Annotated in this window: 48 protein-coding genes, 1 tRNA gene and 5 pseudogenes (1 of these 54 running past the window's edge); 27 read left to right on the top strand and 27 right to left on the bottom strand. The window is 70.4% G+C overall.

What is annotated here, in order from left to right:
• A protein-coding gene (locus ACIHEJ_RS19010; protein WP_400136737.1) for a CehA/McbA family metallohydrolase crosses the window boundary here: on the bottom strand, window positions 1-1,090 show its 5' portion. The gene continues 296 nt to the left of window position 1, outside the view; 1,090 of the gene's 1,386 nt are visible here — the first part of the coding sequence; its start codon is at window positions 1,088-1,090; the stop codon falls past the left edge of the window.
• 105 nt (window positions 1,091-1,195) lie between these two features.
• On the opposite strand from ACIHEJ_RS19010, the gene ACIHEJ_RS19005 reads away from it, so the two are divergent.
• From ACIHEJ_RS19005 to ACIHEJ_RS18995, 3 genes are all read left to right on the top strand, one after another.
• A complete protein-coding gene (locus ACIHEJ_RS19005) occupies window positions 1,196-2,065 on the top strand; it encodes an LLM class F420-dependent oxidoreductase (RefSeq protein ID WP_400136734.1) in 870 nt (289 codons plus the stop codon).
• A gap of 24 nt (window positions 2,066-2,089) precedes the next feature.
• Complete coding sequence (locus ACIHEJ_RS19000) at window positions 2,090-4,675, top strand: bifunctional FO biosynthesis protein CofGH (RefSeq protein ID WP_400136732.1); 2,586 nt, start codon at window positions 2,090-2,092, stop codon at window positions 4,673-4,675.
• A gap of 70 nt (window positions 4,676-4,745) precedes the next feature.
• Complete coding sequence (locus tag ACIHEJ_RS18995) at window positions 4,746-5,309, top strand: hypothetical protein (RefSeq protein ID WP_400136730.1); 564 nt, start codon at window positions 4,746-4,748, stop codon at window positions 5,307-5,309.
• Here the strand turns inward: ACIHEJ_RS18995 and ACIHEJ_RS18990 are convergent.
• On the bottom strand, window positions 5,302-5,823 hold the full coding sequence (locus tag ACIHEJ_RS18990) for a DUF2165 domain-containing protein (protein WP_400136728.1): 522 nt from the start codon (window positions 5,821-5,823) through the stop codon (window positions 5,302-5,304). The genes ACIHEJ_RS18995 and ACIHEJ_RS18990 overlap by 8 nt on opposite strands.
• A 91-nt stretch (window positions 5,824-5,914) precedes the next feature.
• On the opposite strand from ACIHEJ_RS18990, the gene ACIHEJ_RS18985 reads away from it, so the two are divergent.
• Window positions 5,915-8,971 carry a tetratricopeptide repeat protein gene (locus ACIHEJ_RS18985; protein ID WP_400136726.1) on the top strand — a complete coding sequence of 1,019 codons (3,057 nt, stop codon included), beginning with the start codon at window positions 5,915-5,917 and terminating at the stop codon, window positions 8,969-8,971.
• An 18-nt stretch (window positions 8,972-8,989) separates the two neighbouring features.
• Here the strand turns inward: ACIHEJ_RS18985 and ACIHEJ_RS18980 are convergent, their stop codons facing one another.
• The 3 genes from ACIHEJ_RS18980 to ACIHEJ_RS18970 all read right to left on the bottom strand — a co-directional run bounded on the left by ACIHEJ_RS18980 (window position 8,990) and on the right by ACIHEJ_RS18970 (window position 11,539).
• Window positions 8,990-10,174, bottom strand: a complete 1,185-nt coding sequence (locus tag ACIHEJ_RS18980) for a flotillin family protein (protein ID WP_400136723.1) — start codon at window positions 10,172-10,174, stop codon at window positions 8,990-8,992.
• A gap of 11 nt (window positions 10,175-10,185) precedes the next feature.
• The gene (locus tag ACIHEJ_RS18975) at window positions 10,186-10,437 is read right to left on the bottom strand and encodes a hypothetical protein (RefSeq protein ID WP_400136721.1); all 252 of its coding nucleotides are present in this window, start codon (window positions 10,435-10,437) and stop codon (window positions 10,186-10,188) included.
• Window positions 10,438-10,513: 76 nt separating this feature from the next.
• The gene (locus tag ACIHEJ_RS18970) at window positions 10,514-11,539 is read right to left on the bottom strand and encodes an alpha/beta fold hydrolase (RefSeq protein ID WP_400136718.1); all 1,026 of its coding nucleotides are present in this window, start codon (window positions 11,537-11,539) and stop codon (window positions 10,514-10,516) included.
• A gap of 107 nt (window positions 11,540-11,646) precedes the next feature.
• Between ACIHEJ_RS18970 and ACIHEJ_RS18965 the strand changes: the two genes are divergently transcribed.
• Both ACIHEJ_RS18965 and ACIHEJ_RS18960 read left to right on the top strand, forming a co-directional pair.
• Entirely contained in the window at window positions 11,647-12,387 is a 741-nt protein-coding gene (locus tag ACIHEJ_RS18965; protein WP_400136715.1) for a TetR/AcrR family transcriptional regulator, read from the top strand.
• Window positions 12,388-12,482: 95 nt separating this feature from the next.
• The gene (locus ACIHEJ_RS18960; RefSeq protein WP_400136714.1) at window positions 12,483-13,598 is read left to right on the top strand and encodes an ADP-ribosylglycohydrolase family protein; all 1,116 of its coding nucleotides are present in this window, start codon (window positions 12,483-12,485) and stop codon (window positions 13,596-13,598) included.
• Window positions 13,599-13,604: 6 nt separating this feature from the next.
• Here ACIHEJ_RS18960 and ACIHEJ_RS18955 read toward each other — a convergent pair whose 3' ends face one another.
• The 3 genes from ACIHEJ_RS18955 to ACIHEJ_RS18945 all read right to left on the bottom strand — a co-directional run bounded on the left by ACIHEJ_RS18955 (window position 13,605) and on the right by ACIHEJ_RS18945 (window position 16,720).
• The gene (locus ACIHEJ_RS18955; RefSeq protein ID WP_400136711.1) at window positions 13,605-14,186 is read right to left on the bottom strand and encodes a hypothetical protein; all 582 of its coding nucleotides are present in this window, start codon (window positions 14,184-14,186) and stop codon (window positions 13,605-13,607) included.
• 40 nt (window positions 14,187-14,226) lie between these two features.
• A complete protein-coding gene (locus ACIHEJ_RS18950) occupies window positions 14,227-15,804 on the bottom strand; it encodes a sodium:solute symporter family protein (protein ID WP_400136709.1) in 1,578 nt (525 codons plus the stop codon).
• 127 nt (window positions 15,805-15,931) lie between these two features.
• On the bottom strand, window positions 15,932-16,720 hold the full coding sequence (locus tag ACIHEJ_RS18945; protein ID WP_400136706.1) for an SDR family oxidoreductase: 789 nt from the start codon (window positions 16,718-16,720) through the stop codon (window positions 15,932-15,934).
• Window positions 16,721-16,794: 74 nt separating this feature from the next.
• Between ACIHEJ_RS18945 and ACIHEJ_RS18940 the strand changes: the two genes are divergently transcribed.
• On the top strand, window positions 16,795-17,643 hold the full coding sequence (locus ACIHEJ_RS18940) for a hypothetical protein (protein ID WP_400136703.1): 849 nt from the start codon (window positions 16,795-16,797) through the stop codon (window positions 17,641-17,643).
• Here the strand turns inward: ACIHEJ_RS18940 and ACIHEJ_RS18935 are convergent.
• Together ACIHEJ_RS18935 and ACIHEJ_RS18930 are read right to left on the bottom strand one after the other, a co-directional pair.
• A complete protein-coding gene (locus ACIHEJ_RS18935; protein ID WP_400136700.1) occupies window positions 17,636-19,540 on the bottom strand; it encodes an MFS transporter in 1,905 nt (634 codons plus the stop codon). The two genes, ACIHEJ_RS18940 and ACIHEJ_RS18935, sit on opposite strands and share 8 nt — an antisense overlap.
• A gap of 175 nt (window positions 19,541-19,715) precedes the next feature.
• A complete protein-coding gene (locus ACIHEJ_RS18930) occupies window positions 19,716-22,064 on the bottom strand; it encodes a D-alanyl-D-alanine carboxypeptidase (protein WP_400136698.1) in 2,349 nt (782 codons plus the stop codon).
• Between the two features lie 181 nt (window positions 22,065-22,245).
• Here ACIHEJ_RS18930 and ACIHEJ_RS18925 point away from each other — a divergent pair, with 181 nt between their 5' ends.
• The 3 genes from ACIHEJ_RS18925 to ACIHEJ_RS18915 all read left to right on the top strand — a co-directional run bounded on the left by ACIHEJ_RS18925 (window position 22,246) and on the right by ACIHEJ_RS18915 (window position 24,489).
• Entirely contained in the window at window positions 22,246-22,998 is a 753-nt protein-coding gene (locus ACIHEJ_RS18925) for a GPP34 family phosphoprotein (RefSeq protein WP_400136695.1), read from the top strand.
• Window positions 22,999-23,250: 252 nt separating this feature from the next.
• Window positions 23,251-24,108: a helix-turn-helix transcriptional regulator gene (locus ACIHEJ_RS18920; protein ID WP_366011277.1), complete on the top strand. Its 858-nt coding sequence runs from the start codon at window positions 23,251-23,253 to the stop codon at window positions 24,106-24,108.
• A gap of 189 nt (window positions 24,109-24,297) precedes the next feature.
• Complete coding sequence (locus ACIHEJ_RS18915; protein WP_366016804.1) at window positions 24,298-24,489, top strand: DUF397 domain-containing protein; 192 nt, start codon at window positions 24,298-24,300, stop codon at window positions 24,487-24,489.
• A gap of 103 nt (window positions 24,490-24,592) precedes the next feature.
• Here the strand turns inward: ACIHEJ_RS18915 and ACIHEJ_RS18910 are convergent, their stop codons facing one another.
• The 3 genes from ACIHEJ_RS18910 to ACIHEJ_RS18900 form a co-directional block, all read right to left on the bottom strand.
• A complete protein-coding gene (locus tag ACIHEJ_RS18910; RefSeq protein ID WP_400136691.1) occupies window positions 24,593-25,462 on the bottom strand; it encodes a MerR family transcriptional regulator in 870 nt (289 codons plus the stop codon).
• A 101-nt stretch (window positions 25,463-25,563) separates the two neighbouring features.
• A complete protein-coding gene (locus ACIHEJ_RS18905) occupies window positions 25,564-26,070 on the bottom strand; it encodes a glutathione peroxidase (protein ID WP_400136690.1) in 507 nt (168 codons plus the stop codon).
• A 94-nt stretch (window positions 26,071-26,164) separates the two neighbouring features.
• Window positions 26,165-27,178, bottom strand: coding sequence for an ArsR family transcriptional regulator (locus ACIHEJ_RS18900; RefSeq protein ID WP_400136687.1), 1,014 nt, complete (start codon window positions 27,176-27,178; stop codon window positions 26,165-26,167).
• An 82-nt stretch (window positions 27,179-27,260) separates the two neighbouring features.
• Between ACIHEJ_RS18900 and ACIHEJ_RS18895 the strand changes: the two genes are divergently transcribed.
• Entirely contained in the window at window positions 27,261-28,547 is a 1,287-nt protein-coding gene (locus ACIHEJ_RS18895; RefSeq protein WP_400136684.1) for an MFS transporter, read from the top strand.
• Window positions 28,548-28,574: 27 nt separating this feature from the next.
• Here ACIHEJ_RS18895 and ACIHEJ_RS18890 read toward each other — a convergent pair.
• Window positions 28,575-29,319, bottom strand: a pseudogene (locus ACIHEJ_RS18890) (slipin family protein); the annotation flags it as partial.
• Between the two features lie 230 nt (window positions 29,320-29,549).
• Between ACIHEJ_RS18890 and ACIHEJ_RS18885 the strand changes: the two are divergent.
• Window positions 29,550-30,797, top strand: a complete 1,248-nt coding sequence (locus ACIHEJ_RS18885; RefSeq protein ID WP_400136683.1) for a serine hydrolase domain-containing protein — start codon at window positions 29,550-29,552, stop codon at window positions 30,795-30,797.
• A gap of 9 nt (window positions 30,798-30,806) precedes the next feature.
• Here the strand turns inward: ACIHEJ_RS18885 and ACIHEJ_RS18880 are convergent, their stop codons facing one another.
• On the bottom strand, window positions 30,807-31,127 hold the full coding sequence (locus ACIHEJ_RS18880; RefSeq protein WP_400136681.1) for a GYD domain-containing protein: 321 nt from the start codon (window positions 31,125-31,127) through the stop codon (window positions 30,807-30,809).
• A 543-nt stretch (window positions 31,128-31,670) separates the two neighbouring features.
• On the opposite strand from ACIHEJ_RS18880, the gene ACIHEJ_RS18875 reads away from it, so the two are divergent.
• Entirely contained in the window at window positions 31,671-32,537 is an 867-nt protein-coding gene (locus tag ACIHEJ_RS18875) for a GyrI-like domain-containing protein (RefSeq protein ID WP_400136679.1), read from the top strand.
• A 310-nt stretch (window positions 32,538-32,847) separates the two neighbouring features.
• On the opposite strand, the gene ACIHEJ_RS18870 is transcribed toward ACIHEJ_RS18875, so the two are convergent.
• Complete coding sequence (locus ACIHEJ_RS18870) at window positions 32,848-33,153, bottom strand: hypothetical protein (RefSeq protein ID WP_400136677.1); 306 nt, start codon at window positions 33,151-33,153, stop codon at window positions 32,848-32,850.
• Between the two features lie 386 nt (window positions 33,154-33,539).
• On the opposite strand from ACIHEJ_RS18870, the pseudogene ACIHEJ_RS18865 reads away from it, so the two are divergent.
• From ACIHEJ_RS18865 to ACIHEJ_RS18845, 5 genes and pseudogenes are all read left to right on the top strand, one after another.
• Window positions 33,540-33,657 (top strand): annotated as a pseudogene (locus tag ACIHEJ_RS18865) (IS5/IS1182 family transposase); the annotation flags it as partial.
• 2 nt (window positions 33,658-33,659) lie between these two features.
• Window positions 33,660-33,824: pseudogene (locus ACIHEJ_RS18860) on the top strand (IS1380 family transposase); the annotation flags it as partial.
• 282 nt (window positions 33,825-34,106) lie between these two features.
• Window positions 34,107-34,622: a hypothetical protein gene (locus ACIHEJ_RS18855; RefSeq protein ID WP_400136675.1), complete on the top strand. Its 516-nt coding sequence runs from the start codon at window positions 34,107-34,109 to the stop codon at window positions 34,620-34,622.
• Window positions 34,604-35,074, top strand: coding sequence for a hypothetical protein (locus ACIHEJ_RS18850; RefSeq protein ID WP_400136673.1), 471 nt, complete (start codon window positions 34,604-34,606; stop codon window positions 35,072-35,074). The genes ACIHEJ_RS18855 and ACIHEJ_RS18850 overlap by 19 nt, the downstream gene beginning before the upstream one ends.
• 156 nt (window positions 35,075-35,230) lie before the next feature.
• Window positions 35,231-35,809: an HNH endonuclease gene (locus tag ACIHEJ_RS18845; RefSeq protein ID WP_400136671.1), complete on the top strand. Its 579-nt coding sequence runs from the start codon at window positions 35,231-35,233 to the stop codon at window positions 35,807-35,809.
• Window positions 35,810-35,945: 136 nt separating this feature from the next.
• Here the strand turns inward: ACIHEJ_RS18845 and ACIHEJ_RS18840 are convergent, their stop codons facing one another.
• Together ACIHEJ_RS18840 and ACIHEJ_RS18835 are read right to left on the bottom strand one after the other, a co-directional pair.
• On the bottom strand, window positions 35,946-36,425 hold the full coding sequence (locus tag ACIHEJ_RS18840; protein WP_400136669.1) for a hypothetical protein: 480 nt from the start codon (window positions 36,423-36,425) through the stop codon (window positions 35,946-35,948).
• A gap of 41 nt (window positions 36,426-36,466) precedes the next feature.
• Window positions 36,467-36,799, bottom strand: a complete 333-nt coding sequence (locus ACIHEJ_RS18835) for an amidase domain-containing protein (protein WP_400137503.1) — start codon at window positions 36,797-36,799, stop codon at window positions 36,467-36,469.
• 23 nt (window positions 36,800-36,822) lie between these two features.
• Here ACIHEJ_RS18835 and ACIHEJ_RS18830 point away from each other — a divergent pair.
• The 3 genes and pseudogenes from ACIHEJ_RS18830 to ACIHEJ_RS18820 form a co-directional block, all read left to right on the top strand.
• Window positions 36,823-37,203: pseudogene (locus tag ACIHEJ_RS18830) on the top strand (hypothetical protein); the annotation flags it as partial.
• Window positions 37,204-37,284: 81 nt separating this feature from the next.
• Complete coding sequence (locus ACIHEJ_RS18825) at window positions 37,285-37,905, top strand: hypothetical protein (RefSeq protein WP_400137500.1); 621 nt, start codon at window positions 37,285-37,287, stop codon at window positions 37,903-37,905.
• A 26-nt stretch (window positions 37,906-37,931) separates the two neighbouring features.
• The gene (locus tag ACIHEJ_RS18820; RefSeq protein WP_400136667.1) at window positions 37,932-38,555 is read left to right on the top strand and encodes a hypothetical protein; all 624 of its coding nucleotides are present in this window, start codon (window positions 37,932-37,934) and stop codon (window positions 38,553-38,555) included.
• A 151-nt stretch (window positions 38,556-38,706) separates the two neighbouring features.
• On the opposite strand, the gene ACIHEJ_RS18815 is transcribed toward ACIHEJ_RS18820, so the two are convergent.
• Window positions 38,707-39,225 (bottom strand): hypothetical protein, encoded by a 519-nt coding sequence (locus tag ACIHEJ_RS18815; RefSeq protein ID WP_400136665.1) that lies wholly within the window; start codon window positions 39,223-39,225, stop codon window positions 38,707-38,709.
• Window positions 39,226-39,449: 224 nt separating this feature from the next.
• Between ACIHEJ_RS18815 and ACIHEJ_RS18810 the strand changes: the two are divergent.
• Window positions 39,450-39,641: pseudogene (locus ACIHEJ_RS18810) on the top strand (tyrosine-type recombinase/integrase); the annotation flags it as partial.
• Between the two features lie 624 nt (window positions 39,642-40,265).
• Here ACIHEJ_RS18810 and ACIHEJ_RS18805 read toward each other — a convergent pair.
• From ACIHEJ_RS18805 to ACIHEJ_RS18780, 6 genes are all read right to left on the bottom strand, one after another.
• The gene (locus ACIHEJ_RS18805) at window positions 40,266-40,727 is read right to left on the bottom strand and encodes a hypothetical protein (protein ID WP_400136664.1); all 462 of its coding nucleotides are present in this window, start codon (window positions 40,725-40,727) and stop codon (window positions 40,266-40,268) included.
• A complete protein-coding gene (locus tag ACIHEJ_RS18800) occupies window positions 40,724-45,010 on the bottom strand; it encodes a DUF6531 domain-containing protein (protein WP_400136661.1) in 4,287 nt (1,428 codons plus the stop codon). Before ACIHEJ_RS18800 ends, ACIHEJ_RS18805 begins: the two co-directional genes overlap by 4 nt.
• Entirely contained in the window at window positions 45,000-45,365 is a 366-nt protein-coding gene (locus tag ACIHEJ_RS18795; RefSeq protein ID WP_400136658.1) for a hypothetical protein, read from the bottom strand. Before ACIHEJ_RS18795 ends, ACIHEJ_RS18800 begins: the two co-directional genes overlap by 11 nt.
• 459 nt (window positions 45,366-45,824) lie before the next feature.
• Window positions 45,825-45,897 (bottom strand) — tRNA-Arg (locus ACIHEJ_RS18790).
• 68 nt (window positions 45,898-45,965) lie between these two features.
• Entirely contained in the window at window positions 45,966-47,573 is a 1,608-nt protein-coding gene (locus ACIHEJ_RS18785) for an IclR family transcriptional regulator C-terminal domain-containing protein (RefSeq protein ID WP_400136656.1), read from the bottom strand.
• An 82-nt stretch (window positions 47,574-47,655) separates the two neighbouring features.
• Entirely contained in the window at window positions 47,656-48,990 is a 1,335-nt protein-coding gene (locus tag ACIHEJ_RS18780) for a M6 family metalloprotease domain-containing protein (protein WP_400136654.1), read from the bottom strand.
• Between the two features lie 367 nt (window positions 48,991-49,357).
• Between ACIHEJ_RS18780 and ACIHEJ_RS18775 the strand changes: the two genes are divergently transcribed.
• Both ACIHEJ_RS18775 and ACIHEJ_RS18770 read left to right on the top strand, forming a co-directional pair.
• Window positions 49,358-50,005, top strand: coding sequence for a TetR/AcrR family transcriptional regulator (locus ACIHEJ_RS18775; protein ID WP_400136651.1), 648 nt, complete (start codon window positions 49,358-49,360; stop codon window positions 50,003-50,005).
• Window positions 50,006-50,309: 304 nt separating this feature from the next.
• The gene (locus ACIHEJ_RS18770) at window positions 50,310-51,848 is read left to right on the top strand and encodes an MFS transporter (RefSeq protein WP_400136648.1); all 1,539 of its coding nucleotides are present in this window, start codon (window positions 50,310-50,312) and stop codon (window positions 51,846-51,848) included.
• Window positions 51,849-51,858: 10 nt separating this feature from the next.
• On the opposite strand, the gene ACIHEJ_RS18765 is transcribed toward ACIHEJ_RS18770, so the two are convergent.
• The gene (locus ACIHEJ_RS18765; RefSeq protein WP_400136646.1) at window positions 51,859-52,368 is read right to left on the bottom strand and encodes a MarR family winged helix-turn-helix transcriptional regulator; all 510 of its coding nucleotides are present in this window, start codon (window positions 52,366-52,368) and stop codon (window positions 51,859-51,861) included.
• Window positions 52,369-52,472: 104 nt separating this feature from the next.
• Here ACIHEJ_RS18765 and ACIHEJ_RS18760 point away from each other — a divergent pair, with 104 nt between their 5' ends.
• Window positions 52,473-53,264 (top strand): dioxygenase, encoded by a 792-nt coding sequence (locus ACIHEJ_RS18760; protein WP_400136644.1) that lies wholly within the window; start codon window positions 52,473-52,475, stop codon window positions 53,262-53,264.
• 19 nt (window positions 53,265-53,283) lie between these two features.
• Here ACIHEJ_RS18760 and ACIHEJ_RS18755 read toward each other — a convergent pair whose 3' ends face one another.
• Window positions 53,284-53,802, bottom strand: a complete 519-nt coding sequence (locus ACIHEJ_RS18755; protein WP_400136641.1) for a GNAT family N-acetyltransferase — start codon at window positions 53,800-53,802, stop codon at window positions 53,284-53,286.
• 193 nt (window positions 53,803-53,995) lie between these two features.
• Here ACIHEJ_RS18755 and ACIHEJ_RS18750 point away from each other — a divergent pair, with 193 nt between their 5' ends.
• A complete protein-coding gene (locus ACIHEJ_RS18750; protein WP_400136638.1) occupies window positions 53,996-54,994 on the top strand; it encodes an RNA polymerase sigma factor RpoD/SigA in 999 nt (332 codons plus the stop codon).
• 581 nt (window positions 54,995-55,575) lie between these two features.
• Window positions 55,576-56,160, top strand: coding sequence for a TetR/AcrR family transcriptional regulator (locus tag ACIHEJ_RS18745; protein WP_400137498.1), 585 nt, complete (start codon window positions 55,576-55,578; stop codon window positions 56,158-56,160).
• Window positions 56,161-56,297: the final 137 nt, after the last annotated feature.

Genomic DNA, 56,297 nt, shown 5'->3' with positions numbered 1-56,297 from the left:
CGGCCGTGACGGTGAGGGCCAGCGAGACGGTCCTCGACTCGGCCACGTACGACCGCCCGGCCCTGAGACCGTCCAGGATCGCCTCCCGGGTCAGGTCCTCGGCGAGGACGACCGTCTGAGGATGGCCGACCACGTCCGGATCGCGATGGGCGTCACTGTCACCCATCGCGGGCAGCCAGCAGCCCCGGCCGTCCCTGCCGTCCCGCACCGAGGCGACGAGCATGCCGTCCCAGGCCGCCAGGGCCACCTCGTCGTCGGGCGTCCACATCCCGTTCCACACCTCCACCGCGTCCGCCTCCGCGAACCCGAACTTCCAGGAACAGCCGACGCAGTCGGCGTACGGATGGGCCGGTACGACCAGACCGCCGGCCCGGCGGATCTCCCGGGCGAAGTGCGCCCAGCGCTGGTCCCTGGCCCGGTAGCGCCAGTCGACGAAGGTGCCCGGGTCGGTGCCGAGGGCCAGCACATGGCCGTTCCGTGTGGTCACCTCCTCGCCGAGCAGCACCAGCAGGTCGTCACCGGCCGCGTCGGCCCAGTGGGCGTGCGCGGCGTTGGTGTTGTGGTCGGAGCTGTTGACGAAGTCCAGCCCGGCGGCCCGGGCCAGCGCCGCGATCTCGGCCGGGGTGCGGCGGCCGTCGGAGTGCCAGGAGTGCAGATGGCAGTCGCCCCGGTACCAGTCCCGGCCCCGGCCCCGGGCGCGGGTGGGCGGATAGACCGGCCGGGGGGTCTCGCCGGGCTCTCCCGCCGTCAGCGTGACGGTCACCTCGTACGACAGTCCCTGCGGGGCCACGGTGTACGGGCCGAGCGCGATGTGCCAGGTGCCGGGATGGAGCGGGCCGGGCAGGTACCCCGGGGTCGCGTCGTCGGCCCGCACGAAGAACTCGGTACGGGCCCCGCCGGACCATCCCCGGAACCCCGTCCCGCCGACCTCGAACCCGCGCTCGTCGAAGAGCCCGATGTCGAGGGCGTTGCCGGGGGACCTGTCGTAGGTGTAGGAGACGTGCAGTTCGCGGGTGCCGGGCGGGATGTCGACCGGGAGGTGGACGTAGTCGGGTGAGCCGGGGGGAAGGGTGCCGCGCAACGTCGTCACACCCTCAACGTAAGCCCGCCCGAGGCCCGCCAGGAACCGCGCAACAAGCCACACCGGAGCCGTCCGCACCCCTGTCGGGCGACCGGCCGGTCGCTACGATGGCCCATGCGCATCGCCGTAACGATCTTCCTCACGGACGAGACCGTCACCCCCGTCCGGCTCGCGCGGGAACTGGAATCGCGCGGCTACGCCGGCCTCTACCTCCCCGAACACACCCACATCCCCGTGGACCGCACGACGCCGTACCCCGCCGGCGGCGACCTGCCCCGCGAGTACGGCCGCACCCTCGACCCCTTCGTCGCCCTCGGCCAGGCCGCCGCCGTCACCGAGCGCCTCGGCCTGGGTACCGGCATCACTCTGGTGGCTCAGCACGATCCCATCGCCCTCGCCAAGCAGATCGCCACCCTGGACCACCTCTCCGGCGGGCGCTTCACCCTCGGCCTCGGCTACGGCTGGAACGTGGAGGAGGCCGCCGACCACCGGGTCGTCTGGCGCACGCGCCGGGAGCTGGTACGGGACCGGATGGCGCTGATGCGCGCCCTGTGGTCCGAGGAACCCACGCCGTACGAGGGCGCATTCGGGAGTGTGCGCGCCAGTCACGCCCATCCCAAACCGGCGCAGAAGCCGCGCGGCCCGGTGACCGGCCCCCGCACGCTCGTCGGAGGCGCCGCCGGGCCCGGGCTGTTCGCGCACATCGCCGAGTACGCCGACGGCTGGATGCCGATCGGCGGACGCGGGCTGGCGGAGTCGCTGCCCGCCTTGCGGTCCGTGTGGGCGGACGCGGGCCGGGACCCGGCCGCCCTGCAGGTGGTGCCGTACGCGGTGCTGCCGAGCCCGGGCAAGCTCGCCCGGTACGCCGAGCTGGGCGTCGAGGAGGTGGTGGTGCAGCTGCCGCCCGCGGGGGAGACGGAGGTGCTGCGGGTGCTGGACGAGTACGGGAGTTTCCTCCAGGCACGGCTGGGCCCTCGGCACTGATCAGAGGCTACGTATGCTCGAGAGATGACGACTTCCGCGACCTCCGGAACCGGCCCGACCGAGAACTCCATGCGTCGCGCCCTCAAACGCGCCCGGGACGGCGTCGCCCTCGACGTCGCCGAGGCGGCGGTGCTGCTGCAGGCCCGCGGCGAGGCCCTGACCGGCCTCGCCGCGTCCGCCGCCCGGGTGCGGGACGCGGGCCTGGAGGCGGCGGGCAGGCCCGGCGTCATCACCTACTCGAAGAGCGTCTTCATCCCCCTCACCCGGCTGTGCCGGGACAAGTGCCACTACTGCACCTTCGTCACCGTCCCCGGCAAGCTGCGCCGCGCCGGGCACGGGATGTTCATGTCCCCGGACGAGGTGCTCGACGTCGCGCGCAAGGGCGCCGCACTCGGCTGCAAGGAAGCCCTGATCACCCTCGGCGACAAGCCGGAGGACCGCTGGCCTGAGGCGCGCGAGTGGCTCGACGCGCACGGCTACGACGACACCATCGCCTACGTCCGGGCCGTCTCCATCCGCATCCTGGAGGAGACGGGTCTGCTGCCCCACCTCAACCCGGGCGTGCTGACGTGGACCGACTTCCAGCGCCTGAAGCCGGTGGCGCCCTCCATGGGCATGATGCTGGAGACCACCGCGACCCGGCTGTGGTCGGAGCCCGGCGGCCCGCACCACGGCTCCCCGGACAAGGAACCGGCGGTCCGGCTGCGGGTGTTGGAGGACGCGGGGCGCTCCTCGGTGCCCTTCACCTCCGGGCTGCTGATCGGCATCGGCGAGACGTACGAGGAGCGCGCGGAGTCCCTCTTCGCCCTGCGCAAGGTCTCCCGGGCCTACCACGGCATCCAGGAGCTGATCATCCAGAACTTCCGCGCCAAGCCGGACACGGCGATGCGCGGCATGCCGGACGCCGAACTGGACGACCTGGTCGCCACGGTGGCGGTGGCCCGGCACATCATGGGCCCGAGCGCCTGTCTGCAGGCCCCGCCCAACCTGGTCGACTCCGAGTACGCGCGGCTGATCGGCGCCGGCATCGACGACTGGGGCGGGGTGTCGCCCCTGACCATCGACCACGTCAACCCCGAACGCCCCTGGCCGCAGATCGAGGAGCTGGCGCAGAAGTCGGCGGCGGCGGGCTTCGAGATGCGCGAACGCCTCTGCGTCTACCCGGAGTTCGTGCGCCGCGGCGAGCCCTGGCTGGATCCGCGTCTGCGCCCGCACGTGAGCGCGCTGGCCGACCCGGAGACGGGCCTGGCCCTGGCGGACGCGCCCGTCGAGGGCCGCCCGTGGCAGGAGCCCGAGGAGTCCTTCGTGCCGACCGGACGCACGGACCTGCACCGCACGATCGACACCGAGGGCCGCACCGCCGACCGGCGGGACGACTTCGACGAGGTGTACGGCGACTGGGAGGCCCTGCGCGAGGCGGCGGCCCCCGGCATGGCGCCCGAGCGCATCGACACGGACGTGCGGCAGGCGCTGCGCACGGCGGCCGACGACCCGACGCGGCTGACCGACGCCGAGGCGCTCGCGCTGCTGCACGCGGACGGCCGGGCACTGGACGCGCTGTGCCGGGTGGCCGACGACGTCCGCAGGGCGGCGGTCGGCGACGACGTGACGTACATCGTCACCCGCAACATCAACTTCACCAACGTCTGCTACACCGGCTGCCGCTTCTGCGCCTTCGCCCAGCGCAGGACGGACGCGGACGCGTACACGCTCTCCCTGGAGCAGGTCGCCGACCGCGCCCAGCAGGCCTGGGAGGTGGGCGCGGTCGAGGTCTGCATGCAGGGAGGCATCCACCCCGACCTGCCGGGCACCGCGTACTTCGACATCGCGAAGGCGGTGAAGGAGCGCGTCCCCGGCATGCATGTGCACGCCTTCTCGCCGATGGAGGTGGTGAACGGCGCGACCCGGACCGGTATGTCGGTCCGCGAGTGGCTGGTGGCGGCCAAGGAGTCCGGCCTGGACTCGATCCCGGGCACGGCGGCGGAGATCCTGGACGACGAGGTCCGCTGGGTGCTGACCAAGGGCAAGCTGCCGACGGCCACCTGGATCGAGGTGATCACGACGGCGCACGAGCTGGGCATCCGCTCGTCGTCGACGATGATGTACGGCCATGTCGACCAGCCCCGCCACTGGCTGGGCCACCTGCGTACGCTGGCCCGGATCCAGCGCGAGACGGGCGGCTTCACCGAGTTCGTGACCCTGCCCTTCATCCACACCAACGCGCCGGTGTACCTGGCGGGCATCGCGCGGCCCGGCCCGTCCCTGCGGGACAACCGGGCGGTGACGGCGATGGCGCGTCTGCTGCTGCACCCGTACATCCCGAACATTCAGACAAGTTGGGTGAAACTGGGCACGGAGGGTGCGGCGGAGATGCTGCGCTCGGGCGCGAACGACCTGGGCGGGACCCTCATGGAGGAGACGATCTCCCGCATGGCGGGCTCGTCCTACGGCTCGTACAAGTCGGTCCGCGACCTGGTGGCCGTGGCCGAGGCGGCCGGCCGCCCGGCGAAGCCCCGTACGACCCTCTACGGCGAGGTGCCCGAGGAGCGGCAGCGGGCGGCGCGGGCCTCCGACGGGCATCTGCCGGACCTCCTGCCGGTCCTGGACTGAGCCGGGACTGAGTACGATGATCCGACCCCGGATCCGAGACGGGGCCCCGTAGCGGAGGAGATGCGTACCCGTGGCTGCCCGACTGCCCTCCTGGGCCTGGGTCACCGGTCTGACGGCTGGGGCGACCGCGGCCGTCGTCGCCCTCGCCGTACAGGCGGACCACGGGCCGCATCCCACGGCCGCCGTGGTCCGGCCCAGCGCGTCCGCGTCGCCGCACGCCCACGCGCCCGAGAGCCCGCAGCACTCGGCGCCGCCGGCCCTGCCGGAGTCGTCCGGCCAGGGCCGTCGGATCGTCTACTCCCTCTCCGAGCAGCGGGTGTGGCTGGTCGACGCCACCGGCAAGGCGGCCCGTACGTTCACGGTGTGGCCGGGCACGGTGAGCCCGCAGCCCGGCCGCTACTCGATCACCCTGCGCACCCAGTCCCTCAAGGGCTCGGACGGCGTGGAGATCGAGCACGTGATGTACTTCACCAAGGCGTCCGGCGTGAACATAGCCTTCTCCAACGCCCTGGACGGCGCCTCGCCGCCGCCCGCGGAGGGCAAGAAGCTGGGCGGTATCCGGCTGCACAAGGCGGACGGAGCCGCGCTGTGGTCCTTCGGAGAGCGGGGCGTCACGGTGGCGGTCGTCAAGTAGTCGCGTCCGCGTCCGTCTCCCGCCGGGCGCCCGGCAGCTGGTTGACGATCAGCGCGACCCCGCTGAGCGTGAAGATGCGGGTCGCGGCATCCAGTCCGTTCCAGGTCTTCGACTGCCACATCGCGAACCACTCACCGCCGATCGCGATGAACCCGGCGCCGAAGAGCAGCAGCAGCATCAGCAGCCCGTAGGTGGAAATCCGCCGCGCGAGGGCGTGGTCGCGCCGCGCCCACAGGTACGTGCCCCAGACGAGCACGAGGGCCGCCACCGTCTCCCACACGATGATCGCGACGTACGCGGTGTCCTCGAGGGCGGTGCTGGTGACGGCCCGCCACATCAGGTCGGAGTCCTCGAAGGTGGTGTCCATCGCCAGCACATGCCGTACGAACTGCTGGTTCGTGCCGAAGTCGGTGATGTTCCCGAGGGCGACGAGGGCGATGTAGAGAGCGAGTATGCCGGTGAGCACACCGGCGGCCACGCTGAGGCCGGTGTTGCGTGTGGGGGTGGTGGTCATGGCTGAATTCTCTCCCGCCGACAGCCGACTTCTCACGTGGTCATTGCGCCAGAATGAGGTGCGGGGCCTCGGGGGAAGGGCGGGCGTACGGATGGCGCAGGCACGGCCGTCGATGCAGGAGCTGATCGGACGGCGCAGACGGGCCGGCTTCGTCGGCCGCAGCGGTGAACGGGCGGCGTTCCGGGAGAACTTGGAGCTTCCCCCGGAGGACGAGCGGCACCGTTTCCTCTTCCACGTCCACGGCAACGCGGGCGTCGGAAAGACCTTCCTGATACGGGAGTTGGAGCAGACCGCACGGGAGCGCGGCGCGCTGACGGCGTACGTCGACGAAAGCGCCGGGAGCGTGCCGGAGGCGATGGCGGCGATCTGCGGCCAACTGGCCCGCCAGGGGCACCGCTTGAAGAAGCTGGAGGAAGCCCTCGCTGCCCACCGGGAGCGACGGCACGAGGCGGAGGCCGAGGTGGCGGCCCTGGAGCCCGCGCCCGAGGGCCCGTCCCCGCTGACCACGACGGCGGTACGGCTCGGCATGGCGGGCGTGGGCGCGCTGATACCCGGCGCCGGTGCCCTCGTCGGCGCCGTGGACGCGGGCCAACTGGCCGAGGGGGCGGCCCGCTTGAGGGCCAGGCTCAGCGCGCGTTTCCGCAGCCAGGAAGATGTGCAGCTGGTGCTGTCACCGGAGCGGGTGCTCACGCCGAAGCTGCTGGACGGACTGTCGGACGCCACGGCGTCGGTCCCCTGGCTGGTCCTGTTCTTCGACACCTACGAACGCACCGGCCCTTTCCTCGACAGCTGGCTGCACGAGCTGATGACCACCGACCGCTACGGCGCCCTCCCCGCCGACGTCATCGTCGTCACCGCCGGCCAGCGCCCCTTCGACACCGCCCGCTGGGGCGGTTTCGCGGACTTCATGACGGATGTGCCGCTCGGCCCGTTCACGGAGGCGGAGGCGCGGGGACTGCTCGCGGACCGGGGAGTGGTGGCGGAACCGGTGGTCACGGAGGTGCTGCGGCTGACCGGCGGCCTTCCCGTCCTCGTCTCCACCCTCGCCGAGACCCGCCCCGCCGACCCGGACGACGTGGGCGATCCGAGTGCCACGGCGGTGGAACGGTTCCTGAAGTGGGAGCCGGATCCGCTACGCCGGGCGGTGGCCCTGGCCTGCGCACTGCCCCGGCGTCTGGACGCCGATGTGTTCCGGGCGGTGGTGGAGTGCGAGGAGGACGAGGCCGAGGCGTTGTACGACTGGCTGCGGGGGATGCCGTTCGTCAGCGAGCGCGGTGACCGGGTCCAGTACCACGATGTCGTACGCGCGCCGATGCTGCGATTGCAGCACGGGCGCTCACCGCGGGGATGGACGGAACGGCACGAACGGCTGGCGGAGACGTTCGAGGGGTGGCGGGAGGAGCGGGAGGCGGGGCTGGACGACCCCTGGGCGGACGAGAGATGGAGGGAACTGCGGCTGGCCGAGGCGTATCACCGGTTGTGCGCGGGGGAGCAGGCCGCGCTGCCGGCCGTTCTCGGAGGCCTGGTACGGGCCTTCCAGCGGGGCGACGAGGAAGCCCGCCGTTGGGCCGAGATGCTGGTGCAGGCCGGAGCGGACACCCGGACCGAGGCGGTGTCCCACTGGGGCAGGGACCTGCTGCAAGCGTTGCAGGACTCGACCGCCGCGGATGCGCTGCTCCTGCTGATCGACCGGGCCGCGCTCGACCCGGAGTCCCAGGCCATCGCTCATGTCGTGCGCGGCAACGCCTTCCGGGCGCGCGACGACTACGAGCGCGCGCTGACCGAGTACGACCGAGCGGTGGCGCTCGACCCCGAGTCCGCCCGCACCTACGTCGGCCGTGCCGTGACCCGCGTCCTGCTCCAGGACTTCGAAGGGGCGATCGCGGATCTGGACCATGCGCTCGTCCGGGATCCCGACAACGCCGGGAACCTGACGTTGCGTGGCGACTACCACCGCAGGATCGGGCACTACGACGCCGCCCTGCGGGATCTGGACCGGGCGATCGAACTCGCCCCCGCGCTGCCGGCCGCCTGGGCCACGAGGGGGGCCACGTACCATGCACTGGCGCGGTACGACCACGCGCTGGCGGACGTGAACCGCGCACTGGAGATCGACCCGGACTTCGTCTGGGGCCTGGTCCGCCGAGCCCGGCTGCTGCGGTCGAGGGGCGATCGCGAGCGCCAACTGGCCGACCTCGACCGCGCGGTGGCGCTCGATCCGGAGGCACCCTGGGTGCTGTGCGAGCGAGGCGACGCGCTGAGCGCCGTGGGCCGTGAGGAGGAAGCCCTGGCCGACTACCGGAAGGCCGTCGCCCTCGACCCGGACTATCCCTCCGTCTACGCCAGCCGGGGCGCACTGCACTGCAAGCACGGCCGTGACGAGGAGGCGCTGGCCGACCTCGACCACGCGCTGAGCCTGGCACCGGACTACCCCTGGGCCCTGGTGCACCGCTCCCATGCGCACCGACGCCGGTGCGCCTACGGCAAGGCGCTCGCCGACGTCTACCGAGCGGTGGAACTGGACCCCGAGGGCCCCTGGGCGCTGGGGCACAAGATCCAGACGGACATCGCGGTGGGCCGACTGGACCAGGCGCGCGCGGACCTGGAGCGATTCGTCTCGCTGGGTGGAGATCCCCGCTGGGCCCGTCACACGTCGGCCGTCGTGCATCTGCTGAGCGGCCGGCTCGAGGAGGCACTTGCCGAGGCGGACAGCGCGGCGACCCGATGCGCTGTACACCTGCGCCTGCGGAACTGGTCCCTGGCCCGGGAGGCCGCCGAGCAGTGGCGGGCCACCGACGAGTACCTCGGACTGCTGCACCTGGCCGTGGCGGTCAGCGGGGCGGAGGGCACGGCGGCCGCCCACTTCCTGTGGACACGTCTGGCCGGCTCGGCCCGGCACCCCGACGCCCTCCCGGAGCGGCGGGCGAGGTGGCTCGTCGAGGCCACGACCAGCGCGGCCGTCCAGGACTGGCCGCGCCTGGACGCGGTGCTCCCCCTCGGCCCGGCCGATTACAGCGCCCTGGCCACCCTGACCGACTGCCTCGCCGTGCTCCTGCGCAGTCCCGGCATGGACCGGGGCGGACTCGCACCCCGCCTGACACGGGTGACCGCGGCCCGGGACGCGATGCGGGCGCGCTACGCGAGGTGAGCGGCGACGCCCGGGAACCTAGTCGACGTTCACCGGACCGTCGTCCGACTTCCGGTCCTTGCCCGTGTGCAGCTGGAGCAGGTCGCTGCCCTTGCGCTCCTCGGCGCGGTGGCCGTCGGATTCCTGGCCGCCCAGGTTCTGCCGGACGGAGTCGAGGATCGTCAGGCCCTGGGAGACCAGTCCGGCGGCGATCTCGCCGAGGCCGTCAGCGCCGTTCAGGACGTTGACGTTGGCGCCGGCCAGGCCTCCGGCGGCCTCCTTCACGATCTGCGGGAGCTGGTCGATCAGCATCCGGTCGAGCGCGACCCGGTCGTAGGAGGCCGCGGCCTCCGCCTGGATCTTCATCCGCTGTGCCTCGGCGGCGGCGAGGATCCTGACCCGCTCGGCCTCGGCCTCGGCGGGCTTGACGACCTCGGCAACGAGCTGCTGCTGGCGCAACTTGGCCTGGCGCTGGGCAAGTTCCGTCTGGGCGGCGAGCACCTCCTGCTGGGCGTGGGCCTGGGCCAGCGGTCCGGCCTGCGCGGACTCCGCCTGGGCGCGGTCGACTTCGGCCGAGTACTCGGCCTTGACGATGGCGGTCTGCCGGGCGTACTCGGCCTGCTTGCGGGCCGCCGCCTGCTCCGCCTCGACCGCGGCCTGGGTGGCCTGCGCCTGGGCGATCTGCGCCTGCCGCTGGATGGCCGCCTTGTGCGGCGCGGACATCGCGTCGATGTAGCCGGTGTCGCCGTCGTCGATGGACTGGATCTGCAGCGAGTCCACGGTCAGGCCGATCTTGGCCATCTCCGTCTTGGAGGTGTCCAGGACCTCCGCGGCGAGCTTCTGCCGCTCGGTGACGATCTCCTCGACCGTCATCGAGCCGATGATCGCCCGCAGGTGTCCCGCGAAGATCCGGCCGGTGAGGACCGACATCTGCTCCTGGTCGGAGAGGAACCGCTGGCCGGCGTTGATGATGCTCTCGTGGTCGTTGCCGACCTTGAAGGCGATGACCGCGCGGACGTGCAACGCGATGCCCTGGCGGGTCACGCAGGTCTCGGTGACCTCGGACTCGCACATCGACAGGGTGAGGAAGCGGACCTTCCTGAAGACCGGCAGCACGAACTTGCCGTGCCCCGTCACCACTCGGAACGGCGCGCCCCCCAGTCCCCGCCGGCCCCCCGAGATCAACATCGCCTCGTCGGGAGCGGGAACGCGGTATCCGAACATGCTTGTTCTCCTCAGCCTGCGCCGGCGGGGTCTCCGCCGAGCGCGTCCAATGGATCCACCCACTCGATGACGCCGACCTCGCGGCATCCACGTGATTCGATCACGAGCACGGTCGCGCCCATCTGCAGGGGCTTCTCCGACCAGGCGAGGAAGGTCTCGGAGCCGCCTCTGACCCGCACCAGGACTTCGCCGGGGCCCGCGGATCCGCGCGTTGCGATGAGTAGCTTCCCCGTGCAGCCGATCACGGCCTCGTCCTGCGGCATCACCGGCCGTCCTCCTCGTCCTGGCCTCAGGATTCAGACGATAGACCCAGGAGGGCCGGTGGCCCAACGGGCGGGATCAGCGCCCCACCGGCTCCCCGGTGACCACCGGCCGCACCTTCTTCAGCAGCAGGTCCAGGAACCGGTCCGGGTGCCGGAAGGACGCGAAGTGGGCGGCCTCCGGGATGAGGGCGAAGTCCTTCACCGGGGCCGTGACCTCCTCGTAGAAGCGGCGGGCCGGCTCCGGTGGGGTGAGGACGTCGCTGTCGCCCTGGAAGAGGAAGAAGGGGAGGCGGAAGACAGTGCCCTCGGCCCGTTCGTCGATGGTCGTCGCCTGCGGGCCCAGTTGCTCCGAGAACGTCATGCCCTTCAGGTACGTGCGCAGGTCGCGCAGGGTGTGGAGCGGGGAGAACCAGAGGGAGCGGATGATGACCGTCTTCATCGTGTCGTAGGTCAGCGGGTCGGTCGTGACCACCGTCTTCGAGTACTCCGCCCACATGTGGGCCGACCAGGCGGAGTGGTCGGGTCCCATCGCCGCCATCTTCGCCAGGTCCTTCTTCCTGCCCGCCTTCTCCAGCCGGGCCAGCAGCGCCTCGTACGCCGAGGTGTCGCGGCCCCCGCCGACGATGTTCTGGTCCGTGCCGACGTACGCCGAGTACCGCTCGGGGTGGTCGCGGGCCAGGCGGAGGCCGGTGACCGAGCCGAAGCTGTTGGCGAGGAGCACGACCTTGTCCACGCCCAGGCGGGCGCGGATGTGGTCCGTCACCTCCAGGGCGTCCTGGTGGAGGCGGTCCAGGGTCATCTCGCCCTGCGCTTCGGGGCCGCCCGCCGCGAACGTCTTTCCGGCGCCCCGCATGTCCCAGCGGACGATCGTGAAGTGCCGCTCCCAGGCGCGGGTGCGGGGGACGTGGATGAGGTTGGAGGCGCCGGGGCCGCCGTGGACCTCCAGGATCACCGGGTTCGTCCGGTCGTCGCCGCGGACGGAGATCCACTGGTCGATGCCGCCGATGCGGACGTAGGAGGACTCGTCGACGCCGTTCGGGGTGGTGATGCGCAGGCTCTTGGCGTGGGCGCGGCGCTTGAGGGCGCGGTAGGTCAGCAGCATGGTGTTCCCCCTAAACTGTTTACGGCATCCGCCGTTCTGTCATTTACGGTATATACAGTTGCCGGGTGGAGTCAACGGGCTCGCGCCCGCCGAACGGAAGGGACCTCGTGGCCGGACGGAACAAGGGACAACAGGACACGCCGCGCGACGCCCGGGCGGCCCTCGCGCTGCTGTGGGGCGAACAGGAGCAGCCCACGCGCGGTCCCAAGCCGACGCTGTCCCCGCAGCGCATCGCCGCGGCCGCCGTCGAACTGGCCGACGCCCAGGGCCTGGACGCGGTCTCGATGAGCAAGGTCGCCGCCGAGTTCGGCGTCTCGGCGATGGCGCTCTACCGCTATGTCCCCGGCAAGGCGGAACTGGTCGAGCTGATGATCGAGTCGATGCTCGCCGAGGTCCCCGACCTCTCCGGCGCGGAGGGCGACTGGCGAGCCGGAATCAGGGAGTGGGCCCGCCGGTGCCTGGACCTGTACCGGGCCCACCCGTGGGCGCTCGCCGCCACGGCGATGCGCCGCCAGGTCATGGGCCCGCACCAGCTCGGCTGGCTGGACGCGGCGCACGCCGCCCTGGAGCCGACCGGCCTGCCGGCTGCCCAGCGGCACCAGGTCTTCGTCCTCGTCGTCGGCCTGGTGCGCAGCCTCGCGCAGCAGACGGCCGACTTCGACGCGGAGGAGGACCGGGAGTGGAACCGCCTCACCGGTGAGGTGCTCGAACGCCACGCGGACCGGTTCCCGGCCCTGACCCGGGCCATCGCCGACGGCGCCTTCGAGCCGACCGGCGTCGACCCGCTCGCGTTCGGCCTCGACCGGATTCTCGACGGGGTCGAAGCGCTCATAGCTGTGCGGGAATGACCCGTCGCGGCCGGTTTGCCCCCGTGAACGGACCGTTCTCCGTCGATTACAGTGCTGACCGTCGTACGGACGGCCGGTGCCGTGAGGAGGTCTGGATGGGTGCGACATCCGGCGCCGTCTGGGGCCGTGCCGAACAGCAGGACTACCGCGGCAGGGTGCGGGGCGCCCTGCTCGGGGTCGCCGTGGGGGACGCGCTGGGCGGCCCGGCCGATGCGCTGTCCCTGGAGGAGATCCGCACCACGTTCGGTCCGGAGGGCCTGCTCGACCTGGCCTTCGGGCACGGGCGGCGCGGCACGGTCACCCACCACACCCAGCTGACCCTGTTCAGCGTGGACGGGCTGATACGGGCCCAGGTGCGCCGGGACACCGGCGCCTGGCACCCGCCGACCGATCTGCACCGGGCGTACCGGCGCTGGCTGGCCACCCAGCGGGACTGGGGGCCCGACGAGCGCCGCAAGGACGACGGCTGGCTGGCGCGCGAGGAGTGGCTGTACGCCCGCCGCGACCCCAGCCGCACCCTGCTCCTCGGGTTCGGCGACGACGCCATGGGCACGCTGGAGCAGCCGAAGAACCCCGGCGAGCTGGGCCCGGAGGCCGTCGCCCGCTCGGCGCCCTTCGGGCTGCTGGTCGGCTGGGAGCCGCAGCTCGTGGTGCAGCTGGCCGTGGAGTGCGCGGCCCAGACCCACGGCCACCCCATCGCCTACCTCTCGGCGGGCGCGTACGCCGTCATCGTGCACGCCCTGGCCCGCGGCGACAGCCTGGACGGCGCCGTCCAGAAGGCTCTCGCCCTGCTCGCCGCCCGCCCCGGCCACCAGCCCGTCGCCGACGCCCTCCAGCACGCCCTCGGCGCGGTACGGCAGGGGATGCCCGGTCCGACCCGGGTGGAGGAGCTGGCGGGCGACGGCACGGCGGACGGTCTGCTCGCCGCGTCCGTCTACTGCGCCCTCGTCGGTGAGGACGTACGGCACGGCCTGTGCCTGGCGGTGAACCAGAGCGGCCCCTCGGCCGCGGCGGGCGCGCTGACCGGCGGTCTGCTGGGCGCCCTGCACGGCGAGACGGCCCTCCCGCCGGCCTGGCTGGCCGAACTGGAGGGCCGCCCCACGATCCTCGAACTCGCCGACGACTTCGCGATGGAGATGACCCAGGGCCCTGCGCTTCACGGCCCCGCCGGTTCCTCACCGGGGTGGCTGGCCCGGTATCCGCGGGCCTGACCGGCCTCAGGCCCGCACGCAGTGGTGGGTGGTCATACTGCCGTTGGCGTCGAAGTGCCGGATCCGCAGCCCGGCCTGCTTGGTGTAGTCGGCCTCCAGCCGCTCGCCGGAACCGGTGCCCGACGTGCCGGGCGGCTGCCAGGGCAGGCCCACCGAGACCGAGTCGCCGACCGTCGCCGGAACGTTCTCGGCGGCGGCGTCGTCCATCTCCTCGCTGTCGGGGTCCAGCCGCTCGGGCACTCGCAGGGCGAGCCGGCCGCCCTGGAGCGACCACGTGCCCTTCGGTGACCTCCCGCCGGCCTCCATGGCCCACGTCCCGTCACCGATGGTGACGGTGTACGTGTAGGCCTCGGCGCTCGCGCCCGGCGGCTGCGAGGTGACCTTCCAGGAGCCGCGTACGAAGGCCGCGAAGGCCTTGCCGGTGACGCCGGCGGTCGCCGACGGACCGCCGGATCCGGTGCTGCCGTCGCTCCCGCTCTTTCCCTTGCACGCGGCGAGCAGAGAGGCCCCGACTCCGACGGCGAGGTAGCGCAGAGTGGTACGGCGGCCCACCACTCGGGAGGCCGCCCGCACCGCATCGATACTCATGTCGTCCCCGTTCCTGCCAGTTGATCAACCAACCGGCAGGTTACAGCGTTGAGTTGGGCTCCCCCGTCGCATCGTCCCCGGCACTCGCAGGCACCGGCACGGCCCGTGCGGTGGCCCCGTCCCCGTCCGAGTTCACCCGCTCGATGATCGCCAGGCGCTCGGGGGTGTCCTCCGGCTTGAGGTGGCCGATCAGGACGTACAGGACCAGCGACACCGCCAGTGGGACCGACACCTGGTACTGGAGCGGCACCCCGCCGTCGACGTGCCAGCTGATCGGGTAGTTGACCAGCCAGAAGGCCAGCAGGCCCGCCGCCCAGCTGGTCAGTGCCGCCGTCGGCCCCGAGCGGCGGAACGTGCGCAGCAGACCCAGCATCATCGGGATGGCGATCGGGCCCATGAGGCCGGCCACCCACTTGATCACGACGGTGATGATGTCCTTGAAGGTGGGGGAGTCGACCTGGGTCGCCACCGCCATGGACAGGCCCAGGAAGACCACCGTCGTCACCCGGGCCGCGATCAGCCCGGAGCGCTCGCCCCACGCCCGCGCCCGTGCGGACAGCACCGGCGCCACGTCACGGGTGAACACCGCCGCGATCGCGTTGGCGTCGGAGGAGCACATCGCCATCGTGTGGGAGAAGAAGCCGACGACGACGAGGCCCAGCAGGCCGTGTGGGAGGAGCTGTTCCGTCATCAGGCCGTAGGAGTCGGAGCCGTCCGGCTTCCGGGCGTGGACCAGCAGCGGGGACATCCACATGGGGAAGAACAGGACCACCGGCCAGACCAGCCACAGGACCGCCGACAGCCGGGCCCCGCGCTCGGCCTCGTGCGGGCTGCCCGTCGCCATGTAGCGCTGGGCCTGGTTGAGCATGCCGCCGTTGTACTCGAAGAGCTTGATGAAGAGGAAGGCGAGCAGGAAGACCGTGCCGTAGGGACCGACCAGCGGCTTGCCGTGGCCGTGCAGCGCGGGCTGGTTCCAGGCGTCGAGGAAGCCGATGTGCTGGTCGCTCAGCTTCAGCACGACCGCCACGAACATCGAGACACCGGCCAGCAACTGGATGACGAACTGGCCGAGTTCGGTCAGCGCGTCCGCCCACAGGCCGCCGATCGTGCAGTACACGGCGGTGATCGCGCCGGTGATGAGGATGCCCTGGTTCAGGGTCACGCCGGTGAACACCGACAACAGGGTCGCGATCGCCGCCCACTTGGCGCCCACGTCCACGATCTTCAGCAGCATCCCCGACCAGGCGAGCGCCTGCTGGGTGGAGAGGTTGTAGCGGTTCTTCAGGTACTCCAGCGGGGAGGCCACGTGGAGCCGGGACCGCAGCCGGTTGATGCGCGGCGCGAACAGCTTCGACCCGATGGCGATGCCGAGCGCGATGGGGAAGGACCAGGTGATGAAGGAGGTGACGCCGTAGGTGTAGGCGATGCCCGCGTACCCGGTGAACATCACGGCGCTGTAGCCCGACATGTGGTGGGAGATGCCGGAGAGCCACCAGGGCATCTTCCCGCCGGCCGTGAAGAAGTCGGAGACGTTGTCGACGCGCTTGTGCGACCAGACGCCGATCGCGACCATCACACCGAAGTAGCCGATGAGCACGGCCCAGTCGAGACTGTTCATGTGCCCGATCGTGGGTGCGGCCACGTGAACACGACAACCAAGCGTCAGGTCAAGTCACGGTAAAATCGTTCCGGACATTGACTCTCGTTCATCCACATGAACAACTTCGGCGAAGGCGGGCCGTCGGTCAGCGCATCAGCTCCCCCGCGTTGACCAGCAGCGACTGCCCCGTGATCGCCCGCGCGCGGTCCGACGACAGGAACACCGCGGCATCCGCCACATCCCCGTCGGTGGCCAGCTCCGGCAGCGCCATCCGCTCGGTCAGCCGCCCCAGCACCTCCGCCTCCGGCACCCCCTCGCTCTGCGCCGTGAACCGCACGAACGCCTGCACCGGCGGCCCCCACATCCAGCCCGGCAGCACCGTGTTGACGCGGATCCGATGCGGCCCCAGCTCCCGCGCCAGCGAGTACATCGCGCTCGTCAGCGCCCCCTTCGAGGCGGCGTACGCGGCCTGCCGCACCTGCGACGGCGCGGCCACGGCCGACTGCGTCCCGATGAACACCACCGAACCGCCCCCGCCCGCCTTCAGTGCCGGCAGGCAGGCCCGGGCCATCCGCAGCGTCCCCAGCAGGTTCACGTCGATGACCGACTGCCAGGTCGCGAAGTCCGCGTCCTCGACCCCGCCGAAGTAGGAGTCCCAGGCGGCCACCTGCACCACGGCGTCGATCCCGCCGAACCGCTCCCGCGCCAGCGCGGCCAGCCGCTCGCACTGCCCCTCGTCGGTGATGTCGGTCGCCCGGAACGCGGTGCGCGCCCCGCCGGGGTCGATCTCCGCCGCGCTCTTGGCGAGGTTGGCCTCGGTGCGGGCCCCGAGCACGGCGTTCCCGCCGTCCCGGACGACGGCCGCGGCGACCTGACGGCCCAGCCCGGCGCCCACTCCCGATACGACGACTGTCTTGCCTGCGAGCAGGGACATCGGTGCCTCCCGCGGTATGGCGCTTTATCTGACGGAGCGTCAGAGTATGGGCCGTCGCAGGAAAGGGGAACCGTATGAGCGACGAGACCCGCAGCGAGCTGTACGCCGAACTGGCCGCCGCAGGACCGTACGGCGTCCGCCCCGGCCACGCCCTGATCACCATGGTCGAGCCGCACCCCGGCCACGAGTACGCGTACAACCGCTGGTACGAGGACGACCACTACTACGCCGGCGCGATGGCCATGCCCTGGATGTACGCGGGCCGCCGCTGGGTCGCGACCCGGGACCTGCAACTCCTGCGGTACCCGGAGAAGTCGGCGATCGCCCGGCCGGTCACCGCCGGCTGCTACCTCTCCACCTACTGGATCACCGACGGCCGCTACGACGACCACATGAAGTGGACGGTCGCCATCAACAAGCGCCTCAATCGGGACGCCCGCGTGTACCACGACCGCACCCACGTGTTCACGGCCTTCCAGGACCACGAGACGACGGTGTACCGGGACGGCGCGGCGGGCCCGAGGGACGTCCACGCCCTCGACCACCCCTACGCCGGTCTGGTGCTGCAGGTCGTCGACGCCGAGTCGCCCCGGCAGCGGACCGAGCTGCTCCGGTGGCTGACCACCCGGCACCTGCCGAAGCGGCTCGCGGGCTCCCCGGCCGCCATGGTCACGGTCTTCCGGCCCACGCCCCTGCCCGGGGACCGCATGACCTACGTCAAGCAGGTCGAGGGCGTCGACACCCGGCTCACCCTGCTGTGGTTCCTGGAGGCCGACCCGCGGGAGTGCTGGGAGCGGCACTTCACGGGGCCGGAGGCGGAGATCACCGGCTCCGCGCCGGGACGGGTGGAACTCGTCGCCCCGTTCGTCCCGACGATCCCGGGCACGGACCGGTACGTGACCGAGCTGCGCGGCACTACTTGAGCTCGTCGGGGCACGGCGTACCGCGAGGCAACTGGTACGGCGCGGCCAAGTGGTACGTCCCGGCCCTCGGCGCCAGCAACATCGTCCACTTGTCCCCGTCGGCGTCCTCCGGCGTCTCCGTCAGACAGCCGTTGACGTTGGTGTACGACTTCGGCGTCCCGGCGTCCCGGTGCTTGGAGGCCTCCGTCTCCTGCGGAGGCTTCAGGCTCTTGCCGTGCTCGTCGACCACGCTCAGCCACGGCGAGTACGGGATCCGGATCAGGACCCGCCCGGCCTTGTGCACCTCCAGCGTCATCTCACCCTGCTCGGCGCGGTCCACCACCGCGTTCGGTTCGGCGAGCGGTGTCGGGTCGGTCACCTGGAACAGCTGCCAGTTCGCGTCGCCCCAGATCTGCTTCAGATACGGCATGCCCCGCTGCAGCAGCTGCCGCTCACGCTGGCCGCCGTCCCCGTCGGGGTTGTCCTTCGGCAGCACCACGAAGTGCACGGCCCACCGCTGGAGCCACTCGTGGTAGTTCGCCGAGTTGAGCGTGTCGTCGTAGAAGAGCGGGTTGCGCTCCATGTCGGCCTGCCGGTTCCAGCCGCGCGCCAGGTTGACGTACGGCGCGAGCGCGGAGGCCTCGCGGTGCGAGCGGGCCGGGACCACCTCGACGCGGCCCTTCTCGGCGCCGGCCTTCTGCAGCTCGTGCACCAGCGGGGCCAGCTCCCGCGCCCAGGAGGCGGCCGGGGTCGTGTGGATGATGTCGTCGACCGACTTGAAGCCGATCCAGCCGGCGAAGCCCAGCAGGGCCAGCACGGTCAGGTACCACTGGCGCGACTTGCGCACGGTGAAGGGCAGCGCGGCGACCAGCGTCGCACCCGCGAACAGCATCGGCAGCCGCGAGATGTTGGAGCCGATCTGCGAACTGATCAGCCACACCAGCACGACGGCCAGGCTGTAGACGGCGGCCGTCAGCCGTACGGTCACCCACTCCTTCGGCACCAGGTACAGGCACAGCAGGCCGTACAGCAGGGGCATGACCACCGAGCCGAACGTCATCGGCTGGGTGCCGGAGAACGGGAAGAGGAAGTACGAGGCCCCGACCACCACTGTGGGCGCGATCCCCAGCGCCCACGCGCCCGGCCGCCGCTTCTGCAGGAAGAGGGCGGCCGCGACCAGACCCACGAACAGCCCCGACACGGGCGAGGCCATGGTGGACAGTCCGGCCAGCGGGGCGGCGACCACCGCCTTCGCCCAGCGTTTGTACCGCCACCGGTACGGCCAGCAGTGCACGGCCGCGACCGCACCGAGCCCGAACATCGTGCCGAGCCCGAAGGTCACCCGGCCCGAGATCGCGTTGGCCAGGAACGCCACGACTCCGGCGAGGGAAGCCCACAGCGGGTTCCGCACCGCCCGGCTGCGGATCAGCACCAGGGTCAGCAGGCCCGCGGAGACCGTCCCGGCGATCATCATCGTCGTACGGACGCCGAAGACGGCCATCAGGTACGGCGACACCACGCTGTACGACACCGGGTGCATGCCCCCGTACCAGGCGAGGTTGTACGCCGAGTCCGGGTGCCGGCCGACGAACTCCGCCCAGGCGTCCTGGGCCGCGAGATCACCACCGCTGTTCGCGAACGTGAAGAACCAGATGATGTGCAGGACGCCCGCGAGGGCCGTGATCGACAGGACGGGGTGCCGGAGCATCCGCTGCCGCAGGGGCTCGGCGGAGGCGAGGAGACGTGCGAGCCGGCCCGGACGCGCCTGCGTACGGCTGTCGCCCCGGTCCCGGTCGTCACGTCGGTCGTGATGACGGTCGTGACGACGGTCCGTGTCAGCCGTGGACAGACGTATTCGCGAGCCCGATCCCGGGCCCGGGTCGGCGTCGTCGGCGCGTGTCGGCTCCGCTGTGGCCACCTGAGGCACTCCCCGTGTCCCGTTTTCTGTTCTCGGCCGCATCCCTTGATGTTCCCGGCCGTTTCCCATCCAGTTCGCGGCCGTGTCCCCCGACCGGCGTACTGCCCCGATTCGTGACGCTAGCACGCACCCCGCCGCGGGGCTCCGTCGGCGGGGTGCGGCAGGGGGAACGGGCTCAGCCGAGGCGGGTCAGCTTGTCCGTGAGGCCCGGCTCGGTCAGGTCCTTCTCCAGGGCCACCGGGACCTTCACCGCACCGGCCGAACCGTCACCCACGGTGAGCGTGCCCACCTGGGTGCCGGCCTTCGCGGTGTGCGGCACGGTGTCGGAGGCGAAGGAGAGCTTCACCTGCAGACCGGACCAGCCGGCCGCCGTGACGTCCTTCGTCGCCACGACCGGGGTACGGCCGCCCAGACCGTCGTCCACATAGCCGACGACGTCGCCCTTCTTCAGGATCGTCGCCGACTTCAGCGCACCCTGCCCGGCCCGGATCAGCTTGTCGCCCGCGTCCAGGACGCCGCTGATGATGGTGTTGTCCGAGCCGCCTGCCGGCTGGCGCAGCGCGGCACCGATGATGGTGCGCGTCTCGCCGTTGACCTGCTGCTTCGCCGCGAAGACGAGGTTGCCGCGGGCGGAGGTGGTGGTGCCGGTCTTGATGCCGACGACGTTGTTGTAGCCGACCAGCCGGTTGTAGTTGTTGTGCTTGGCGCCCTTGTAGTCGACGTAGGACATCATCGCCGCGACCTCGCGGAACGCGGGCTGCTCCATCGCCTTCTTGGCCAGCTTCACCTGGTCCACGGCCGTGCTGACCGTCGAGTCCGTCAGGCCCGAGGGGTCCGTGTACGTCGTGTTGGCCATGCCGAGCCCCTTGGCGGCGGCGTTCATCTTCGCCACGAACGCCTTCTCGGAATGCGAGTCCCAGCGGGCGAGCAGCCGGGCCACGTTGTTGGCGGAGGGCAGGAGGATGGCCTCCAGGGCCTCGCGCTCGGAGATCTTGTCGCCGGCGGTGACCGGGACGGTGGACTCCTGGCCCGCGTCCGACTGCTCCTCGGCGGGCTTGTCGATCGTGATCTTCGGGCCGTCCTGGCCGCTCTTGAGCGGGTGGTCGCGCAGGATCAGGTACGCGGTCATCACCTTCGCGACGCTCGCGATCGGGACCGGCTTCTGGGCGCCCGAGGAGCCGAAGGTGCCGATGCCCTGGACGTCCAGGGCGGCCTGGCCCTGGGACGGCCACGGGATGGCCGGCTTGGCGCCGCCGAAGGTGTAGGTGTCCTTCGCGGTCAGGTCGAGGGTGGGCCGGGGGAGCGGACGCAGCGCCTGCACGACCCCGAGGATGATCACCAGGAGCAGGACCAGGGGGGTCCAGATCTTGACCCTGCGCACGAGCGTGCGGACCGGGGTCTCCGGGGGCGGCGGCGTGTTCGTCAGCTCCGCCAGCAGGTCCAGCGGGGGCTTGGGCGGGAGAGGCTGCTGGGTGGTGCGCTCGGGGCCGACCTGGGGGACGGCGGTGGTGACGTCCGACTTCAGCGCGATGAATTTGCTGGTGCGCTCGGGGTCGGCCTCGGGGGTCTTGGGGGCGTCGGGGGTCTTGGGGGCCTGGGGGGTCTGCGGGGCCTTGGGGGCGCCGCCCAGCTTGAGCATGGTGGTCGGCTGGTCGACCTCGGGCTTCTTGGGGCGTACGGCCTTGAAGACGGTGGTGGGCTGGTCGACGCCCTTCGCCTCGGCGGGTGCCTGCGGCGCGTCGGCCGGTGCGTCCTTCGCGTCGGCGGGTGCGTCCTTCGCCTCGGCGTCGTCGTTCCCGCCCGCACCATCCGTGCGGCTGTCGTCGTCGGCCGCGGGTGGCCCCTGTGGGGCGTCCTCACCGTCGGCGGCCCCCGGCTCGTCACCGGGCTCCTCCGCCTCGGCGTCCTGGACCTGGGCGTCAGACTCCTCGGCCTCGGCCTCGGCCGCTGCCTCGGGCTCCGCGTCCTCGTCCTCGTCCGCGTCCTCGGTCTCCTCCTGCGCCCGCGTGTCCGGCTCCTCGGCCGCACCCGTCGGCTCGTCCGCGTCGGCGTCGTCCGCGTCGGCGTCGGCGTCGGACTCTTCGGCGTCGGCCTTCTCAGGCTCGGCCTGCTCGGCCTCTTCCTCGGAATCGCCCTTCTTCGCGGGCGTCTTCGGGGACGGCTTTGCAGTCGCGTCGCCTTCCTGCTTCTTCGGGTCCGCGGAACGCACCCACGCCGAGACCGCGTCCCGCAGGGCCGCGTCCTCGGCGTCGGGCTTCGCCTCGTCGGTGCCGGCGGACTTCTCGGATGCCGCCGGTGCCGGTGCCGAAGGCTCCTCCTCCGCCCGTTTCTTCACGTCCCGTACCGACAGGACCTTCGTCGCGGTGTCCACCGCACCGCCCGAGGAATCCTTTTCGCGGGCTACGGCGAGGCGCGGGTCACGCGCCTCGGGAACCGGAGCCGCGCTGCCCGACGTCGCTCCTGCCGACGACTCGCGCTGCTTCGACCTGTCGGGGGACTCGCCCGCCACCGATGCCTCCTCCATGCGCCGCACGCCCACTCGCGCGCGCTGTCCGAACCATGTACCAGTGTCCTGTGTGAGGGCTTGGCCCCTGCGGTAGACGAGAACGACATACCTGCCGGTTCCCTCACGAACCGGTCACGCACCCTCGACAGATGAATGTGAGAGGGGTCACCCTGTCATTCATCCACGCGGGGAGGCATGGATGGGCAGGAGCCGCAGAACACTTCCGGAGGAGCTTCTGCTGCTGGCACTGGACCCGGCCACGGGTACCACTGCACAGCCGCAGTCGCTCGACCTCGGTCTGGCCGGTGCACAGCTAGTGGAGCTGGCGCTGGCCGGACGGATAGCCCCAGACGGGGATCGTATCGCCGTGGTGGTACCACGGCCGACAGGAGATCCGACTCTGGACTGCGCGTTGGAGTTGCTGCGAAGGCGCGGCGCTCCGGTACGCGCCGTCCACTGGATCGGCGGGCCGCGTCTCGGGCTCCGCCAGGTCTACCTCTCGCATCTGGAGCGGTGCGGCATGGTCGCCGCCGTACCGGGTCAGATGTGCGGGGTGCTGCCGACGACTCGCTACCAGGCGACGGACAACGAGATCAGCCGGGAGATCCGAGCCCGGCTGGATTCCGCGATCCGCACCGGCGTACCGCCGGACCCGCGGACCGCGGCGCTCGCCGCCCTGGCGCACGCCGTCGGACTCGGCAAGCACCTGTATCCGGGGAACGAGGGGCGCTCGTCCCGGTCCCGGCTGCGGGATCTGATCCGGCACGACCCCATGGGCGGCCTGGTCGCGCACGCCGTGATGGACGTACAGAACGGCGCCGCCGCACAGCCGCGCCGGGGGCCGGCCGCCACCGGCCGGCAGGGCGCACCCGCGGCGAGGGCGACGGAACCGGCGCGCGGTGTTCCGATGCAGCCGCACCGCGGGTCCATGGCGCGCGCCGTGGTCCACTGAGCCGTCACCCCGGTCACCCCAGGCCAGGTTCGGGAGTCGCTGGTCCGAGCGGGGCGGTGAGATCTCGTGGTCTCACCGCCCCGCTCGACTGCGTCCATGGCACCCCTTCGGGTGGCGGGCTGTGGCGAACTGACGCGTACGCGCCGCATATCCACCATTTCCCAGCGGTAGAAGACACCTTGGTGGCAGTCTGCTCAACAGCAGATACGGAAAGTGTCAAGGAACAGGCAGTCAGCCGGAGGTGCACGTCCCGTGGCGTCCAATGTCAATCCCACCGTCAGGCGGCGCCGGCTGGGCCAGGAGCTGCGCAGGCTCCGTGAGCTCAAGGGCATGACGGCCGAGGAGGTCGCGGAGCGGCTGCTCGTGTCGCAGTCGAAGATCAGCCGGCTGGAGAACGGCCGCAGAAGCATCAGTCAGCGTGATGTGCGCGACCTGTGCGGGGTGTACGAGGTCGAGGACCAGCGGATCGTGGACTCGCTGATGGAGATGGCCCGGGATTCGCGGCAGCAAGGGTGGTGGCACACCTTCGGCGACATCCCGTACAGCGTGTACATCGGCCTGGAGACCGACGCGGAGTCGCTCCGGGTGTACGAACCCCAGCTGGTGACCGGCCTGTTGCAGACCCGCGCCTACGCGGAGGCCCTGGTGCAGGGCGCCCTGCCGGAGACGTCGACGGCCGAGATCGAGAAGCGTGTCCAGGTGCGCATGCGCCGACAGGAACGTATCACCGCCGACCAGAACCCGCTCCGGCTCTGGGTGGTGCTGGACGAGGCGGCGCTGTGCCGGGAGGTGGGCAGCAAGCTCGTGATGCGGGAGCAGTTGGAGCACCTGATCGAGATGTCCCAGCTGCCGCACGTCACCGTGCAGGTGCTGCCGTTCGAGGTGGGCGCGCACCCGGGTCTCAACGGCCAGTACGCGATCCTGGAGTTCGCCGACGCGGCCGACTCCAGCGTGGTGTACCTGGAGGGCGTGACCAGCGACCTGTACCTGGAGAAGGCGCAGGACGTGCAGAAGTACGCCGTGATGTACGAGCATCTGCGGGCACAGTCCCTGAATGTGGAGCAATCCCGGCAGTTCATCGCAAAGGTGGCCAAGAAGTACGCCGAATGAACAGCTGTCACAGAGGGCGCCGGATCGTACACCGTCGGTCGGCTCCAGTGGAAGGCTCCTCTGGAATATGCCATCCGGTTGAGTGAACGACTCCTCCGGCGGGGGCGGTTGCCGGGTAGCGTCGATCACGCCAATCAGACGACAAGGTTGGCGTGAACCGCACTACCGCAACTCGCAACAGGAGTGGACATGGCACTGATTCAGGGCGCTTCGGAGACGTGGATGAAGTCCTCCTATTCCGCCGGCAACGGCGCCTGCGTCGAGGTCAAGTCGCCCACCGACGCCGAACTCGCCGTTCGCGACTCCAAGGTCTCCGAGGGTCCGGTCCTGGCCTTCCCCGCCGACGCGTGGAACGCCTTCGTGGCCTCGGTCAAGGCGTAAGGGGTTCTTCCCTGACCCTCGTCGGAACAACTGCACAACAAGCACCACCAGAAGAGCCCTCTCGACCAGTCGCCGTCCTAGCCGAGAGGGCTCGGCCGTGCCCTCAGTACCTGATGGGGAAGGCCACGTCGCACACCGGATCCTCGGATCCCGCCGCCTCCCAGTCCGCGAAGTAGACCTCCCGGCAGGGACCGGCCGCCTCCAGCCCCTCCCCGGCCATCCAGTGCTCCACCGCCTCGAAGGCGGCGAGGATCTGCGGATGCGCGACCTGCGCCTTGGTGATCCGCGTGTAGGCCAGCCGGGCCGCCGGCTCCACCCGCACCTTCGTCTCCCAGGGCCGCCCGCGTCCGGCCGCCCACGCCCGTGCCGCGGCCTCGTCGGCCACCGGCACACAGGACTCGGCCGGTCCGTCGCTCTCCATCGAGACCTCGGAGTGGTAGACGACGAACGGCGCCCCGGTGACCCCTCCGCACTCCCGCGCGGCCGCCTCCAGCCGCTCCAGCGACGCGCCGATCCAGGTCGGCAGCTCGTCCGCCAGCGTGTGCCGCGACTCGGTGATCACCACCTGTGCCGGCACGTCCACGGTCTCGATCACGAACTGCTCGTACATCTCGGAACTCCTCCCCGACAGCCGGCCACGGAGGTAGGCGGCGAGGGTCCGCTGCCCGGCGACCCGGGCCTCCACGCCCGCCCAGTAGGCGGCGAGCCGCTCGGCGCCCTCGTCGCCCTCGGCCCCGACCACCTCGGCGATCCGGGCGAGCGGCATGTCCAACTGCCGTAGCAGGGCCACGAGACGGGCCCGTTCGGCCTGGTCGGCACGGTAGTAGCGGTAGCCGGTCACCTCGTCCACATGCGCGGGGGCCAGCAGGCCCAGCCGGTCGTACAGCCGCAGGGCCTTGGCCGACAGCCGGGCCCGCGCGGCGAACGCGCCGATGGTGAGCAGTTCCTCGTGCACGGTGACATCCTCCGTCACCGGGCGTTTCCTCTCCGCCCGGCGCGGAGGACGTTCGCCCCTGCCCCAGGGACAAGGTCAAGGGACAAGGGCCAGGGGCGAGGGAAAAGGCCGCCCGGGACTCAGCCGAGCTGGGCCTCGATCGCGGTCACGACCTCGGTGGAGTCCGGCTCGGTACGCGGCCGGAAGCGCGCCACGACCTGTCCGTCCCGGCCGATCAGGAACTTCTCGAAGTTCCACTGGATGTCACCGCTCTCCCCTTCGGCGTCGGCGAAACCGACGAGCCGCTCGTACAGCGGGTGCCGGCCCTCGCCGTTCACCTCCACCTTCTCGGTGAGCGGGAAGGTCACGCCGTACGTCGCCGAGCAGAACTCCGCGATCTCCTCGGCGGAGCCGGGCTCCTGCCCGAGGAACTGGTTGCAGGGCACGCCGAGCACGGTGAAGCCCTGATCCGCGTACCGCTCCTGGAGCTTCTCCAGGCCCGCGTACTGGGGGGTCAGGCCGCACTGGGAGGCCACGTTCACGAGCAGCACGGCCTTGCCGGCGTACTGCGACAGATTGGCGGAGCCGCCCCGCAGGGCTCCGATCTCGACGTCGAGCGGGGAGCCGTTGTGGTCAGTAGTCGTCATGCCCGGATGGTAAGCGGTCCCCCGGTGGGGCCGGTACGGCAGCCGTTCGTCTGCGGATTCGCCGTGGCCCGGGCGCGCGCGGCGGAGCCGCACCTCACCGCCGCCCCGTGCCCCCAGGGGGCCGCAGTGGCGTCGCCCGGACCCCGGCCCCCGCCTCCACCAGCACCTCACCCGCCGCCGTACGCGCGTACAGCACCGACCGTCCCGCCCGCCGCCGAGCCACCAGGCCCGCCTCCCGCAGGACCCTCAGATGCCGGCCCACCGAGCCCAGTGCCTGACCCGTCACCGCCGTCAGCTGCGTGGTGCTCATGGGGCAGTCGAGGAGGACCAGCACCTCGGCCCGGGTTGCCCCGAGCAGCGCGCCCAGCCCCGTCGGGACGGCTCGCTCCCCGGTGTCGGTGAGGACCCCGGCACAGGGGTAGATCACCGCGTACCGCTCCCCCTCCTCCCAGGCCACCCAGCCGTGCCGTTGCGGCGTCACCGGCACGAAGAGCATCTCGGCCCCGGAGATCTCGCGGGGCGGATACTCGTGCAGATTGATCTGGAGCCGGTTCTCGCCGAGCCACCGGGTACGCCCCGGCCGCAGCGAGTCCAGCACGCTCGCCCAGCCGCCCCGGCTCACCTGCGCCGTCCGCGCGACCACGTCGGCCTCGAGCACCCGCAGGCGCCGCGCCCAGTACGGCCGTACGGCCTCCTCCCACACCCACTCCAGCAGCGCGGCGCCCCGCTCGGGCAGATCGTCCCGGTCCAGTACGGCGGGCAGCGGACCGGCGAGGGACATCCGCAGGTGGGCACGGGCGGCGTCCGCCGGGGTCGACCGCACCCGGGCCACCTCCTGCGCGAACCCCTCGCCGTTCCGGGGGGTCGGGGTGAGGAAGTCGGCGATCCAGTCCCGTCCGAGCCCCGTCTCCACCAGCCGCGCGGTCACCGGATCCGCGGCCAATCGTGCCCGGTAGGCCGGCAGATGGGTCCGCAGCCACTGCTGTTCACCGGGGTGCGCGCCCTCGCCCGCGTGCAGCAGCTTCAGACACGCGAAGGTCTCGGCGATCGGCGAGATGACGAACCGGCTGCGGGCGAGCGTGTCCGCGTTGAGCTGCCACCACCCCACGACTCCCCCTCACGGCCGTACGACCTTTCGCGTCACGGCGAAACAATAACGACCCCTCCGCGGCCCGCCCGAGACTCCGGACATGCCCAGTTACCGATCCCTTTTCCGGACCCCGGAGTTCACCCCGCTCTTCCTCGGCTCGGCCGCGCAGACCGCCGCGCAGACCGTCGGCGGCCTCGCCCTCGGCACGCTCGTGTTCCGGGCGACCGGCTCCCCGCTGCTGTCGGCGGTGAGCATGTTCGGCCCCACGCTGGCCCAGGTGCTGGGCGCGACCGTCCTGCTCTCCGGCGCCGACCGGCTGCCCCCGCGGACGGCCCTGTCGGCGATCGCGCTGGCCTTCGCGGCCGGTACGGCGGTGCAGGCGCTGCCCGGCCTGCCGGTCGGCGCCCTCTTCGCCGTCGTCCTCGTCCTGGGCCTCGTGGCCTCCCTCGGCGGCGGGGTCCGCTGGGGTCTGCTGAACGAGGTTCTCACCAAGGACCGCTACCTGCCGGGGCGTTCGCTGTTCAACATGATGAGCGGGCTGGCGCAGATCGCCGGTTTCGGCACCGGCGGGATCCTGCTCGCCACGCTCTCCCCGCGTACCTGCCTGCTGCTGTCGGCGGCCCTGTACCTGGCGGCCGCGCTCACCCTGCGCCTCGGCCTGACCGACCGCCCGCCCCGCACCGCGGGCCGGCCCTCCCCGTCGGCGACCTGGCGCACCAACGCCCTGCTGTGGGCCGACCGCCCGCGCCGCCTGACCTACCTGGGCCTGTGGCTGCCCAACGGCTTGGTCGTGGGCTGCGAGTCCCTGTACGTCTCCTACGCCCCGCACGCCGCCGGCACCCTGTTCGCCTGCGGGGCGCTGGGCATGTTCGCCGGGGACCTGACGGTCGGCCGCCTGCTCCGGCCCGCGCTGCGCCGCCGGGCGGCCACACCGTTGCTGTTGCTGCTGGCGACGCCGTACCTGGTCTTCTGCGTGCACCCGCCGCTGCCGGTGGCGGTGGTGTGCGCGACGCTGGCATCCGCCGGTTTCGCCGCGAGCCTGGTGCAGCAGGAGCGCCTGATGGAGCTGACCCCCGGTGCACTCGCCGGTCAGGCCCTGGGCCTGCACTCCTCCGGCATGCTGACGATGCAGGGCGTGAGCGCGGCCCTGGCCGGCTCGCTGGCGCAACTCACCTCGCCCGCCGCGGCGATGACCGCGATGGCGGCGGGCTCGGTGTGCGTGACGCTGACGCTGGCTACGGCTGCTCGGCGCGCTCCTGCACCGGGTCCTGCCGGGCCGGGGCCTGCTCCCGCTCGGTCGGGGTCTGCCTCTGCTGAGGCGGCTGAGGCTGGGTCTGCTGAGGCGGCTGGGTCGGCTGAGGCGCCTGGGTCGGCTGAGGCGCGCTGAGGTCGGCGTCGATCTTCTGCACGGTCCGGTCGAAGTACCGCAGCAGCTCCACCGGGAACGGCATGACGAGGGTGGAGTTCTTCTCGGCCGCGACCTCGACGACCGTCTGCAGCAACCGCAGCTGCATGGCCTCGGGCGTGTCCGACATGATCCTGGACGCGTTGGCGAGCTGCTGCGCGGCCTGGAACTCACCGTCCGCGGTGATGACCCGGGCCCGCCGCTCCCGCTCCGCCTCGGCCTGCCGCGACATGGACCGCTTCAGCGACTCCGGCAGCTGGACGTCCTTGATCTCGACCCGGTCGATGTGGACGCCCCACCCGGCGGCGGGGCTGTCGATCATCAGGGCGAGCCCTTCGTGCAGCCGCTCCCGGTCGCTCAGCAGGTCGTCCAGGTCGCTCTTGCCGATGATGGAGCGCAGGGACGACTGGGCGACCTGCCCCACGGCGAAGACGTAGTCCTGCACCTCGATGGCCGCGCGCACCGGGTCGGTCACCCGGAAGTAGACGACGGCGTCGACCTTCACCGAGACGTTGTCCCTGGTGATGCCCTCCTGGGTCGGCACGGGCATCGTCACCACCTGCACGTTCACCTTGCGCATGCGGTCGGCGAAGGGGATCAGGAAGGTGATGCCGGGCTGCCGGTGACTGGGCAGCGCCTTCCCCCACCGGAACACCACCCCGCGCTCCACCTGGTTGACGACCCGCATCCCGCTCTTGAGCACGAGCAGCGCGAACAACGCCACCACGACGACCGTGATCACGGTGCCTTCCATGGCACTCCATTCCTCACAACCGGCTGAGACACCGGGTAGGACACCTCCCGCAAGGGAAACGGTGCGGCCCGCCGCGTCAGGAATCCGTCAAAACCCCGCCGGAGCGCCAGGGTTGGATCAGGGTTCACTCCGGGACGTTCCCTGATGAGCCGGTCCGCCGATGCGGGTGAGACTCGTGACCGGGCCGGTCGCTCGCCGGCCCGACCGCATCCACCCTGGAGAGTCCCCTCGTGAACAGCTCCGCCCGCCGCGCCCGTCGGACCGCTCTGGCCGTCTCCGGCACCCTGATCGCGGCCCTGGTCACCGGTGCGGCCGCTCCCGCGTCCGCCGCCGCCCCGGGTTCATCGCCCGCTGCCACCACCGCCCCGTTGCCCGCGCTGGACCCGGTCGCGCTGAAGGCGGCCATCAGCGGCCTGCCGAACGCGGACGTCACCGGCGCGCTGCTGCGGATCACCGGGAGCGCGGGCCACTGGTCGGGCACGTCGGGCGTCGGCAACCTCGAGACCGGCCAGGGCGTCCCGTCCGATGCCCACATCAGGATCGGCAGCATCTCCAAGGTCTTCACCGCCACCCTCGTCCTCCAGCTCGCCGCCGAGCACCGGATCGACCTGGACCAGCCCGTGCAGCGGTACCTGCCCGGCGTGCTGCCCGCCGAGCTGCCGTCCGTCACGATCGGCCAGCTGCTCAACCACACCAGCGGCCTGCCACGCGGCGCCGAAACCCCGGACTTCGGCGACGGCAGCCCCGAATGGTTCGCCGCCAACCGCCTGAAGAGCTTCACCCCGCAGCAGGTGATCGATCTGATGGCGGGGGAGCCGATGCAGTTCGCGCCGGGCACCGCACAGCAGTACAACGGGATGAACTACTACGTCGCCGGCCTGCTGGTCGAGAAGATCACCGGGCACTCCTTCGCCCACGAGGTGCGGTCCCGGATCACCCGGCCCCTCGGTCTGCACGACACCTACGTCCCCGACGCCGACGACCCGCGGCTGCCGAGCCCGCACTCCGACGGCTACCTGACGGTCAAGTCCCCCGACGGCACCACCCACCCGGTGGACGTCACCGAGCAGAGTCCCTGGCCGTGGGCCGAGGGCGGCATGATCTCCACGCCCGCCGATCTCGACCGCTTCATGACCGCACTCTTCCGCGGCCGCCTCCTCCCGCCCGCCCTCGAGTCCGACCTCTTCACGGTCCCCGACGTCCCCAGCTTCCACAGCAGCCAGTGCCGCACCGAGGCCGACGCCGGCCGGGCCTGCATGACCATGGGCCTGATGCGCGTCAAGGCCTCCAACGGCGTCACGGTCTGGGGCAAGACGGGCTCCCGCCCCGGCTACACGAGCGGCGCCTTCGCCACCCGCGACCTCTCCCGCAAGATCGTGTACTCGGTCAACCCCACCAACCTCGAGGGCACCGAGATGCGCTACATCCAGCAGATGGCCGCCGCTTCCTTCGGCACGCTGGTACCGGCCGGGAGCTGACCGTATCGCTCACGCCCCGGGAGCGCGGAAGGGCACCTTCCGGCGGGTGGCCTCGTCGATCTCCTCGACGGTGAGGAGCGGGGTGGCACGAGTGCGGAGGGCACCGCTGGCCTTGACGGTGAGGCTCACGGCGGCCATGGACACCGGATCGGGAAAGTCGAGGATGCACACCAGGTCGTCCTCCCCGAAGGCGTAGTACATGGCCTCGACCTTCCCGCCGAGGTCGCCGACGACCCGTTCGACGGCGGCACGACGTCCACTCGCGCCCTCCTTGAGCAAGCCCTTCGTGCCCTCGGGCGTGTAACTGGCCTGGATGAGGAACTTCGCCATGGGGATGCTTCCTGCCCGTTGCTGGTCCGATGCACGAAAACCCCTTCCCGCGGTCCCCCTCACCGCTACACACCGAGCACCGGGTTCACTCGTTGGAAGCCCTGCACCGTAATTCGGACCGGCGGTAACAAGAAATTTCCCATTCGATTCCCGCCCGATTACCGCTGTGATCGTCTCGACGAGTGCTTATCGAATCGGTTCTGTGCGCTGCGGGAGTCCTCATTTCTTCCTGCCTCACCGAACGTCATGTGGGGCGACGGGAGGCCGGAGACGATGTTCGAGCGAAGGAATCTCCTCCTGGCCATTCATCCCGCCGACGAAACCGATCGCGTCGATTCCGAACAGCGGCGCCGAGCTCCCGGCGACGTACATCCACCACTGCCACCTCCTCGAACCCGAGGACGACGACCTGATGCGCCCCTGGACGATCGTCCGCGCCGACCACTGACGCAGCGCCGGGACCGACCGCGCCGGGCACAGGATGTCGGGTCCGGCAAGGTGGTGCCTTCCTAACGTGAGTGAGCGAAAGGGAAGGGGACCGGGATGCTGGAGCGGCTGAACCAGGCCATCGATCACGTCGAGTCGCACCTCGATCAGCCGATCGACGCGGCCGATCTCGCGCGCATCGCAGTCACGTCGGAGTATCACTTCCGCCGGCTGTTCTCCGCGCTGGCAGGCATCCCCCTGTCGGAGTACATACGCCGCAGACGGCTGACCGTGGCGGGCGCCGAAGTGCTCGCCGGTGAACGGACGCTGCTGGACATCGCCGTGCGCTACGGCTACAGCTCGGGAGAAGCCTTCGCCCGTGCGTTCCGGGCCGTCCACGGCGTGGGTCCGGGCGAGGCCCGGCGGACCGGCGCGGCTCTGCACTCCCAGCCCCGGATGTCCTTCCGGCTCATCATCGAAGGGAGCAGCAGTATGCGATACAGGATCGTGGACAAGGACGAGTTCCGTGTGGTCGGCAAGAAGGCCCGCGTCCCGCTCGTCCATGAGGGGGTCAACCCGGCGATCGCCGAGTTCGTCCGGGGCATCGACCCCGAGACGCTGGGGCGTATCACGGCGCTGTCCGACCAGGAGCCGGCGGGCATCGTCGCGGTGACCGACCTGCTCGATCCCAGCCGGGCGGAGGGAACCGAACTCGACTACTACCACGCCGTGGTGACGTGCGCCGAAGCACCCGAGGACATGGACGTCCTTGCCGTCCCCGCCGGGACGTGGGCCGTCTTCGAGAACTCCGGCCCCTTCCCGCAGGCGCTCCAGTACCTGTGGCGGGACGTGTTCACGCAGTGGTTCCCGTCGAACCCGTACCAGAGCAGGCCGGGACCCGAGATCCTGCGGGTGAGGCTGTCGCACGACGCGACGCAGGCGGACGCGACGCTGTGGATCCCCGCGGAACGGGCCACCGCCTGAGCAGGCACCACGCCCTTCAGCCGATGTTCCCGCCGACCCGCCGCAGGTCCCAGCTGCGTGAGGGGGGGCGTGTCGCAGGTGAACCGGACGAGCGGGTGGTCGCTGTCCGTCGGCACCCCGTCGGTGACGGCAGCGGCCCTCTGATCGGTGAACTCGGTCGTGCTGCCGTCAACCGCTGCCGTCAAAACGGCCCGGACCAAGATCGGTCCGGGCCGTGGCGGCGTTCGAAGGCGGCCAGCACCCGCTCGCGTAGCTCCACCTGTAGGAGACGGCTAGGTTGGTTCACCGTGGTTCCCCGCGATTCCCCGCCCTATCTTGTGCGCTTGTGGTGCGCGGTCTCGTCGTCGGCTGGTGCTGTCGACTGGTCGGCTTCGCCGTACAGGTTGGCGCGGAGGCGCTCCTTGGCCGCTTCAAGCTGCGGGCCGTAGCCGCGTATGAAGATCTCGCTCAGCGTCTTGTCCAGCGTTCCTGAGATCGCGTAGATCGGCGACCAGACGGCTCGGTCGTGCACGATCCCCTCAAGGTCGTCGGACCGGAACATGACTTGGTAGAGCCAGTCCGACAGTACGAACGCTTGATCGCGTGTGAGTCGGATGGTGATCGCTTCCTCGTCCACGTCCTCAACCTAGCCGCCTCGACCGGCGGTGTCCTGGGGCCGAGCTTCCGTGCGGGCCCACACGCTTTCCCAGTCTGTCGGTGACTCGGAGGCGTGAGTGCAGGCGCGTTCACCGGCGTTCATGCGTGGCTGGTCGCCGGTGCGTGGAGGGCAGCGAGTCTCGCCTGAACGGCCGTGAACGGGGCTGAGCGCGACGGAAACTGAGACGGAGTCCCCACGAACACTGTCCGGCCACCGCTACTGGATGGGCCTCGGTCGCCGCCTCCATAAACACTGGTGCCGCACCTATCAGGGCGGCACCCGCTCGCATCCCACCCATGCGCCTCCCGACTGATATCCGTCTGATTCGCCACGAACTCCCGCGTAACTCCGTAACATCCAGTCACGGCTACCAGGGCACCGGACTCGTCATCCCGCACCGACGGACGAAGGGGCGAGGAACTCCCCGTCTGGAGGGAGGAACACAACCGCTCCCACAAACGAGTTCGCGCCCGCGTCGAGCACACCGCAGGTGGGAGCCCCGCCGCCTGCGTCTTTGCCTGTTCTCCGCTGCCGCCCAGCTCGTCACCACCGCCTGCCGCCGGCACCTGCGGTTCGCACGCCACTGGCCCCGGAGCGACGTGATCGCCGATGCCCTGGCACGGCTCGAAGCTCTCCCGAACCCCGGCTGACCAGCCCGTTCCCGTCCCTGTGAGCAGCACCATCCAAACCGGAGGCGTGGAACCCGGCGCCCACCCGACGTGACAGCCGGGCAACCGCCCTACCCGTCACCAGCCCAAACAGCCGAAACGGCCCGCCGGACAAACCGACGGACCATCACGAAAGATCGAGGTGAGGTGACCTGAACCTCACGTTTCACTCAACTACCATGACAAGAGGGGGAGTTGCTCCCTAGGGTCAAATCCTGGCGGTCGACGGAGCCGCTTTCATCCAGAGAAACACGGGGGAAACACGTGCGTTCCATACCCAAGATCGTCGCAGTCGGCTGCGCCGTCACCGCACTTGCCGCTGTAGGTGCTGTACCCGCCAGTGCCGGGACGGCCCATCCGATGATATGCCCGCCCGACAAGGGCTACGACTTCTCGGGCAGCTACACGTATTACAGGGACATGGAGCCCCGTTCCGGCGGCGACAGCGGCACGACGATCAGCATCACCTTCCACAAGGGGAAGACGACGACGTCGACGGTCGGCGGGGCGATCTCCGGCGAAGCCAAGGTGGTGTTCGTCAAGGCGTCGGCTGAGTTCGACTACCACTTCGCCTGGCAGTGGACGAACAGCACCACCTACACGTGGTCGTGGACGGTGCCCAAGACGATGAGGCACGGCTACCTGCACGCCGGGGTGAAGGTCAGGTACACGAAGTGGAACTACAACCAGACCGAGCCCAACTGCAAAACCAAGGTGCTGCGCAAGGGATCGGCGCGGCTGGTCTACAAGGGCCGCGAGACGTGGCACGGGAAAAGCTGATGCGCAGCGCAGGGATCGTTCTGCTGGTGGTGTCCGCCGCTGCGGTGTCCGGGTGCAGCGGCGGGAAGAGTACGCCGCCTTCGCCGAGTACGTCGAAGGCGGCGCTGGTGTCCGATCCGGACAATCCTGATAAGGGCGCCAAGAAACCGGGCCGGCTGGGTCCGGGGACGGTGAAGCTGCCCGTGGCCGCGGACCGGATTGCCGCATTGTCCGTGCGGTATGACTGTCTCGGTCCCTCGGGTGGTCTGAAGGTCAGTAATGGGACAGCGCTGCGCGCCGGGACCGAAGTGTGTGACGACAGCGCCACCTACGGTGCCTCGATGAAGGCGAAAGACCTGGACGGCCGGAAGTTCGGCGGTACGGTCAAGATCGAGGTCGACAAGCGGACGCGGTGGCGCGTTTCCGTCAGCATCACCGACAAGGACGGAATCAACCAGACAGTCCACAGCTGAGCTTGACTCTGTCGGGGATCTCGGAGTTGCCCGGTGCGTCGGCGTGATGGGGGGCATGCTCGGGGTGTTGACGGGCAGTGCTTGAACGTCTCCGGTCCGAGTGGACTTGACGCTGTACCGGTGCGTGATCACGGTGACACGCGCAGAATGAGACTCGTGAACGAACAACGCCCCAGCACCGCGCAAGAGGACAAGCGGAACCGCAAGGGGCGCCTCCCTGTCGTCGAGGTCAGCGGGGGACGCCCCGGTCGGTGGACGTTCGACGTGCTCGATCAGGACCGATGGTCCAGCCTCACCGAGGAGGAGAGGAAGGCAGAGCGTCACAGAGCGATCAAACGGCGGCAGAATCGTCGACGTGCACAGCGCATACGAGAGAACGGCCCACGCGACGTCTACACCATGGCACAGATAGGGGACCGTGACGGATGGCGCTGCGTGATCTGCCACAGCGCGGTGGACCTCGCGTTCAGGCCGCCGCATCCTTGCTCCCCGAGCGTCCATCACCTCGTCGAGATCACGGCGGGTGGTACGGACACTCTGGACAACATCGCCCTGGCCCATCAGTTCTGCAACAGCGACTCCTACACCTGGGGTCAGAAGGCGCCGGCCGTGGCCCGGGAACGGCTGGCGGATCGCGTGCTCTACGGCAAGCACGGACCAGGGCGACGTGACCGGGTGCCTGACGCGGATGCCGTCGCCTTGGCAGCCGATGTCATGGGCGACATCGACGACTGAGCTGCGTCACAGAGATCCTCGGTCATCGTCTCCTCCGATGGCCGCTCCCTGAACCAGTGGCCCCGCGCAGGGAGGAGCCAGACGCCCTGGTCGGTCTGCACCCGGCCAAGGGTGCTGACCGACGTCAACGGAGCCTTCAGCTATGGGCCTTGTCGGTTGAAGCGGGATCCTTGCCCGGTTCAGGCGACTGGTGCGTGAAGACCACGAGGTGCCAGGTGCTCTTCTCCCGCGTCACGGTGAAGGTGTCGTTCAGGGACTTGCCGGCCTTGTCTTCGGCCACGAGGTGGGCGGATCCGGTGTCCGGGCCCATGTCGTGGTCGATCTGCAGGTCCTTGATCTTCCATCCCCGGCCACCTCGGTCGGCGAGGATCTGTGCGGCCTCCTTCCTGGACCACTCCTCGTCCTTTACGCCGCCGACTTCGATCAGTGCCTTCGCGCTCCGGGAGTTCAGAGCCTGCACGTAGGCTTCGACGGCCTTGCGTGCCCCGTCGGAGGTTGCCGAACTCGATGGTGAGGATTCCGAATTTCCAGGGGTGGCCTCATCGCTGTCGTTGGATGAGCAACCGGTTGCGACAACCAGGGCGGCCGCCACGGCCAGAAGCCGTCGACGTTTCACAGCACACTCCTATATATCTCCTGTGAGGGGGCAGCAGCCTGTCACGTGCGGTGCGCGTACCAGCAGGTACGCGGGTGGTCCGAGAGGAGCTTGCTCAGGCTTTTGTTGTGGGTGTCGCCGGTGTGGTACGTCAGATACGGCATGCCCCGGTACTTCTTCGTGACGATCATCGAGTGGTCGACGTTGTTGTTGCGATTCCAGTCGGCCTGGAGGACATCCGCCTTCTCCAGCTTCCACACGTTGTCGAGGAGCTTGGTTCTCCTTGAGTGTTTCGACGCGAACCAGTACCAGTTCTCTGCACCCGCCCACGTGTAGGACGTCCACCATGTGGTGGGCCCGTAGAACCAGTACTTGTTGCGGGTGCGCTGGACGATGGCTCCGCCCTTGGGGCCCCACCAACCTTGCTCGCGGCACTCTCGAAGTCCGCCGCGGCTTGCTGCGGCACACCCTCTACCTGGAGGAATTCACCCACCGACTCGCCAGCGAGTGGCTCGCCTATCGCCACCACCGCTGGCCGGCATCGGCGAACCCCTACCTTCTCGTCAGCCAGAAGACCGCCCTCGACCCAGATCATCCGGTGGTCAGCAGAACATTGCTTCGCAGAACCCTCCCCAAGAACGTCACGCTCGTCGGCCTGCGGCAGGACCGCATGCTCAACGAGGCGTTTGCCACCGGTGATCCCCTCAAGCTGATGCGGCTTTTCGGGATCTCCGCGCAGACCGCCATGCGCTATGTCGGCGCCGCCTGCCCGGAGCGCACCGCGAAACTGCCCAGGTAGCGGGCCCGCTCCGAGCCCGATGCCAGCTGAAAGCCCGTGGCGGTGTAGCAGTGGGTCCGGCATCATCCCCATGTGATTGTGATGCAACCCGTTCTGGAGATCTCCGCCGCCGACGACTTCGCGCTCTGGCCGGTTGGCGAGCAGGAATCGTATGGCTACCTCGTGCTGAACGGGAAGCTCACTCCGGCGGAGGTCGGCACGGCGGTTATGCAGATCGCCGACTGCAACGACTTCGAGCCGGAGGAGGAGCACGGGCCGTGCCCGACCGACCCGCTCGGCACATTCCTGCACGGGCTGCTCACCATGCCTGATCTGTTCGCCGCCGGAGGGTTCCGGGTGACCGAGAATGCCACCGACACCGTCTTCGTCGAGCCGGGCTGCTGCAACGGCCTGGACACCTGGCGGGACTGGCTGGAGGTGCTCGACGGCACCGGCTGCTCCTACTTCGGCCACGATCCGTCGTCGGTGGCCGAACGCGTTGGCGACATCGTCCGGCTGACGTTCGACGCTTACGGGACGGACGGCAGCCCGGTGATCGAGCTGCCGGTAGACCAGGCACGCAGGCTCGTCGCGGGCGCCCAGCAGGATTTGCAGGACTTCCTCAGCCTTGCCGGAACCTGGGCTGAACAACACCTGCCGGCACACGCCGCCGCCGTCACTGCTGCCCTGGCACGGGCACTGGACCTGGCACCCACACAATGACCAGCTTCCTGACCCACCGAGCGCACGTGCACGACGCCAGTCTCCCCCTCCGCCGCCGGCACAGCGCACTGCGGACCTGCATCACCCTCTTTGCTCCGTACGGATTCCGGGCGACGTACCACCACCTCACGCTCAGCGCCGCGATCCCCCGGCGGCTGGAGGCGGACCCGGACGCTCTGGTGCGGGCGGTGGAGGAACTGCATGAGGCGCGGGTGCTGTGGCTCGCGCGAGCGGAGGAGTACACCGCGCAACGCCGGGCGGAGAAGCGGGCGGGGCGGCGGGCTGTAGTGAACCCGCGACCGTGGTGGCTGCGGAGCTGGTGGGAGGGCCCGAACCGCGCCTGGTACGAAGACCCGTTTCACCATCCGTCGCTGCGGCTGCCTGAGTACGTCCGGCGACAGAATGCGATTCTGGACGGCGCCGACCTCCCCGGCTGCCCCGCCTGCGGGGACGAGAGACCGCTGGTGTCAAACTCGACCGGGCACGGCTGGGTGGAGCTGTGCCGTGGGTGCGCGTGGGTGCTGGCACCATGTCCGTGCGGGCAGCGGCACCGGTTCGTCCCGGAGACGCCGTTCAACTGGAAAGGGATCTGGCAGCGGGCGCACATGAGCGATGACGGCATGCCGAACCCACATTGGCCTGCGGGCTAGCCGGTTGGATGCGGCACGGGGGGCTTGAGTGTGGCTGATCAGCTGGGTGGCGCGCGCTCTTCAGATCGTTGCCCGCCGCGCAGGTGATCGTTGCCCGGCGCTCCTCGTAGCGAAGAAATACCACGGACGCTGCTGGGAGGTCGCCAGCTGGTCACCACACGTCGACGGACCAGACGTCGCCCCTCTGATGTCCGTCTGGAGCCGGGTCGCCTGACCCATACGGGTCAGGGTCAGCGACGACGTGGATGCGGGCGGCGGACGCGGATACGCGGTAGCAGTCCATGTCACTCGACGTGTTGTGCTTGTCGAGTTCGATCGTGTGGCCCAGGGCCAGGATGGCGATCTGCAGTTCCTTGAAGGGGACTCTGGGTGCGAATTCCCCGTATTCCCGCGAGAGCGGGGACGGCACGGTGGTCGGGGACTGGTCGTACAGCAGTCGCTGGATCTTCACGCCGAAGCCGAAGCACGACATCTGCCCTTGCCGCCCTGGCTGGTCCGGCGAGAAATTGATTTCCACGAGCCCGTAGTCCCGCCGCAGTAGGCCACCACCGGGAACATCGAGGCATGTCGCCCCCAGGGCGGCTTCCCAGGCTTCCGGGTCGGCACCGAGGCCAACTCCCAGGACCTCACCGCAAACGGCGACGTGAGCGTAGAAGTCCAAAGCGGACACCCGCCGACTCCCTCAACTATCCGGACAGGGCACCACTTGCTGATCTCCGCACAGGACAGGCGGATCAGCGCCCAGTATTCGGTGATCGTACAGAGCAGCCTGTCAGGGCAGTCGCCGGGTGAGTTCGTCGCCGTCGTCGAAGTCGAAGTCCCTGGCGGGATGCGTCTTTCAGATCAGCCGTGGCCTCCCGATCCTCCCGGCAGAACCGGGCTTCGCTCACCGTGAACGCCCGGCACGGCACGGCCACGCTCCTCACGGCGGCCGGAGTAGCGCCCCGCGTCGTGATGGAGATCCTGGGCCACTCTCAGATCAGCATCACCATGGACGTCTACACCCACGTCGTCCAGGACACCCAGCGCGAGGCCATGAGCCACATGGATCGGCTGCTGCGGAAGAGGCGCCCCGATCGCCGGTGACCGTCCCCGTTGATGTCAGAAGTAGATGTCAAAGGCCCCGGACCATGATCGGTCCGGGGCCTTTGCGCTGGTGCCCCCGGCAGGATTCGAACCTGCGACACCCGCTTTAGGAGAGGGCCTATGATGTCCCCTGTCTGTGATGATCTCTCCCCGGCTTCACCGTCCCTACCGGTCAGCGGGGTGCAGCCTTCCGCCCTTGCCTGATCGTTCCCCGCCTTTACTCGGCCTTCCGTTCCCATGACGTTCCCATAGGGCTTTCACGAACCCTTGGAAACGAGGGGCTGGGGAGTCCGCTGAGGCCAGCTGCGGTCGACGAAGCGGTGAGCACGCGCACCTCTTGGGGGCGACAAAGCATCGCCCCGTCAGCGGACGTGTGAGGTCGGCCCCACGCGTCGAGCCGTACGACACCAGTCGGCGGGCGAGGCGCGCTCCGTATGGCCGGCCGGCCCCCGGTCCTTCCCGGTGAGTACCGTCCAGGGTGATGCGGATTCGCGCCAGTGCCTCGGCAATCTCGACGGTGTCCTCGTCGGTGGGGCCATAGACCACGCACATGTCGGTGTGGAGCGGCTCGAGTGACCCTTCCAGCACGCCCTGGTCGCCCGTGTCGGTCGAAGGCTGCCGGGCTCAGCTCGCGTCTCCCCATATGGCTTGCAGGTCCGCACAGCGGACGGTGATCGACGCGTCGGTGAGCGCGATCTCGTGCACGCAGCCGCCGTCCTCGTCCGGGAGGATCTCGTCGAGGAGCACGGTGTCGACCAGCATCCAGTCGATGGCGTGCTCATAGTCGATGGAGAAGTGCGTCACGCCTGAATAGCTGATGCGCAGCCCGGAGTCGTGCTTCCACTGATTGGGAGCGAATTCCAGAGTCAGCCCCCCGCTTTTGTCGGTGGCCACCTGAATACCGGACAACTCCAGATCCTTGACACAGTGACTGTTGCCGTGCCCCAAAGCGTAATGCGCCGGATCGGACGCGAAGGCCCAGGCCCCAGCCGGCAATTGGTCGCGGAGCTTGGGGAGTTCGGCCAGATAAGCCCTCGGGTCCACGAAGAACCCGCCATCGTCCCAGACGGCCGTGACGTACTTCATTTGCAACCTTCCGCGGCGAGAGGCGGTCGCCTCCATTTGTCTCCGGTGATGTCCTCGGTCCCCTTGGGGCCGATACGGCCGACTTTCCGCAGCTCGTAGATCATCCGCCCCTTGATGGCGTTCTCCACGCTGGGCGGGACCTCGACTTCCGAGGCTTTGATGCCATGCTTATTGAACCATCCCTGGCTGTTGAACAGCCCGACTTCGCGCATGGACTTGTCGTAGACGTGGATTTCCACGTCCATTCCCTTGTTGCTCACAGGGAAGGGGTCGCTCCGGCCTGTGTACCCCTGCCCGAAGTTCAGCGGGTTCGAGGGCCCCTTCGGCCCCTTCCCGGCGAGGCCGAGGTGGTCGCTCCAGCCCAGCGGGTTCGGCACGTAGGCGTGGTGATCGGGTGCCGGGAGCAGCCCCAGCGGGTCCGCGCTGATGTACCGCGCCGTCTCGGGGTCGTAGTACCGGTGCACGTTGTAGTGCAGGCCGGTCTCGGCATCCGCGTACTGGCCCGGGAACCGCAGCGGGCAGTCGACCGGCGACGCGTCCTGTTCCGGGGCCGGGATCTGGGTACCCCACAGGCTGGTACGGCGCTGCCAGACCAGTTCCCCGGTCGAGGCGACCAGTTCCGTGGGCGTGCCGATCGAGTCGCTGACGACGGCGTGGAACCGGGCGTCGTGTCCGGGATCCGACTCCTGTGCCAGTTGCGCCAGGAACGACGTGTTGGCGTCCGGCGCGGTCGGCCTGTGGTCCGTCTGGGCGACCGGGCGGGGACCGTCCGGCGCATGGTCCCAGGTGGTGACCCGGCCGTCCGGCGCGGTCTGCTCGGCCAGACAAAGGCCGTCCCAGACGAAGTCCGTACGGTCGGCCGCGGAACCGTCGTCGGTCACGCGGTGCTTGGAGACGCGGCGGCCAAGCGGGTCGTACGCGTACCGCCACCGGCTGCCATCCGGGGCGGTCGCCCCCGTGAGGCGGTCCTCGGCGTTCCAGGTGTAGGTCCAGGTGCGGGTCTGGCCGTTCAGCAGCTTGCGGGTCCGGCGGACGAGACGGCCCTCGGCATCGTACTCGTACGACGTGCGGCCGGCCGAGCGGACGAGCGTGCCGTCGAACTGGCGCTCGCCGAGAGCCTCATGGGCGGGCGATGTGGCGTGCACCAGGTTGCCCGCCGGACCGTACGCGTAGGTCTCGCTCCAGCCGTGGGCACGCGTTCCGGTGACGCGGCCCATGCCGTCCAGATCGAAGCGGCGGGTGCCAGACGTCAGCTCCCGTATCTCGGTGAGGTAGCCGTCTGCTCGGTGGGCGTACGTCCGGTGCTGGAGGAGGCGATCCGGGGCGGCAGCGGTCAGGGTCTGCGCGGTCAGGAGACCCGTGGCGTTCCACGTCTGGCCCAGCGTCGCCTCCCTACCGAGGTTGCGCTGTGTCTCGCGGCCCGCGGCGTCGTGGGCGAAATCCAGCGAACCCGCGGACGACCGCAGAGTGAGCGGTTGTCCTGCCGGGTCGTACGTCCACTCGGAGACCAGCCCCGAAGGTGTCACCCGTCGGGTACGGCGACCGACGACATCGTGGACATGGGTGGTCGTGAGGCCGTTCACGGCCTCGGAGAGCGTCCGGCCGAGCATGTCTCGCTCCAGCACGACCTCGGCGTCCGCGTTGGCCGCACGGTACAGCCCGCCGTCGGGGCCGTAGACGAACGTCGTGACATCACCGGCGTCCGAGTGCTGCTCCACGACCCGTCCGAGCGGGTCCCTCGCGAAGCGCAGCGTCTCTCCGGCGCCGTTGGTGCGGGCAGCCAGCCGCCCGTCGGCACTGTGCGTGTACGTGAGGGTGCGGCCGTTGAAGTCCGTCTCCGCGGTCAGCCGGCCCGCTTCGTCGTAGGTGTACGACCAGACCAGGCTCTGCGGGTTGGTGACGGCCGTCAGCCGCAGCTCGGTGTCGTAGACGAACTTGTACTGCGCCCCGTCCGGGTCTGTGCGGGTGGCTGGCACACCGAAATGGCTCACCGTGTGGTGGGTGGTGTTGCCGGCGGGGTCTGTATGGGTGAGCAGGTTGCCCTGGGCGTCCCAGGTCCATGACTCACGCGTGCCGTCGGGCTGCTCGCGCCAGGACGGCTTCCCCTCCGTCGTCCAGCCCAGGCGGGTGGCGTGGCCGAGAGGGTCCTTCACCTCGATGACTCGGCCGAAGGGGTCACGGCGGATTGTGGTCGTGTGGCCCAGTTCGTCCGTCAGGGCGAGGGGCAGGCCCGCCGCGTCGTACACCACCGCGCGGGTATGGCCGAGGGCATTCGTGATCGCCGTCGGACGGCCCGCATCGTTGTACGCGTACCGTGTCTCGGCGCCGAGCGGATCGACCGTCGACAGCAGGTTGCCCCGCTCGTCGTACGTGTGCCGCCAGACCGCCCCGCCCGGCTCGACGACCTCCGTCGGCAGGCCGAGCGCGTTGTATGCAGCCTGGGCCACCGAGCCGTCGGGCAGGGTGAGTTCGATGACGTTGCCTGCGTCGTTGTAGGCGTATCGGGTGATGCGACCCAGGGCGTCGGTGACCGTCAGTGGCTCGTCGCCGTACGCGTTCCACTCCGTGCACGTGACATGCCCCAGCGGATCCGTCTCCTCCACCACCAGCCCCTCGGCGTTGTACCGGTGGACCGAGGCATGGCCCTGCGAGTCTGTGTACGTCGTCGTGCGGGCCGTGTCGTCGTAGGTCAAGGTGCCGGAGAGGATGCCGTCGACGCCCTCGGTGCGCACCACCCGGCCGCGTTCGTCGTAGACGTAGCCGAACCAGGTGCCGTTGCGGTCGGTCCAGCGGGTGACGCGGCCCTCGGTGTCGTACGTGCAGCGCAGAGGCTCGCCGCTGGAGTTGATGACCTCGGTGAGGTTGCCGGACGGGTCGTAGGCGTAGCGCATGACAACCGTGCCCTCGTCGGCCGCGGTGCCTGGGCGGTAGCGGGACGGTGGCTCGTCCACCAGGCGCAGGGCCGTGATGCGCGGGCCCTCGGTGTCGACGGCGACGTAGTAGCCGCCCGAGTGGCGGATGCCGAACGGGATGCCCTCGTCGTCGCGTTCGACGTCGATGCGGTTGCCGTTGCGGTCCGTCCAGGAGTCGAGGGCCAGGTGGAACACGCCGAAGGAGGGTGAGGGAACGGGCGCGGCGAAGGTGCGGGTCACGCCCGCCGCCGGGTCCGTGACCGTCATCGCGCTGTCCGGCTTGCCGTCCCACTCCAGGGGCCACCGGGGGCCCTTCACCGGCATGGTCGCAACACCCGGTTCCGGCACCGGATACACCAAGCGCATGCCGTCCGCCGCAGCGAACACGACGCCCTCACCGTCGATTTGGAGGCATTCGTCGAGGGTGGATATCCAGGTCGGGCCGAAACAGACACCACCCCGGTAGGACGACAGGTGCGTGCGCGTGAACTCGAAGGGGAGAGCGGCCGGCAGGGTCAGATCCGTCTGTGTCATCAGCATGGCGCCGGTCGCCACATCGATCGGCTCGCCCACGCACGGGGTGCGCTCGGCGTTGCGGGCCGCCGGGCCCAGATCGACCAAGTCCGGGCGAAGCGACGGCGGGCGCAGCAGAAGCGGGGTCGTGTCGCTCAGCCCGCCCTCCATGCTCGCCTTCAGCAGGCCGCCGCCCGCTCCCAGCGCGCCGCCGAAGATCATGCCGTCCTTGGCGGACTGGTTGACCTCGTCCAGGCTGAACCCGTGCTGCAGCCCCGTCGCCATCTTCAGCGGCTGAGCGATGGCGAGGTCGACGGCGACCGACTCGACGCCGCCGAACGCGGCGGCGACGAGGGTGCCTGCGGCGATCTCCGCCACCGTCGTGGTGACCGCGACGCCCATCGTGGCACCGAACTCGATGACCGCGTCCGCCGCCGCGACGGCCGCCCCAGAGGCGAGGCCTGCGGTGAAGAAGGCGAGCGTCACTCCGCCCGCGATGACGGCGGCGTCGATGCCGATCTGTGTCCAGAGCTTGCTGATGGCGTCGTCGATGGCGTCGGCGAACTTGTCGAGTGCCTTGGCCATCTCACGCGAGGACTTCGCGAGGTCACTGAGCCAGCCGCCGTCCTGGTCCTTGGCATAGCGGCCCCAGAACTTGTCGAACGCCTCGATCGACTCACCGGTGTTGTGGTGGATGATCGACGACGCGTTGCGGTGCACGGGAGAGCGGACGTCGTCGACGGCCCCGGCGAAGGTGCGCCAGGCCTTCGCGGCCTCCCGCAGCTGGCCGGAGTCGGCCTCGGGCCACCACAGGCCCAGCTTGAGAAGGATGTGGCGGGCTTTGTCCTCAACGCTCACCGGCACCGTCGCTCTGCTTGTCGGTTTTCACTTCGGTGAACATGCCGGCGATGAGCTGGTCGTTGTCCACGGTTCCGTCGGACAGGTCGACCATGGCCTCGTGAATGCTCGTAAGCCCGAGCACCAGGATGCCCGCGGCGCTCTCGATCTTCTTCTGCTGCGGCTTGTAGGCCTTGCCGAACTCGTTGCCCTGCTCGTCGTGGCCCCAGGGCTCGCCCAGACCATCCAAGGTCTGGATGAGGGTGGTCAGCGCCTTGCTCAGATCGATGGCCCCCTGATGGAAGGCCGGTGCCGCCGCCTTGATGTCGGCGGTCTTGATGTCGAGCACCTTGCCGGGGACTTTGCCGTCGCCCATCGCTGTCGTCTCCCCCCGGTTCGCAGCTGCAGCTTCTGACCCTAGGCGAGACTGGTCAAGGAAAGGTCATATTGAAGGCATGCGCAAGCAATGCGTCGGCGGTCAGGGTGCTCCTCGACAGTCGAGCGCGTCGCCTTCGGCCGACTGGGCAACGGCATCGGCCTCATGATCGTCATGCCCGGCTGCATCGCTCACTCGCGCGACGCGACGGCGCCTCGCGAATCACCCGTCGGCCGTGTACGGCCCGCCCCGCATCACCCAGAAAGCAGCCCCCGCCGGGGGTAGTAGCGCCTCATGCGATGGAGTAAAACTCCATAAAATTCCCGCACCGCATCAGTCGGTCTAAAGTTGCCTTAATCCCCCATCATCCCGTTCCCAGGATGTTCCCATGGAGCACACAAAGGACCCTCCGTGGCCTCCACGGAGGGTCCATGTGACTTCTGACCAGGTGTTTCTCTGTGCCCCCGGCAGGATTCGAACCTGCGACACCCGCTTTAGGAGAGCGGTGCTCTATCCCCTGAGCTACGAAGGCAGTGGTGCGGTGGTGGCGGTGCCACCGCCGACAGTGTAGCGGGTGGCGGATCACGGTGGGTGGTGTGTTCAGGACGGTGGGACGAGGGTGAAGCGGGATGCGGTGTGCAGGTCCGCTTCGAGGCGGGTGGCGGTGGTGCGCAGCTCCGGGAGGAGGTCCCGTACGCAGTCGTCCAGGGTGCGGCGAGCCGCGTGGGTGGCGACGTTCAGGGCGGCGATCGTGCGGCCGGTGCGGTCCCGTACGGGTACGGCGACGGAGCGCAGGCCGGATTCCAGTTCCTCGTCCACCAGGGCGTAGCCCTGGGCGCGGACCTCGGCCGACGGGGCGTCGGTGCCCGTGTCGGCCAGGAGGACGCGGCCCAGTGACGTCGCCGCCGCGGGCAGGCGGGTGCCCACTGTGATGTGGACGGTCAGGACCCGGCTCGCGCTCGCCCCGGCCGTGTACTGGATCTCCGTGCCGTCGGCCGTGAGTACCGCCAGTGCCGTCGGTTCGTGCAGCCGGTCGGCCAGGGCGCGGAGGTGGGGGTCGGCGAGACGGGGCAGCGTCGTGCGGGACAGGGGCGGGAAGCCCAGGTCCAGGACGCGCGGGGTGAGGGTGAAGGTGTGGTCGGGGCGGGTGGTCACCAGGCCCAGGTGCGCGTGGGTGAGCAGGGCCCGCCGGGCCGTGGCCCGGGACAGGCCGGTCGCCCGGGCCACCTCCGTCAGAGTCAGCGCCGAGCGACCCGGCCCGAACGCGGTCAGCACGGTCAGGCCCCGGGCCAGGGACTCCACGAAGTCCCGGCCCAGTTCGTGCTTGGACGCCGTGGTCCAGGTCGCCAGGCCCGAGGGCGGCGGACCGGGCTCCGGCGGAAGCGCGGCGCTCAGGTCGGCCTCCATCGCCGCCACCGCCGTACGCAGCCGGGGGAGGAGGTCGGTGCGCATGCTGTCCGCCGAGTGCCGGCTGGTGTGGCTGACCACGCTCGCCACGCACGCCACCCGGCCGGTCTCCGGGTCCCGTACCGGCACGGACACCGCGACCAGCCCCGGTTCGATCAGCTGGTCGTCCACCGCCCAGCCGTCGCGCCGGGCCCGCTCCACCCGGTCGGGGAAGTCGTCGGCCGGTGCCGGGTGCGGGGGGACGGCGGGGAAGGACGCGGCTTGCGGGTCCGTGGCGCGGCGGGCGTGCCAGCGGTCCCAGTCCTGCTCCGCCCACTCCGTCGCGAACAGCGGTCCCGGGGCGGTGCGTTCGGCGGGGAGCAGGTCGCCGATGCGGAAGCTCACGGACATCGCGCGGCGACGGGTGGCCTGGTGGATGAAGCGGATGCCGTCCAGGTCGGCGACCGCGAGCGACACCGACTCGTCGAGCTCGTCGGCGAGGACGTCGGCGCGCGCGTCGAGCAGTGCGGGCAGGCGCAGGGCGGCCAGGTAGGCGTTGCCCAGCCGCATCACGCCCGGGGTGAGGACGACGTCCCGGCCGTCGAGGCGGACGTACCCCATGCGGGCCAGGGTCGCGGTGATCCGGTCGACCGTGGAGCGGGCGAGCCCGGTGGCCCGCTCCAGCGCGCTCGGGCTCAGCGTGCCGCCCGCCTCGGTGAGGCGTCGTAGCAGCCCGACCCCGCGGATCAGTGGTCCGACCGCCTCCGCCGACATTCCCGTCCCGGCATCGGCATCGGTCTCCACTGCGGTCCTCGCGGGCATCGTCTCTCCGGTACGGCGTACGGGCCCGGTACGGCATACGGGCACGCCTACCGTAAACCCCGCCCGCCGCGGCCCCGCTCCGCTAACCCCGCGTCACCCGCACCCGGTAGTTCCCGTCCGCGTCGGCGTCCACCACCTGGACGGTGATGTGGTGGGCGGGGTCCTTGAAGGTCTCGCCGGGGGAGAAAGGGGCGTCGGAGAGTTCGGCCTGGACGTTGGGGCTGCGGGTGCAGCCGCCGCTGTCGCGGTGGCTGTCGTAGATCGTGACGGGACCGCGTCCGGTGTCGACCGTGGCGTCGACCCGGTAGATCAGCAGGCCCGGCCGGCACACCGCCTCGTCGTTGCCGCCCTGGGCCCGCACCTCCAGCGCGTAGGCGCTCCGGCCGTCGATCGGGACGATGATCAGCTTGCCGCCGTCCTCCTTGTACAGCGGTGTCAGCCGGTACTCGGCCTTGCCCGGCTTCGCCGCGCAGCCCACCTGTGAGCCGTCCAGCCAGCCCAGTTTCCACTTGTGCCAGCCGAGCAGGTCGTTGCCGGCACCCCAGTCCTCGCTCATGATGTCCCAGTGTCCGACCGCGCCCCCGCCCTCCTGGGTGTAGAGGTCGGGCAGGCCGAAGGTGTGGCCGTTCTCGTGCGGCAGCACCCGGTAGCCGGTGTGGTCGTAGGAGCCGGAACCGTCGTCCTGGCGGGAGTAGACGAAGGACGCGTTGGAGACGGGCACCCCGTCGGCGACCGGGGCGTCGCCGTTCCCGGCGAACGTCACGGACAGGACGGTGTCCAGGGCGGAGGGGCCGGCGTTCGGGGTGATCAGCACGTTCAGCAGGTCGTACGAGTGGAAGTCCACGGTCGGGTCGGCCGCGGCCACGATGTCCTGCACCAACTGCCGGTACCCGGGGTCGAAGGGCGCGCCGCGCTCTATGCCGTACGCCTTGAACGGCTTCGGCATCCGCAGCCAGTGGGCGATGGGGGTCTCCGGCTGGTAGTCCAGGCGGCCGTACGACGCGGTGCGGAACCACTCCTGGGTCTGCGGGAAGAACTCGTGGAAGCGGTCCATCGCGTCGCCCGGCCCGGGCGCGTCCGAGAAGTCGACCATCAGGGTCAGGGCGTGGACCGTGCCGGTGGAGCGGGAGTAGCCGTGTGGGGTGGGGACGCCCTCGGTCATCTGTATGTCGTTGCTGCCGTGGATCATGCAGGCGGAGAAGGCGGCGGAGCGGGCCAGGCCGATGGGGCCGGCGGTGGTGGGCGCCGTCAGATGTGCGGTCCCTGCCGCGGTGCTGACCGTGAAGGTCAGCGCCGTCACCACGGCGAGGGCGGCCGCGCGGCGCGGGCGTATGCGGCGGCGTACGCGGGAGTGGCGTGCGAGAAGCGGTCGGCGTCGTGCGAAGGGCTGGCCTATGAGGGGGAGGCCCTGGCTCATGAGGGGGAGGGCCTGGCCTATGAGAGGCCGTGCGTTGCCTCTGGGGGAAAGGCGTATGCGGCGGGGCGGCTGCGGCTGCTGCTCCATGCATGGACCTCTCGCTCCACGGCAGCCGCCGGTCTCCGGCTGCACCCTTGCGATCACCCTGGGTCGGGTGGGTGGAGGGCGCTCGCTGGAGGAGACCGATCGTGGGAAAGCCGGTCCGCACGGGGGTGAAACCCGGGCCAAGGTGAGTGTGTCTCAGGTCACAGGCTTTCAGGGAGAGGGCGGGAAATAACCGGGGAGCGTTTCCCCGTTTAGCCCTGTGTCCGAGCGAAACGGGGAGTACTTCCCCGGATCGCCCCCCTAACGTCTCGAGGAGTACGCCGTGCCGACCGCGACCTCCCCCGCACCGCGCAAGGTGCCCCGGCCCCGCGCCGACGCCCTGCGCAACCGGGAGCGGATCGTCACCGCAGCCCGGGAGATGTTCGTCGAGCACGGCCCCGACGTGCCGCTCGACGAGATCGCCCGCCGGGCCGGTGTCGGCAACGCGACGGTGTACCGCAACTTCCCCGACCGCGAAGCCCTCGTCCGCGAGGTCGTCTGCTCCGTGATGGACCGGACGGCCGAGGCGGCCGAGGCCGCCCTGGCGGAGACCGGGGACGCCTTCGCCGCGCTGGAGCGCTTCGTGCACACGTCCGCCGACGAGCGGATCAGCGCGCTGTGCCCGATGATCTCCAGCGCCTTCGACCAGCACCACCCCGACCTGGAGGCCTCCCGCGAGCGCGTCGAACGGCTCGTCGAGGAGGTCATGGGCCGGGCGCAGGCGGCCGGACAGCTCCGCGCCGATGTCAGTGTCGGCGATCTGCTGATCGTCGTGGCCCAGCTGAGCCGGCCCCCGGCCGGCACGGACTGCCTCCACGGCGACCGCTTCGTCCACCGCCACCTTCAGCTGTTCCTCGACGGCCTGCGGGCCCCCGCCCGCTCCGCCCTGCCGGGCAAGGCCGTGACCCTGGAGGAGCTGCGCTGCTCCTGAGCCCTTGAGTCATCAGCTCCGACCGACCAGTCCTGACCGATCGATCCTGACCGACCGATCCTGACCGATCAGCTCCGACCGACCAGTCCTGACCGGCCGGGCCCCGCCGACCAGTTCGGGCGCCGGGCCCAGTCCCTCACGCGTACGCCTGTCCGTCTCTCGTCCGCCTTCGCGGCCGTCACGCCGACGAGCCGCGCCCTCCCTCTTTCCGTTTTTTTCGCCGTACTCCGTCTTTTTCATCACGAAGTCCGTCACCGAAGTCCGTCACCGAAGTCCGTCACGAAGTCCCGAAGTGGGTACCTCCATGTCCGAAGCAGCCCTCAAGGCTCCGCGCGTCGCCGCCCCGAGCGGTGACGCCAACCGTTGGAAAGCGCTCGTCTTCATCGCGCTCGCCCAGCTGATGGTCGTCCTCGACGCCACCATCGTGAACATCGCCCTGCCCTCCGCCCAGAAAGACCTCGGCATATCCGACGGCAACCGGCAGTGGGTCGTCACGGCCTACGCCCTTGCCTTCGGCGGTCTGCTGCTCTTCGGAGGCCGTATCGCCGACAAGTGGGGCCGCAAGCGCGCCTTCGTCACCGGCCTGGCCGGCTTCGCCCTCGCCTCCGCGCTCGGCGGTGCCGCCACCACCGGCACGATGATGTTCGGCGCCCGCGCCCTCCAGGGCGTCTTCGGCGCCCTGCTCGCCCCGGCCGCGCTGTCCCTGCTGGCCGTGATGTTCACGGACGCCAAGGAGCGTGCCAAGGCGTTCGGCATCTACGGCGCCATCGCCGGCGGTGGCGGTGCCGTCGGCCTGATCCTCGGCGGCTTCCTCACCGAGTACCTGGACTGGCGCTGGACCTTCTTCGTGAACGTCCCGTTCGCCGTCGTCGCCGCGGCCGGTGCCTACTTCGTCATCCGTGAGCCCGAGGGCGGCCGCAACCGCGCCCCGCTCGACATCCCCGGCGTGATCCTGTCCACCCTGGGCCTGGTCGCGCTGGTCTACGGCTTCACGCGCGCCGAGTCCGACGGCTGGGGCGACGCGGTGACCGTGTCCATGTTCGTGGCGTCCGCGGTGCTGCTGCTGGCGTTCGTGGCCGTGGAGTCCCGGGTCAAGGCGCCGCTGCTGCCGCTGCGCGTGGTCAGCAACCGCAACCGCGGTGGCATCTACCTGTCCCTGGGCCTCGCCATCATCGGCATGTTCGGCCTGTTCCTCTTCCTGACCTACTACCTGCAGATCGTGAAGGGCTACTCGCCGGTCAAGACCGGCTTCGCCTTCCTGCCGATGATCGCGGGCATGATCACCGGCTCCACGCAGATCGGCACCCGTCTGATGACCCGGGTCGCGCCGCGCCTGCTGATGGGCCCGGGCTTCCTGGTCGCCGGTCTCGGCATGCTGCTGCTGACCCAGCTGGAGATCGACTCCTCGTACGGCATGCTCCTGCTGCCCGCGATGCTGCTGCTCGGCCTCGGCATGGGTACGGCGTTCATGCCGGCCATGTCCCTGGCGACCCAGGGCGTGGAGCCGCGCGACGCCGGTGTCGCCTCCGCGATGGTCAATACCTCGCAGCAGGTGGGCGGCGCGATCGGCACCGCGCTGCTCAACACCATCGCCGCGTCCGCGAAGACGTCGTACATCAAGGACCACATCGCCGGTGCGGCCACCAAGCCGCAGCAGCAGCTGGTCGGGCTGCAGGGCATGGTGCACGGCTACACCTCGGCGATCTGGTTCGCCGTCGGCATCCTGGGGCTCGCCGCCCTGATCGCCGTCACCTTCGTCAACACCGGCCGGCCGGGCAGCGCCCCCGTGTCCTCCGGTGAGGGCGTCGAGGACGAGGTCCCGGTGCCGGTGGTGGCCCACTGACAGTGATCCGCTAGCGGAGCCAGGGCAGGTCCGCACCCGCTTCGTCCGGCTGAAGGCCCTCGGCGACGATCTCCATGATCTCGCCGAGGGCCTTCTGCTGCTCCGGGCTGAGCCGGTCGAACATCGCCTGGCGTACGGCGGTCACATGGCCCGGCGCGGTGCGCTTCAGGACCTCGGTGCCCTCGTCGGTGAGGACCGCGAACTGGCCGCGCTTGTCGGAGGGGCAGTCCTCGCGGCGCACCCAGCCGTTCTTCTCCAGCCGCGCGATGGCGTGCGAGAGCCGGGAGCGGGTGATCTTCGCCTTCATCGCCAGCTCGGTCATCCGCAGCCGGCGGCGCGGTGCCTCGGCGAGGGTCACGAGGAGGCCGTAGTACATGTGCGGCATGCCCGCGTCGCGCTGCAGCTGCCGGTCGAGGTGGTCCTCGAGCAGGGTGGTGGCGTGCAGGTAGGCGCGCCAGACGCGCTGTTCCTCGTCGGTGAGCCAGCGGTGCTGTGCGGCGGAGTCCGGGGCCGTGTTCATGGGGTCCACTGTACGAGGCATCTCCTTGAAACTTGAACAAGTCGGGCGTACGGTTGGCATAGAACTTGAGAGTTAAAGCAATGCAGCCCATGGGAGCCGCCGTCATGTCCACCAGCACCCCGGAGCGCATGCCCGCCCTGTACCTCAGTCACGGCGCCCCGCCGCTCGCCGACGACCCGGTCTGGCCCGGCCAGCTCGCCGCCTGGTCCGCCGGCCTGCCCCGCCCCAAGGCGATCCTCATGGTCTCCGCCCACTGGGAGGAGGCCCCGCTCGCGCTGGGCGCCGTGGAGACCGTCCCGCTGGTCCACGACTTCTGGGGCTTCCCCGAGCACTACTACCGGGTCCGGTACGACGCCCCCGGCGCACCCGCGCTCGCCGAGTCCGTCCGCAAGCTGCTGCGCGCCCCCGGCATGCCGGTCCAGGACATCCCCGACCGGGGTCTCGACCACGGCGCCTACGTCCCCCTGGTCGAGATGTACCCGGACGCCGACATCCCCGTCCTGCAGATCTCCATGCCCACCCTCGACCCGGTGCGCCTGATGGACATCGGCCGCAGGCTCGCACCGCTGCGCGACGAGGGCGTGCTGATCATCGGCTCCGGCTTCTTCACCCACAACCTCGCCGCGCTCCGGCACACCGGCGGCGGCGTGCCCAGCTGGTCGTCCGAGTTCGACGACTGGGGGCGGCGGGCCCTGGAGGACCGGGACTGGGACGCCCTGCTCGACTTCCTGAACAAGGCCCCGGCCGGCCGTTACGCCCACCCGCGCACCGAGCACTTCGCCCCTCTCTTCGTCACCATGGGCGCGGCGGAGGCGGGGGGTGCGCCGGCCGCGCACAGGTCGGTGATCGACGGGTTCTGGATGGGCATGGCGAAGCGGTCGGTGCAGTTCGGGTGACCTGGGGGCGCGGGCCGGTCTAGAGCGGCTTCTCGTACCAGGCCACGTCCCAGTAGTGGCCGAACTTGCGGCCGACCTCGCGGTACGTGCCGAGGTGCCGGAAGCCGAAGCGGGCGTGCAGCCGCTCCGAGGCCTCGTTGGGCTGGGCGATCCCGGCGTAGGCGCGGTGCACGTCCTCGTCGGCCAGCGCCTCGAAGAGGGCGTCGTAGAGAAGTGATCCGACCCCGCGCCGCCCGGCGTCCGGGGCGACGTACACCGAGGTCTCCACCGACGTGACGTACGCGGGCTTCGGCCGGAAGGGGCTGGATGTCGCGTACCCGAGAATCTCCTGTGACTCCGCCTCCGTGGCAACCATCAGGCGGTACGGGCCGTCTTCCGGGTGGGAGAGCAGCCAAGGGCGGCGCTCCTCCGCAGTGAAGATCGCGGTATCGAATGTGATCGCCGTCTCACGTACATAGTGGTTGTAGATCGCCGTGAGGGCGTCGAGATCGCCCTCGGTCCCGGGCCTGACCTGCGCCTCTGTACGCTCCGTCGGCATGTCGCCTCCCAGTGTGGCGGAACAGGGTACTGCATGATCAGAAAAATTGGGGGACGGGTTGGGAATTCTGTCCGGATTCCAGTCGTTGTTTCCCACGGATGCAGGGCACTCGTGGAGAGTCCCAGTGACAGTCCCCGCCCGTGCCGAGCGTTCGTTGGACCACCCGCCAGCCCACCATCGCAAGGGAGCACGCATGGCAACCCGTGCCGTCGCCCGTCGTCAGTCCGCCACCGGCGAGACGGCCGACTCGGCAAGCAGTGTTCGCGCTCATGGCGGCGAGATCGCGGACCGCGACCTGGTCGGCATGTACCTGGATGAGATCGCGCGCACACCGCTGCTCGACGCCGCCAAGGAGGTCGAGCTGTCCCAGACCATCGAGGCGGGTGTGTTCGCGCGGCAGGTCCTCGACGGCGAGGAGCAGTCCCACACGGACGCCACCCGGGAGGAGCTCGAGGCCCTGGTCGATGCCGGTGAGCGGGCCAAGGACGTCTTCATCCGCTCCAACCTCCGCCTGGTCGTCGCGGTCGCCCGGCGATACCCGCGCAGCGGCCTGCCCCTGCTGGACCTGATCCAGGAGGGCAACGCCGGCCTGGTGCGCGCGGTGGAGAAGTTCGACTACCGCAAGGGCTTCAAGTTCTCGACGTACGCCACCTGGTGGATCCGCCAGGCGATCACCCGCTCCATCGCCGACCAGTCCCGCACCATCCGGCTCCCCGTCCACCTGGTGGAGGAGCTGGGCCGCATCCGCCGCGTACAGCGCGAGTTCAACCGCGAGCACGGCCGTGACCCGGAGCCCGCGGAGATCGCAGCGGAGCTGGGCGCGACGCCGGAGCGCGTCACGGACGTCCTCGACTGGTCCCGTGACCCGGTCTCGCTGAACATGTCGGTGGACGACGAGGGCGAGACCCAGTTCGGCGACCTGCTGGAGGACACCTCGGCGGTCTCCCCGGAGCAGTCCGTCCTGACCCTGCTGCGCAGCGAGGAGCTGGACGACCTGATCGGCCGTCTGGACCAGCGCACGGCCTCCATCATCAAGATGCGGTACGGCATCGACGACGGCCGCGAGCGCACCCTCACCGAGGTCGGCAAGGAGCACGGCCTGACTCGTGAGCGCATCCGCCAGATCGAGAAGCACGCCCTGCTGGAGCTGAAGAAGCTGGCCCGCGACACCGGCTTCGACGCGGCGGCGTAACGGGAGCGCAGCCGGGAGGCGCAGCGGGCGTGCGGTCCCTGTGGGCCGCGCACGCCCGTGGCGAAAGACGGCGCAAACATGGCGTGGTCCTGTCGCTTCAACGCCGGCGCCCGAGGGAAAAACCCTTGCGGGCCCAAGGAGTTGGACCCCAGGACCGCACTCCCCCCACCGCACACCGCACAGCAGGTCGGCCACGCACGAGCCACGTCCCGACGCAATCCCCCCCCGGCGCCGGGACGTTCCCCAAGCCGGGCTTCGGCGCCCATCCCCCCTGGGTGTCGGGGCCCGGCTCTCTGCTGCGACGGTCCGTTCCGGCGGCCGTGTTCCCATGCGCTCGGCCGCTCGCGTGGGGCTGCCCACATGCGGCCGTCCGCGCCGATCAGGGGCACAATGCCGCCAAGGGCACCCTGCTGGAACGGCGGTCCACCCCGTACCTGAACCCCGGGGTGAACCGCCGGATGGCAGATTCTGCCACACGGGCATAGCCTGCCCAGATGAGCACCACCCCCAGCCCTTCCGACCAGCCGTTTTCCGCCTCCGCGCCGCTGTCCCTCACCGAGCGCAGGAAGGCCGAGACGCGGATGGAGATCGCCCGGGCGGCGGCCGCCCTGTTCGTCCGCCGGGGCCTGCGGGCGACCCGTGCCGAGGACATCGCCCAGGCGGCGGGCATCGCACCGCGCACGTTCTACCGCTATTTCGCCACGAAGGAGGAGGCGGTCGCCCCGCTGTACGCGGCCGGCGCCCAGCGCTGGACGGAAGCGGTCCGCACCGCCCCCGGCCGCCTGACCGTCCCGGAGGCCCTGGAACACGCCGTGAACCAGACCCTCACCCCCGGCGCCGGCGTCTCGGCGATGTCCTGGGAGTGGGTGCGCACCCTGATCCGTCTGGCCGACGCCAGCCCCGCCCTGCGCAAGGTCTGGGCGGAGGTGTGCCAGACCTCGGAGGTGGCCCTGGCCGAGATCCTGGCGACCCGTGGAGCGGGGACCGGCCCGGGCATCACTGCCGACCTCCGCTTCGCCGCCGCCGTGGCCGGTGCCGCCGTGCGCGTGGCGGTGGAGGCCTGGGCCGGTACGGCGGCCCCGCCCACCGGCCCGGACGGCCCCGCGGCCCTCGCGCTCCGCAACCTCGAGGCGTTGCGGGACTTCGGCTGGGGGAGCCGGAGGTAGCCGGGCCGATCCGGGGAGCCGGAGGCAGCCGGGCCGACTGGGCTTCACCCGGGGTAAGGGGAGGCGGCCGGGCGGACGGGGCTTCACCGGGGTAAGGGGAGATGGCCGGGCCGCACTGCCGCACGGAGGCGTGGCAA

The sequence above is a fragment of the Streptomyces sp. NPDC052301 genome, assembly GCF_044593395.1.
In the GTDB taxonomy this organism is placed as follows: domain Bacteria; phylum Actinomycetota; class Actinomycetes; order Streptomycetales; family Streptomycetaceae; genus Streptomyces.
This window is presented reverse-complemented; position numbering and strand designations above follow the sequence as displayed.

Excerpts from the sequence above, each read along its gene's own strand:
- ACIHEJ_RS19005 (WP_400136734.1), top strand. The coding sequence starts at position 1,196 with ATGCGCATCGCCGTAACGATCTTCCTCACGGACGAGACCGTCACCCCC.
- ACIHEJ_RS19000 (WP_400136732.1), top strand. The coding sequence starts at position 2,090 with ATGACGACTTCCGCGACCTCCGGAACCGGCCCGACCGAGAACTCCATG.
- ACIHEJ_RS18990 (WP_400136728.1), bottom strand. The coding sequence starts at position 5,823 with ATGACCACCACCCCCACACGCAACACCGGCCTCAGCGTGGCCGCCGGT.
- ACIHEJ_RS18985 (WP_400136726.1), top strand. The coding sequence starts at position 5,915 with ATGGCGCAGGCACGGCCGTCGATGCAGGAGCTGATCGGACGGCGCAGA.
- ACIHEJ_RS18980 (WP_400136723.1), bottom strand. The coding sequence starts at position 10,174 with ATGTTCGGATACCGCGTTCCCGCTCCCGACGAGGCGATGTTGATCTCG.
- ACIHEJ_RS18975 (WP_400136721.1), bottom strand. The coding sequence starts at position 10,437 with ATGCCGCAGGACGAGGCCGTGATCGGCTGCACGGGGAAGCTACTCATC.
- ACIHEJ_RS18970 (WP_400136718.1), bottom strand. The coding sequence starts at position 11,539 with ATGCTGCTGACCTACCGCGCCCTCAAGCGCCGCGCCCACGCCAAGAGC.
- ACIHEJ_RS18960 (WP_400136714.1), top strand. The coding sequence starts at position 12,483 with ATGGGTGCGACATCCGGCGCCGTCTGGGGCCGTGCCGAACAGCAGGAC.
- ACIHEJ_RS18955 (WP_400136711.1), bottom strand. The coding sequence starts at position 14,186 with ATGAGTATCGATGCGGTGCGGGCGGCCTCCCGAGTGGTGGGCCGCCGT.
- ACIHEJ_RS18950 (WP_400136709.1), bottom strand. The coding sequence starts at position 15,804 with ATGAACAGTCTCGACTGGGCCGTGCTCATCGGCTACTTCGGTGTGATG.
- ACIHEJ_RS18945 (WP_400136706.1), bottom strand. The coding sequence starts at position 16,720 with ATGTCCCTGCTCGCAGGCAAGACAGTCGTCGTATCGGGAGTGGGCGCC.
- ACIHEJ_RS18940 (WP_400136703.1), top strand. The coding sequence starts at position 16,795 with ATGAGCGACGAGACCCGCAGCGAGCTGTACGCCGAACTGGCCGCCGCA.
- ACIHEJ_RS18930 (WP_400136698.1), bottom strand. The coding sequence starts at position 22,064 with ATGGAGGAGGCATCGGTGGCGGGCGAGTCCCCCGACAGGTCGAAGCAG.
- ACIHEJ_RS18925 (WP_400136695.1), top strand. The coding sequence starts at position 22,246 with ATGGGCAGGAGCCGCAGAACACTTCCGGAGGAGCTTCTGCTGCTGGCA.
- ACIHEJ_RS18915 (WP_366016804.1), top strand. The coding sequence starts at position 24,298 with ATGGCACTGATTCAGGGCGCTTCGGAGACGTGGATGAAGTCCTCCTAT.
- ACIHEJ_RS18905 (WP_400136690.1), bottom strand. The coding sequence starts at position 26,070 with ATGACGACTACTGACCACAACGGCTCCCCGCTCGACGTCGAGATCGGA.
- ACIHEJ_RS18895 (WP_400136684.1), top strand. The coding sequence starts at position 27,261 with ATGCCCAGTTACCGATCCCTTTTCCGGACCCCGGAGTTCACCCCGCTC.
- ACIHEJ_RS18880 (WP_400136681.1), bottom strand. The coding sequence starts at position 31,127 with ATGGCGAAGTTCCTCATCCAGGCCAGTTACACGCCCGAGGGCACGAAG.
- ACIHEJ_RS18875 (WP_400136679.1), top strand. The coding sequence starts at position 31,671 with ATGCTGGAGCGGCTGAACCAGGCCATCGATCACGTCGAGTCGCACCTC.
- ACIHEJ_RS18825 (WP_400137500.1), top strand. The coding sequence starts at position 37,285 with ATGCAACCCGTTCTGGAGATCTCCGCCGCCGACGACTTCGCGCTCTGG.
- ACIHEJ_RS18805 (WP_400136664.1), bottom strand. The coding sequence starts at position 40,727 with ATGAAGTACGTCACGGCCGTCTGGGACGATGGCGGGTTCTTCGTGGAC.
- ACIHEJ_RS18795 (WP_400136658.1), bottom strand. The coding sequence starts at position 45,365 with ATGGGCGACGGCAAAGTCCCCGGCAAGGTGCTCGACATCAAGACCGCC.
- ACIHEJ_RS18785 (WP_400136656.1), bottom strand. The coding sequence starts at position 47,573 with ATGCCCGCGAGGACCGCAGTGGAGACCGATGCCGATGCCGGGACGGGA.
- ACIHEJ_RS18780 (WP_400136654.1), bottom strand. The coding sequence starts at position 48,990 with ATGAGCCAGGGCCTCCCCCTCATAGGCCAGCCCTTCGCACGACGCCGA.
- ACIHEJ_RS18770 (WP_400136648.1), top strand. The coding sequence starts at position 50,310 with ATGTCCGAAGCAGCCCTCAAGGCTCCGCGCGTCGCCGCCCCGAGCGGT.
- ACIHEJ_RS18765 (WP_400136646.1), bottom strand. The coding sequence starts at position 52,368 with ATGAACACGGCCCCGGACTCCGCCGCACAGCACCGCTGGCTCACCGAC.
- ACIHEJ_RS18760 (WP_400136644.1), top strand. The coding sequence starts at position 52,473 with ATGTCCACCAGCACCCCGGAGCGCATGCCCGCCCTGTACCTCAGTCAC.
- ACIHEJ_RS18755 (WP_400136641.1), bottom strand. The coding sequence starts at position 53,802 with ATGCCGACGGAGCGTACAGAGGCGCAGGTCAGGCCCGGGACCGAGGGC.
- ACIHEJ_RS18750 (WP_400136638.1), top strand. The coding sequence starts at position 53,996 with ATGGCAACCCGTGCCGTCGCCCGTCGTCAGTCCGCCACCGGCGAGACG.
- ACIHEJ_RS18745 (WP_400137498.1), top strand. The coding sequence starts at position 55,576 with ATGGAGATCGCCCGGGCGGCGGCCGCCCTGTTCGTCCGCCGGGGCCTG.